At 61.5% G+C, this 55906-nt stretch carries 59 protein-coding genes and 2 tRNA genes (2 of these 61 only partly in view); 36 read left to right on the forward strand and 25 right to left on the reverse strand.

Annotated elements, in window-relative coordinates:
- On the forward strand, positions 1-33 hold the 3' end of the coding sequence (locus tag C5J26_RS20415; RefSeq protein WP_105403439.1) for a Fic family protein. Its footprint begins 624 nt before the window's first position; 33 of the gene's 657 nt are visible here — the last part of the coding sequence; its start codon lies off the left edge, out of view; its stop codon occupies positions 31-33.
- A 664-nt stretch (positions 34-697) separates the two neighbouring features.
- Here the strand turns inward: C5J26_RS20415 and C5J26_RS20425 are convergent.
- The 6 genes from C5J26_RS20425 to C5J26_RS20455 form a co-directional block, all read right to left on the reverse strand.
- On the reverse strand, positions 698-1057 hold the full coding sequence (locus C5J26_RS20425) for a hypothetical protein (RefSeq protein ID WP_172745970.1): 360 nt from the start codon (positions 1055-1057) through the stop codon (positions 698-700).
- 717 nt (positions 1058-1774) lie between these two features.
- The gene (locus C5J26_RS20435; RefSeq protein ID WP_371681937.1) at positions 1775-2029 is read right to left on the reverse strand and encodes a hypothetical protein; all 255 of its coding nucleotides are present in this window, start codon (positions 2027-2029) and stop codon (positions 1775-1777) included.
- Positions 2030-2102: 73 nt separating this feature from the next.
- Entirely contained in the window at positions 2103-2336 is a 234-nt protein-coding gene (locus tag C5J26_RS20440) for an AlpA family transcriptional regulator (protein WP_105403443.1), read from the reverse strand.
- Entirely contained in the window at positions 2333-2638 is a 306-nt protein-coding gene (locus C5J26_RS20445) for a hypothetical protein (RefSeq protein ID WP_105403444.1), read from the reverse strand. The genes C5J26_RS20440 and C5J26_RS20445 overlap by 4 nt, the downstream gene beginning before the upstream one ends.
- Positions 2635-2991, reverse strand: coding sequence for a hypothetical protein (locus tag C5J26_RS20450; RefSeq protein ID WP_105403445.1), 357 nt, complete (start codon positions 2989-2991; stop codon positions 2635-2637). The genes C5J26_RS20445 and C5J26_RS20450 overlap by 4 nt, the downstream gene beginning before the upstream one ends.
- Positions 2992-3268: 277 nt before the next feature.
- Positions 3269-3619 carry a hypothetical protein gene (locus C5J26_RS20455; RefSeq protein ID WP_172745972.1) on the reverse strand — a complete coding sequence of 117 codons (351 nt, stop codon included), beginning with the start codon at positions 3617-3619 and terminating at the stop codon, positions 3269-3271.
- Positions 3620-3749: 130 nt separating this feature from the next.
- On the opposite strand from C5J26_RS20455, the gene C5J26_RS20460 reads away from it, so the two are divergent.
- The gene (locus tag C5J26_RS20460) at positions 3750-3983 is read left to right on the forward strand and encodes a helix-turn-helix transcriptional regulator (protein WP_105403447.1); all 234 of its coding nucleotides are present in this window, start codon (positions 3750-3752) and stop codon (positions 3981-3983) included.
- 53 nt (positions 3984-4036) lie between these two features.
- On the opposite strand, the gene C5J26_RS20465 is transcribed toward C5J26_RS20460, so the two are convergent.
- The gene (locus C5J26_RS20465) at positions 4037-4876 is read right to left on the reverse strand and encodes a putative phage abortive infection protein (protein WP_172745974.1); all 840 of its coding nucleotides are present in this window, start codon (positions 4874-4876) and stop codon (positions 4037-4039) included.
- Between the two features lie 251 nt (positions 4877-5127).
- Positions 5128-5203 (reverse strand) — tRNA-Lys (locus C5J26_RS20470).
- Between the two features lie 204 nt (positions 5204-5407).
- On the opposite strand from C5J26_RS20470, the gene C5J26_RS20475 reads away from it, so the two are divergent.
- Positions 5408-6163: a cytochrome c biogenesis CcdA family protein gene (locus C5J26_RS20475; protein WP_105403449.1), complete on the forward strand. Its 756-nt coding sequence runs from the start codon at positions 5408-5410 to the stop codon at positions 6161-6163.
- Between the two features lie 47 nt (positions 6164-6210).
- Positions 6211-7173, forward strand: coding sequence for an AEC family transporter (locus C5J26_RS20480; protein WP_105403450.1), 963 nt, complete (start codon positions 6211-6213; stop codon positions 7171-7173).
- Here C5J26_RS20480 and C5J26_RS20485 read toward each other — a convergent pair.
- On the reverse strand, positions 7150-8352 hold the full coding sequence (locus C5J26_RS20485; protein ID WP_105403451.1) for a UbiH/UbiF family hydroxylase: 1203 nt from the start codon (positions 8350-8352) through the stop codon (positions 7150-7152). The genes C5J26_RS20480 and C5J26_RS20485 overlap by 24 nt on opposite strands.
- Positions 8353-8539: 187 nt before the next feature.
- Between C5J26_RS20485 and pcsA the strand changes: the two genes are divergently transcribed.
- The 5 genes from pcsA to C5J26_RS20510 all read left to right on the forward strand — a co-directional run bounded on the left by pcsA (position 8540) and on the right by C5J26_RS20510 (position 14136).
- Positions 8540-9268 (forward strand): phosphatidylcholine synthase, encoded by a 729-nt coding sequence (gene pcsA / locus C5J26_RS20490; protein WP_046667090.1) that lies wholly within the window; start codon positions 8540-8542, stop codon positions 9266-9268.
- 168 nt (positions 9269-9436) lie between these two features.
- Entirely contained in the window at positions 9437-11011 is a 1575-nt protein-coding gene (locus C5J26_RS20495; protein WP_105403452.1) for an ABC transporter ATP-binding protein, read from the forward strand.
- The gene (locus C5J26_RS20500) at positions 11001-12089 is read left to right on the forward strand and encodes an ABC transporter permease (protein ID WP_105403453.1); all 1089 of its coding nucleotides are present in this window, start codon (positions 11001-11003) and stop codon (positions 12087-12089) included. The genes C5J26_RS20495 and C5J26_RS20500 overlap by 11 nt, the downstream gene beginning before the upstream one ends.
- The gene (locus tag C5J26_RS20505) at positions 12089-13015 is read left to right on the forward strand and encodes an ABC transporter permease (protein ID WP_105403454.1); all 927 of its coding nucleotides are present in this window, start codon (positions 12089-12091) and stop codon (positions 13013-13015) included. The genes C5J26_RS20500 and C5J26_RS20505 overlap by 1 nt, the downstream gene beginning before the upstream one ends.
- Positions 13016-13062: 47 nt before the next feature.
- Positions 13063-14136, forward strand: coding sequence for a BMP family ABC transporter substrate-binding protein (locus C5J26_RS20510; RefSeq protein ID WP_105403455.1), 1074 nt, complete (start codon positions 13063-13065; stop codon positions 14134-14136).
- 128 nt (positions 14137-14264) lie between these two features.
- Here the strand turns inward: C5J26_RS20510 and C5J26_RS20515 are convergent, their stop codons facing one another.
- The gene (locus C5J26_RS20515; RefSeq protein WP_105403456.1) at positions 14265-15311 is read right to left on the reverse strand and encodes an NAD(P)-dependent alcohol dehydrogenase; all 1047 of its coding nucleotides are present in this window, start codon (positions 15309-15311) and stop codon (positions 14265-14267) included.
- Positions 15312-15499: 188 nt separating this feature from the next.
- Between C5J26_RS20515 and C5J26_RS20520 the strand changes: the two genes are divergently transcribed.
- Positions 15500-16402 carry an AraC family transcriptional regulator gene (locus tag C5J26_RS20520; protein ID WP_105403457.1) on the forward strand — a complete coding sequence of 301 codons (903 nt, stop codon included), beginning with the start codon at positions 15500-15502 and terminating at the stop codon, positions 16400-16402.
- A 22-nt stretch (positions 16403-16424) separates the two neighbouring features.
- Here the strand turns inward: C5J26_RS20520 and C5J26_RS20525 are convergent, their stop codons facing one another.
- Complete coding sequence (locus C5J26_RS20525; RefSeq protein ID WP_105403458.1) at positions 16425-16787, reverse strand: DUF4087 domain-containing protein; 363 nt, start codon at positions 16785-16787, stop codon at positions 16425-16427.
- 186 nt (positions 16788-16973) lie between these two features.
- Between C5J26_RS20525 and C5J26_RS20530 the strand changes: the two genes are divergently transcribed.
- A complete protein-coding gene (locus C5J26_RS20530; RefSeq protein ID WP_105403459.1) occupies positions 16974-17612 on the forward strand; it encodes a TetR/AcrR family transcriptional regulator in 639 nt (212 codons plus the stop codon).
- Between the two features lie 40 nt (positions 17613-17652).
- The gene (ilvC, locus tag C5J26_RS20535) at positions 17653-18672 is read left to right on the forward strand and encodes a ketol-acid reductoisomerase (protein ID WP_037082110.1); all 1020 of its coding nucleotides are present in this window, start codon (positions 17653-17655) and stop codon (positions 18670-18672) included.
- A 23-nt stretch (positions 18673-18695) separates the two neighbouring features.
- On the opposite strand, the gene C5J26_RS20540 is transcribed toward ilvC, so the two are convergent.
- Together C5J26_RS20540 and C5J26_RS20545 are read right to left on the reverse strand one after the other, a co-directional pair.
- Positions 18696-19082, reverse strand: a complete 387-nt coding sequence (locus tag C5J26_RS20540) for a type II toxin-antitoxin system VapC family toxin (protein WP_105403460.1) — start codon at positions 19080-19082, stop codon at positions 18696-18698.
- Positions 19082-19291, reverse strand: coding sequence for an AbrB/MazE/SpoVT family DNA-binding domain-containing protein (locus tag C5J26_RS20545; RefSeq protein ID WP_105403461.1), 210 nt, complete (start codon positions 19289-19291; stop codon positions 19082-19084). Before C5J26_RS20545 ends, C5J26_RS20540 begins: the two co-directional genes overlap by 1 nt.
- A gap of 166 nt (positions 19292-19457) precedes the next feature.
- Between C5J26_RS20545 and C5J26_RS20550 the strand changes: the two genes are divergently transcribed.
- Positions 19458-20684 (forward strand): PLP-dependent aminotransferase family protein, encoded by a 1227-nt coding sequence (locus tag C5J26_RS20550; RefSeq protein ID WP_105403462.1) that lies wholly within the window; start codon positions 19458-19460, stop codon positions 20682-20684.
- Between the two features lie 81 nt (positions 20685-20765).
- On the opposite strand, the gene C5J26_RS20555 is transcribed toward C5J26_RS20550, so the two are convergent.
- Positions 20766-22667 carry a hypothetical protein gene (locus tag C5J26_RS20555; RefSeq protein WP_105403463.1) on the reverse strand — a complete coding sequence of 634 codons (1902 nt, stop codon included), beginning with the start codon at positions 22665-22667 and terminating at the stop codon, positions 20766-20768.
- 243 nt (positions 22668-22910) lie between these two features.
- On the opposite strand from C5J26_RS20555, the gene C5J26_RS20560 reads away from it, so the two are divergent.
- The 9 genes from C5J26_RS20560 (at position 22911) to C5J26_RS20600 (ending at position 31325) form a co-directional block, all read left to right on the forward strand.
- Positions 22911-23894: an ABC transporter substrate-binding protein gene (locus C5J26_RS20560; RefSeq protein ID WP_105403464.1), complete on the forward strand. Its 984-nt coding sequence runs from the start codon at positions 22911-22913 to the stop codon at positions 23892-23894.
- Between the two features lie 12 nt (positions 23895-23906).
- Positions 23907-25601, forward strand: a complete 1695-nt coding sequence (locus C5J26_RS20565) for an iron ABC transporter permease (RefSeq protein ID WP_105403465.1) — start codon at positions 23907-23909, stop codon at positions 25599-25601.
- Complete coding sequence (locus C5J26_RS20570; RefSeq protein ID WP_105403466.1) at positions 25589-26617, forward strand: ABC transporter ATP-binding protein; 1029 nt, start codon at positions 25589-25591, stop codon at positions 26615-26617. Before C5J26_RS20565 ends, C5J26_RS20570 begins: the two co-directional genes overlap by 13 nt.
- 49 nt (positions 26618-26666) lie before the next feature.
- The gene (locus C5J26_RS20575; protein WP_105403467.1) at positions 26667-27776 is read left to right on the forward strand and encodes an endonuclease/exonuclease/phosphatase family protein; all 1110 of its coding nucleotides are present in this window, start codon (positions 26667-26669) and stop codon (positions 27774-27776) included.
- Entirely contained in the window at positions 27773-28507 is a 735-nt protein-coding gene (locus C5J26_RS20580) for a DNA mismatch repair protein MutT (protein ID WP_105403468.1), read from the forward strand. Before C5J26_RS20575 ends, C5J26_RS20580 begins: the two co-directional genes overlap by 4 nt.
- 63 nt (positions 28508-28570) lie before the next feature.
- The gene (locus tag C5J26_RS20585) at positions 28571-29500 is read left to right on the forward strand and encodes a PhzF family phenazine biosynthesis protein (protein ID WP_105403469.1); all 930 of its coding nucleotides are present in this window, start codon (positions 28571-28573) and stop codon (positions 29498-29500) included.
- Between the two features lie 232 nt (positions 29501-29732).
- Positions 29733-29808, forward strand: a tRNA-Lys gene (locus C5J26_RS20590).
- Between the two features lie 296 nt (positions 29809-30104).
- The gene (locus C5J26_RS32810; protein WP_105425878.1) at positions 30105-30479 is read left to right on the forward strand and encodes a VOC family protein; all 375 of its coding nucleotides are present in this window, start codon (positions 30105-30107) and stop codon (positions 30477-30479) included.
- A gap of 69 nt (positions 30480-30548) precedes the next feature.
- Positions 30549-31325: a BA14K family protein gene (locus C5J26_RS20600; RefSeq protein ID WP_105403471.1), complete on the forward strand. Its 777-nt coding sequence runs from the start codon at positions 30549-30551 to the stop codon at positions 31323-31325.
- A 9-nt stretch (positions 31326-31334) separates the two neighbouring features.
- Here C5J26_RS20600 and C5J26_RS20605 read toward each other — a convergent pair whose 3' ends face one another.
- From C5J26_RS20605 to C5J26_RS20615, 3 genes are all read right to left on the reverse strand, one after another.
- The gene (locus C5J26_RS20605; RefSeq protein WP_105403472.1) at positions 31335-32276 is read right to left on the reverse strand and encodes an acetamidase/formamidase family protein; all 942 of its coding nucleotides are present in this window, start codon (positions 32274-32276) and stop codon (positions 31335-31337) included.
- 124 nt (positions 32277-32400) lie between these two features.
- Positions 32401-33606, reverse strand: coding sequence for a CynX/NimT family MFS transporter (locus tag C5J26_RS20610; protein WP_172745976.1), 1206 nt, complete (start codon positions 33604-33606; stop codon positions 32401-32403).
- Between the two features lie 218 nt (positions 33607-33824).
- Complete coding sequence (locus C5J26_RS20615; RefSeq protein WP_105403474.1) at positions 33825-34760, reverse strand: LysR family transcriptional regulator; 936 nt, start codon at positions 34758-34760, stop codon at positions 33825-33827.
- A 157-nt stretch (positions 34761-34917) separates the two neighbouring features.
- Between C5J26_RS20615 and C5J26_RS20620 the strand changes: the two genes are divergently transcribed.
- The 3 genes from C5J26_RS20620 to C5J26_RS20630 all read left to right on the forward strand — a co-directional run bounded on the left by C5J26_RS20620 (position 34918) and on the right by C5J26_RS20630 (position 40265).
- Complete coding sequence (locus C5J26_RS20620; RefSeq protein WP_105403475.1) at positions 34918-35712, forward strand: alpha/beta hydrolase fold domain-containing protein; 795 nt, start codon at positions 34918-34920, stop codon at positions 35710-35712.
- Positions 35713-35773: 61 nt separating this feature from the next.
- Complete coding sequence (locus C5J26_RS20625; protein WP_105403476.1) at positions 35774-36955, forward strand: efflux RND transporter periplasmic adaptor subunit; 1182 nt, start codon at positions 35774-35776, stop codon at positions 36953-36955.
- Between the two features lie 130 nt (positions 36956-37085).
- On the forward strand, positions 37086-40265 hold the full coding sequence (locus tag C5J26_RS20630) for an efflux RND transporter permease subunit (protein ID WP_105403477.1): 3180 nt from the start codon (positions 37086-37088) through the stop codon (positions 40263-40265).
- A 60-nt stretch (positions 40266-40325) separates the two neighbouring features.
- On the opposite strand, the gene C5J26_RS20635 is transcribed toward C5J26_RS20630, so the two are convergent.
- Positions 40326-41096, reverse strand: a complete 771-nt coding sequence (locus C5J26_RS20635; protein WP_105403591.1) for an SDR family NAD(P)-dependent oxidoreductase — start codon at positions 41094-41096, stop codon at positions 40326-40328.
- Positions 41097-41140: 44 nt separating this feature from the next.
- Between C5J26_RS20635 and C5J26_RS20640 the strand changes: the two genes are divergently transcribed.
- Both C5J26_RS20640 and C5J26_RS20645 read left to right on the forward strand, forming a co-directional pair.
- Positions 41141-41347: a hypothetical protein gene (locus tag C5J26_RS20640; protein ID WP_105403478.1), complete on the forward strand. Its 207-nt coding sequence runs from the start codon at positions 41141-41143 to the stop codon at positions 41345-41347.
- A gap of 118 nt (positions 41348-41465) precedes the next feature.
- Positions 41466-42146: an HAD family hydrolase gene (locus C5J26_RS20645; protein ID WP_105403592.1), complete on the forward strand. Its 681-nt coding sequence runs from the start codon at positions 41466-41468 to the stop codon at positions 42144-42146.
- A gap of 3 nt (positions 42147-42149) precedes the next feature.
- Here C5J26_RS20645 and C5J26_RS20650 read toward each other — a convergent pair whose 3' ends face one another.
- Complete coding sequence (locus tag C5J26_RS20650; RefSeq protein WP_105403479.1) at positions 42150-43511, reverse strand: APC family permease; 1362 nt, start codon at positions 43509-43511, stop codon at positions 42150-42152.
- Positions 43512-43828: 317 nt separating this feature from the next.
- On the opposite strand from C5J26_RS20650, the gene C5J26_RS20655 reads away from it, so the two are divergent.
- The gene (locus tag C5J26_RS20655; protein ID WP_105403593.1) at positions 43829-44494 is read left to right on the forward strand and encodes a class I SAM-dependent methyltransferase; all 666 of its coding nucleotides are present in this window, start codon (positions 43829-43831) and stop codon (positions 44492-44494) included.
- Positions 44495-44509: 15 nt separating this feature from the next.
- Entirely contained in the window at positions 44510-45136 is a 627-nt protein-coding gene (locus C5J26_RS20660; RefSeq protein ID WP_105403480.1) for a TetR family transcriptional regulator, read from the forward strand.
- Here C5J26_RS20660 and C5J26_RS20665 read toward each other — a convergent pair whose 3' ends face one another.
- The 5 genes from C5J26_RS20665 to C5J26_RS20685 form a co-directional block, all read right to left on the reverse strand.
- The gene (locus C5J26_RS20665; protein WP_105403594.1) at positions 45137-45574 is read right to left on the reverse strand and encodes a YqaA family protein; all 438 of its coding nucleotides are present in this window, start codon (positions 45572-45574) and stop codon (positions 45137-45139) included. It lies immediately after the preceding gene.
- 74 nt (positions 45575-45648) lie between these two features.
- Entirely contained in the window at positions 45649-48186 is a 2538-nt protein-coding gene (secD, locus tag C5J26_RS20670) for a protein translocase subunit SecD (RefSeq protein WP_105403481.1), read from the reverse strand.
- A gap of 88 nt (positions 48187-48274) precedes the next feature.
- The gene (locus C5J26_RS20675; protein ID WP_105403482.1) at positions 48275-48682 is read right to left on the reverse strand and encodes a hypothetical protein; all 408 of its coding nucleotides are present in this window, start codon (positions 48680-48682) and stop codon (positions 48275-48277) included.
- Between the two features lie 207 nt (positions 48683-48889).
- Positions 48890-49399, reverse strand: coding sequence for a cupin domain-containing protein (locus C5J26_RS20680; RefSeq protein WP_245441228.1), 510 nt, complete (start codon positions 49397-49399; stop codon positions 48890-48892).
- Between the two features lie 304 nt (positions 49400-49703).
- Positions 49704-50324, reverse strand: coding sequence for a YjbE family putative metal transport protein (locus C5J26_RS20685; protein ID WP_105403595.1), 621 nt, complete (start codon positions 50322-50324; stop codon positions 49704-49706).
- A gap of 346 nt (positions 50325-50670) precedes the next feature.
- Between C5J26_RS20685 and C5J26_RS20690 the strand changes: the two genes are divergently transcribed.
- The 6 genes from C5J26_RS20690 to C5J26_RS20715 all read left to right on the forward strand — a co-directional run bounded on the left by C5J26_RS20690 (position 50671) and on the right by C5J26_RS20715 (position 54731).
- Positions 50671-51036: a response regulator gene (locus C5J26_RS20690; protein WP_105403596.1), complete on the forward strand. Its 366-nt coding sequence runs from the start codon at positions 50671-50673 to the stop codon at positions 51034-51036.
- A 68-nt stretch (positions 51037-51104) separates the two neighbouring features.
- Entirely contained in the window at positions 51105-51407 is a 303-nt protein-coding gene (locus tag C5J26_RS20695; protein ID WP_172745978.1) for a hypothetical protein, read from the forward strand.
- A 148-nt stretch (positions 51408-51555) separates the two neighbouring features.
- Complete coding sequence (locus tag C5J26_RS20700; RefSeq protein WP_105403485.1) at positions 51556-52941, forward strand: FAD/NAD(P)-binding protein; 1386 nt, start codon at positions 51556-51558, stop codon at positions 52939-52941.
- A 117-nt stretch (positions 52942-53058) separates the two neighbouring features.
- Complete coding sequence (gene msuE, locus C5J26_RS20705; RefSeq protein ID WP_105403486.1) at positions 53059-53610, forward strand: FMN reductase; 552 nt, start codon at positions 53059-53061, stop codon at positions 53608-53610.
- 60 nt (positions 53611-53670) lie between these two features.
- A complete protein-coding gene (locus C5J26_RS20710) occupies positions 53671-54162 on the forward strand; it encodes a heme-degrading domain-containing protein (protein ID WP_105403487.1) in 492 nt (163 codons plus the stop codon).
- Positions 54163-54173: 11 nt separating this feature from the next.
- The gene (locus C5J26_RS20715; RefSeq protein WP_105403488.1) at positions 54174-54731 is read left to right on the forward strand and encodes a DUF924 family protein; all 558 of its coding nucleotides are present in this window, start codon (positions 54174-54176) and stop codon (positions 54729-54731) included.
- A gap of 11 nt (positions 54732-54742) precedes the next feature.
- On the opposite strand, the gene C5J26_RS20720 is transcribed toward C5J26_RS20715, so the two are convergent.
- Entirely contained in the window at positions 54743-54994 is a 252-nt protein-coding gene (locus C5J26_RS20720; protein WP_046599797.1) for a GlsB/YeaQ/YmgE family stress response membrane protein, read from the reverse strand.
- Positions 54995-55158: 164 nt separating this feature from the next.
- Between C5J26_RS20720 and C5J26_RS20725 the strand changes: the two genes are divergently transcribed.
- Positions 55159-55906, forward strand: the 5' end (the start) of a protein-coding gene (locus C5J26_RS20725; protein WP_245441229.1) for a mechanosensitive ion channel domain-containing protein. The gene runs 1733 nt beyond the window's last position; only the first 748 of its 2481 coding nucleotides appear in the window; the start codon lies at positions 55159-55161; its stop codon lies off the right edge, out of view.

Raw genomic sequence — 55906 nt, forward strand, 5'->3', positions numbered from 1 at the left:
GCTCTACACCAACTATTGCTTTCCTGCATTTGATTGCAGTCGCCTCTTCTCCAAGTTAACTCCCGTTCGCGTCGGTACGGGTCGACAAATATTCGTCATTTCTCAGCTCACCGAGAACCATACTGACATTATCTTTCTATGCGCGAGGCCTCCGGTCCCTCCCAGACCCACACCGCTTCTTTTTGTTCATTCATCATCTCCCGCACCCTCCCAGCTTTCTTCAAGTTCCTTGCGTGCTTCGACACGGCGCGGCGCACATTTTCAGCATATCGCGATCTTTGTGATCCATTCCTCTCAGCGCAATGATTGCTCACGCCAAGTCTCTGCTGTGCAGCGGTTGCGATGCCTCACGTAGCTCGTCCTTGATCGTTTGAAGCACTTCGCCGCGACGAAGCACGGTAAGGAAATAGGGCCGCGTCATCATTGAGTTTGCCTCTCCCTCAAAACCCATGACCTTCAAGACGCGGTCGATAGCGAGAATGTCGTTCTTCAAAGTGGCGATGCGGATCGTCGCCGTTTCGCATTCGTGAAAAATCTCGTTTCGCTTTTGGATAAGACCGAAATGGTGTGGGCGCAGCTTGTGGTTTGACTCATTTGCGGCTCCGTTTTTAGGGACGGAGCATAATCTTAAGTGACTGAAAACGCCAAATTTAACTTGGTGCTAGTGCTACATAAGGCCGCGTCGATAAGGCCCCGATCAATCATCCTTGGAGATCTGAGCGGGTTGCCGCTCCCACGCGCTATAGCCAGCTTTCTCTCGTTCGCTGTTTACGTCCGCCAAACACGTTCCCATGATAACGTCTTTGACGACGATCGCCGGGGGAACCCTCCAATCCGCCGTGTGTGCGCTGTAGTGCGAGTTCACGAGGTTCACCAGCATAGCGGAACTGATTTCCTGTTCGCGCATGCACTTGTTAATTCCCGTGCGCTGAGCCTTCATCCAAGGCTGCTCGCCGCGAGTAGAGGTGCGTGTCCACCCATCCATCACGCCGATCAGGTAACCCTCTTGCAACGCCGGCGGCATTTTTCTCCAGCTCGCGTAATTGGCGACGAACATGGCATGAGCGCCGGTGGGGACTGCGAGAGAGACAAGCAGCGCCAACGTAGAGGTTGATCGGACCACAGAAAACTCCCCTTGGAAGAACGAGCAAGAATCGGAAGATGATTTCATCGGCTATTCGACAGCGGGCGAAGATCGCGCCTAACGCCGCCAAGTCTGTTTTAGCTCTTGGTCGAACCACATCTTGGCAGCTTCGTTCGCGCCCATTGTCGACCTGAAGTCCAAGTAGCCACCATACCCATTGTCGTCTAGCCACCTCGTGAAATCGCCGAAGCTTGGATGCTCCTGCTCCTTCTCAGCTAGGGTACCGAACCAAGTGTGGCTAAGGGATCGAATAGCTTTCTCGGCTTCTGGTTTTTTCATTCAGCCCTCGCACGGGAAGTCATCCACATCGATTTGACGGCGTCGTCATTTTGGAGGTTGCTCCACAAGGCCACTTGTTGCACGGTACATTTACCGTGATCCGGAGAGGAGACGGCAGCAACCATCTCCTCTCCTTTGCGGGTACAGCTCCAGCCGTCGAGGGCGACCTTAACGTGTTTTCCAGGCACGGTCGTTCCTTGGCGGCGAGAGCAATATGCCTGAAACTCCGCTGAAACGGGGCTTTCGCGATGTTTAATCCACAGGCAAATTTGTTCTTTATTTGTTCCCAATTATTCCTATCGTGCTGTCAACTACGGAGCACGCGCTCACTGTTATCTTGACCGCCGTCCGTCAGTACCGCGCTGGCCGCGGATAGGAACGCCCGATAGAGATCAGATAATCGGTGATCTCCTCGAGCAGGTGATCGCGCTCACCGTAGTGCTCCGAAATTCGCCGAATCTCGGGCAGCACCTTTCGATATACCGGCCTCGGCAGGTCGGCGTCTCCGAAGATGTATCCGACGCCAGGCACCGCCGTGATGTCGCACCCCGTTGCGGCAACTTCGTCCACAAACGCGGGGATCTCAGAACTCTGCATGACCTTCATCGCTACCTCCTATTCGCCACAGGGTAGCGCAGAATTCAGAGGGCGCAACTCGCAGAATTACTGGTTCGAAACCCTAATCGTCTGAGTTCTCGCGCATCCACTTTTCATATGGGTCTTCGGCATCTGCTGGCGTCAGCCCGCTCAACTCGTCAAGTCGTGCGTCGATCGCCTTCTTGTCCCATTTGCGTGTTCCAGCCACGGCCTGGGGCATCTTGTGCGTCGCTACCCACATAGAGAAGGTGGATTCGGCGATGCCGAGATAGGCGGATGCCTCTTTGCGGCCGATCAGTCGCGGGGCGTCAGTCATGGGTCACCCCATTTTGTTTTGGTCCGATTCCTGCGTGATTTCTTCCATTCGCCTAACCGCTCTTCGCCGTCCGGACCTGCCGTATGGATAGGTTGGGCCAGACCCAAGTAGGCATCGTAATAATGCCGGATTAGCGGAACGGGCCGCCCGCCATGCAACGGGTCGAACTTTGGGAACCCTCGAGCTTCGATGACGGGCAGGACGCTCCGCTTCCACTCGGAGGCTCGAGCCTTCCCAACAACAGCTATGGCGATCTCGATGTCGGTTGCAAATAGCGGGAGTTTCGAGAGGGAATCAGTCATGGCTTCTTCCTCTTGCGCGCCTTAAACTCCTTACTCATGGTACGGAGCCGTTCCTGCGCTTGAGCAATGTGCCATTCCGTAACCCAATCGCTGTCTATTGCCCACGTACAGGCCGAATTGGTGAACATCGGTTCGGTTACTTCCCAACACATCACCGCCCATCCCTTGTCTCGCTCTTTCGCGGGAAGGAACTGGCGTTGCGACACCTTGAAATGACGATCGTCATCGAAAAGGCTGATGACGTCGCCGATGGCTGGGCAGGTGTTTCCAAAGTAGGAGGTGGAGACATCGAGCAACAGGTTAAGTTCACTGGTTGGCTCTACAACGTAAACCCGAACGGAGACATCAGTCATCACACATCCCTTTCTTCATCTTGAAGGAGGTTAGATGGTTGCTCCGCCGGGGTCGCTCGCGATCTGCTTCCGTCCACAGATGCCTTGACAAATTTGTCAGCATTTACAACAAGAAAGCCCTCCCTCCTGGGCAAGGAGGAAGGGCATCGCGCCAGCTAATGCCGGCAGCGGGAACGGGACGTCGGGTCGGTGGCCCTCAAGGTGGTGTCGCCGCCGTTCGGAAAGGGAACCGGAACGCGCTGTGTCCAAGCAACGCGCCCCGGCCGCACCGACGTTATCAAGCGCCGGCACTACCCCGCTGGCTTGCCAGCAGGGATCGAATTCTATCCTCTCGCCGCTGCTTGCAGAGCCCGGCGAGGTCGGCTTCTGCTGGATCGCTCGGCGCTGCCGCAAGGGCGCGGCCGAGGACCACCCGAAAGGGGCGAATGTCGCCAGGTCTGAACAGGCTGTAAATCTGGTGGCCGTTTGTGGTGGGGTGGCGATCGACGACTGTCCAGGTCGTGCCGGCGAATGTGACCAACTGGCCAATGTTGAAGGTGTATCTGGCGGTGTAGGTTCTGCGAGGTCTCTTGATCAGTGCGCGTGGCAGCAAAGTTCTGTCGGCGGCAAACGGTATGTGCATGTTCATCAGGCTGGTCCTCGTAACCGTTAAGGTGATGAAAGTAACCCTAGCGGTTATCTTTCTCGCCGTCAAGCACATAAATAACCGCAACGGTTATTTTCATTGCCCTTAGGTGCGCCATGGGATATCTAAGGGTATGATTACAAACGGACAAATTCGCGCCGCAAGGGCGCTCCTAAATTGGAAGCAGACGGACTTAGCCGCCGCTGCGAAGCTGTCTGAGATGAGCGTAAAGAACATCGAGCGCGGCGATACCGACTCGCGGATGAGCACGATGCAGGCCGTGCGATCCGCCCTAGAGGCTGCCGGAATCATCTTCATCGATTCGAACGGCAATGGTCCTGGCGTAAGGCTTCGGGATCCAGCTTAGACCGCCCGGCTGTTCGCCGGCACGTCAGAAATCTGAGAGACGCGGTTGGAACTTCACTGTCCGCGGCCCCTGAGTTTCCCTCTTCGACGAACCTTCTTATTATACTCTGGGATGTCGGTGCTGGAGAAGAAGGTGTGAATCGGGTAGAATTCTTCGATTAGTTTTCGAATTTCATTCGCTTCTGTTAAATATTTGAGAAGGCGGAACTTAATCACATACTCTTGAAAATTCTTGGATCGAAAATAAAGTCCGTTTATGCCTGACAGTGCGACCTCATCGGCGGTAAGTTGCGATCTGACTAGTCTACCGTAGTTCAATTTTTGCTCGACGCTGAGAACGGAATCTTCATCTATCCTTTTGAGTACTGTGTATAGCACCCGGAAATATGGCTCAACGGAAAAGCCGCGTTGCTCCTCTACAGTCAATTTGTAGGCGCGCTCGATTGCTCCCCGGGCATCGTCGTCTATGGCCTCTGGTTTGTTTTTTTCTACAAAATGGATCCAGGTGAATTCGCGCAATATGCCTGAAAAGGCTTCAACGCCTACTATCGCACCCTCAGCCTCCCACCCGAACTCTGCGCGATATTCAGGGCTGAACTTGAAGACGACCTCATTTCGAAGGTCTCGGAGCAATTGGAGCATTTGAAAAAACGAACTCTCAAACCGCTGGATGTGCTGGTCGTCTTGTTGCTGCCAGATGGTAATGAGAATGCCCACGAAGCCAAGCATTGAAAAGAGCGACGTAACGGCGCCAAAAGAATCGCCGAACACGCCAGCTTTAGCGTAGTCGTCGCCGAATCCCAGCATTTCAGTTCCGAGGAAAAACCAAGCCACCCAGATAACCGCGAGAACGGAAGTGGAGATCAAAATCGTGGAGAGTGAAATTCGACGCATGAACATGCCTCAAGAATCGCGGAGTTGCAGCGATCCTCATCTATCTCGGGCCGCTATTCAATCAGTGGTTTCGGAAGAGTTGGTCGTCGGCTCGCAAAAGGAGACGCCAAGCAATCCGTAGACTTGGAATGCTGTCGCCATGTGCCGACCGTGTGCCGTAAATGCCGGATATGGGCCGTAAAACTGGGAAAGATCGGGAGCGGATTACCGCAAGTCACCACCGTTACAGCGTTGATTTTGCTGTATTTTGGTGGTGAGAGCGAAGGGGTTCGAACCCTTGACCTACTGATTAAAAGTCAGTTGCTCTACCAGCTGAGCTACGCTCTCCCGCGGCCGCGGATGGGCGCGTCCTTGAAAGTGCGCGGAACATAGGCAGGTGACTCCTTGCGGTCAACCCGCAAAAACAGCAAAAATGCGGCTATCTGACGCTTTTCCGTCGCGCTGCGAAAAGGTGATTGGCATTCGCCGCGTTCGGCCATTACCTCAAGCGTAAGACGCGGGCTCCCTGAAGCCCGCCATCCGGAGCCACACGTGTCGATTGCCGAAATATCCCTGCTGAGCGCGCTTCTTGCCGGCGCATTGTCGTTTCTCTCTCCTTGCGTGCTGCCGCTCGTGCCGCCCTATCTCTGTTATATGGCGGGCATTTCGGTCGAGCAATTCCGCGGCGGCGGAGTGGCGGTTATCGATTCGGGGGGCGGGACACGGCGGGCGGTGCTCAAGTCGGCATTGTTCTTCACCCTCGGGTTCGCCACCGTCTTCGTGGCGCTCGGGGCCGGCGCCTCGACGATCGGCGTGCTCTTGCGTCAGCATCTCGATCTCCTGTCGAAGCTCGGCGGCCTGATCATTATCCTTATGGGGCTGAATTTTCTGGGGGTTTTCCGGATAGGCCTTCTCGCCCGCGAGGCACGCTTCCAGGGCGGCGGCCAGCCGGCGACGCTCTCCGGCGCCTATGTCATGGGGCTTGCCTTCGCTTTCGGCTGGACGCCCTGCATCGGCCCGGTGCTTGGCGCCATCCTCGGCGTGGCCGCATCCCGCGACACCGTCGGCGAGGGAGCGGCATTGCTTGCCATCTATTCGCTGGGCCTGGCCGTGCCGTTCTGGATCGCCGCCGGCTTCTCCGGTGCGTTCATGCGGTTCCTCACCCGTTTCCGCCGCCATCTCGGCATGGTCGAGAAGGTCATGGGGGTCTTCCTGATTTTGACCGGGCTTGCTTTCATCTTCGGTTTCGTCACTTCGGCCGCAATCTGGTTCCAGCAGACCTTTCCAATCCTGATGCAAATCGGCTAACGGAAAAGCGTCTTCCAATACGGCCCGCTCGTTCGGGCAGGGAACCGATGGCCGATATCATTGCATTGCTGTTGCCCTTCTTCGGCCTGATCTTCATCGGTTATCTGGCCGCGAGGGTGACGAAACAGCCGGCCGAAGCGCTCGGCTGGATGAATACGTTCATCATCTACGCGGCTCTGCCGGCGCTGTTCTTCAAGCTCGTGTCCCGCACTCCGGTCGAGCAGCTGACCCGAGCCGACTTCATCTTCGGCGAGATCGGCGCGACCTACCTGGTCTTCTTCGTTCTCTTCCTGATCGGCTTCTTTTTACGTCGCAATTCGTTTGCTGATTGCACCATCCAGTCGTTTGCCGGCGCCTACGGCAATATCGGCTATATGGGGCCGGGCCTGGCGCTGCTGGCTTTCGGTGAGGCGGCAGCGGTGCCGGTGGCGCTGATAGTCTGCTTCGAGAACGCCGCGCATTTCATTGTCGCGCCTGCGATGATGGCGGTAGCCGGGGGCGACAAACGCCCAGCCAGCCATGTGGTCGCCGATATCGTCCGGAAAGTCGTGCTGCACCCGTTCATCATCTCGACGGCGTTCGGTTTCTGCTTCGCGGCATTTGCCGTTCAGCCGCCGGCTGCCTTCCAGCGGCTCATCGACTACCTCGCCCAGGCGGCGGCCCCTTGCGCGCTTTTTGCCATGGGGGTGACGCTGGCGCTCCGGCCGATCAAACGCGTGCCGGTGGAGATCAGCTATATCGCGGTCTCCAAGCTGATCGTGCTGCCGATGACCACCTATGCGGTCCTGTCGCTGATCGGCAATTTCGATCCCGTTTGGATCTATTCTACGACCTTGCTTTCGGCGCTGCCGACGGCGACCAACGTTTTTGTCATCAGCCAGCAATACGGCGTCTGGCAGGAGAGGGCGTCGGCGAGCATCCTGATCATTACCGTCGCATCGGTGACAACGCTGCCGGTGCTGCTTTACCTCATCAACTCAGGCGCGTTACCGCCGGATCTCTTTCCGTAAGGCATCGACGACGGCCCGCAGCCCACGACCCGGTTCGATCCCCTCGCGCATCAGCAGATTGCGGAGCGGCGGCGCGTAGCTGAGGATGTGCAGGCCGGCGGCACGCAGCATCTGGACGGGCAGGAAATCCGACAGCAGCGAACGGTTGAGGAGATCGACGCCGACCGTGCGGCTGACGATGTCCGGGCCGCGGCGCCGGTTGAAGCGATCGCCCGCATCCGCAGGCACCAGACGGTCGCCGGTTGCGGCGAGCAGGTCCGAAAGCGCGATGATGTCGCGCAGCGACAGGTTGAGGCCCTGCGCTCCGATCGGCGGAAAGGCATGTGCGGCCTCGCCGATCAGCGCCAGCCGACCCTTGCCGAACCGCTCCGCCATCAGGCTGGAGAGTGGCCATGCCTGTGCCTTGCCTTCGACCTTCACCTTGCCGAGCATCGACTGCATGCGGTCTTCGACCAGCCGCGACAGTTCCTCGGCCGCAAGCTCGACGAGACGGCGGGCTTCATCCGGCTTCACCACCCAGACGAGGCTGGAGCGCAGGCCGGGCAGGGGAACCTGGGTGAACGGTCCGCTTTCCGTATGGACTTCGGTCGAGACATTGCCGTGCGGCAGGCTGTGGGCGAAGTTCAATACCACTGCCGACTGGGGATAGGACCAGCGGCGCACGCCGATGCCGGCCGTGTCCCGCGCTTTAGACTGACGCCCGTCCGCACCCACGACGAAATCAGCGCTGGCAATCGTGCCGTCCGACAGTGTCAGCATCGCTCTCTCGGCCGAGAAATCGAAGGTCTCGACGGTTTGGGCGACCTTGGTAATATTGCGTTCTGCTGCCACCGCCGCATCCAGCGTTTCCGACAGCGCCTGGTTCGGGATGTTGTAGCCGAAGGCGTATAGGCCGACATCCTGCGCCCGGAACTGCGCCGTCGGCGCGCGCAGCAGCCGCTTGGTACCGTCGACGATCTGCATGACCGAAAGCGGCGCGGCGGAAGGCGCGATCTCCTCCCAGACGCCAAGTCGTTCAAGAAAGCGAATGGAGTGGTCCATCAGTGCGGTCGTACGCTCGTCGGTTTTCTCGGAGGAGGGCGCGATCATCGCCACCTTGCGGCCGGCACGCGCGAGCGCCAGTGCTGCAACCGATCCGGCCAGTCCCCCACCCACCACGGCGATCTCGAAATGCTGCATGTCCGTCGTCCTGCTCTGCAAAATGTACTCTCGATTATCTAGAGCTTCGCGGCGGGCATATCCATGGGGCACGGCAGCGCAGCATGGAAAAAGCAATGCTCTATGTCCTAGGGCGCGGCCAAGCCGGTTGCAATGCGCGGTGATTGGCCGCATATCTCGCCGGATAAGGGAAAGGCGGGACTGACGCGTGATTAGACGAATCTTCAATTACAAAAAAGTTCCGTATGCCGAAATCCGCGCCTTCTCGGTTCACCTCCTGACGGCATCCGGTTCGTTCCTCGCTTTCCTCGGCGTCGTCGCGGCAGCCGAGCATCGCTTCGTCGACATGTTCTGGTGGCTGGGGCTGGCACTCCTCGTCGACGGCATCGACGGACCGATCGCCCGCAAGGTGCGGGTCAAGGAAGTCCTGCCCAACTGGTCCGGCGATACGCTCGACAACATCATCGACTACGTGACCTACGTGCTGTTGCCGGCGTTTGCGCTTTACCAGAGCGGCATGATCGGCGAGCCGTGGTCCTTCGTGGCCGCCGGTGCGATCGTCGTCTCGAGCGCTGTTTATTATGCCGACATGGGCATGAAGACGGACGAGTACTTTTTTTCCGGCTTTCCGGTCGTCTGGAACATGGTCGTGTTTACGCTATTCGTCATAGATGCAAGCGCCACGGCCGCTCTGGTCGTGGTCTCCGTATCGGTTGTCCTCACCTTCCTGCCGATCAACTTTCTGCATCCCGTCCGCGTTAAGCGGCTCCGCCCGCTCAATATGGCCGTCGGCCTCATCTGGTGCGCGCTCGGCGGCTATTCGCTGCTCCTGCATTTCGATACACCCGACTGGGTCGTCTACGGCGTCGTATTGAGCGGCATCTACCTCTATTGCATTGGCGGCGTTCTGCAGCTTTTCCCCAGTCTCGGAAAATAGTTGGGCGTTCCGGAAACGCCCTTTTCTTTAGTGTTGTGCGAAGCAACAAAAACGGTATCAATATCAGTCGAATGTCCGGAGGGATCGCCGGATGTCGTCAAAGTCAATACGTCGCGTTGCCCTGAAAAACCTCGAAGAAGGTAGGTACGCGGTGAACGAGGGGGTTCAGTGACGTTATCCGAGGGTCCGGCGACCGTTCCGCTTCTGTCGGTTCGAGGTTTGACCAAGCTTTTCGGCAGCTTCGCGGCTTGCAACGCGATCGATTTGGATATCGCTCCCGGCGAAATCCACGCATTGCTCGGTGAAAACGGCGCCGGCAAATCGACGCTGGTAAAAATGCTCTTCGGTGTGCTGCAGCCAAGCGCCGGCCAGATCCTCTGGCAGGGCGCGCCGGTGACAATCGCCTCGCCGGGCGAGGCCCGCCAACTGGGCATAGGCATGGTCTTTCAACATTTCTCGCTATTCGAGGCACTGACGGTCGCGGAAAACATCGCGCTGTCGCTCGACCCGAAGATTTCGCTCGCCAGGATTTCAGACGAGGCGGCGTCGCTTTCCAAGGCATATGGCCTGCCGCTTGATCCCCAGGCTCATGTGGCCGACCTGTCCGTCGGCGAACGCCAGCGCATCGAGATCGTCCGCGCGCTGCTTCAAAATCCCAAGCTGATCATCCTTGACGAGCCGACTTCGGTCTTGACCCCCCAGGAGGCCGACCGGCTGTTCGAGACGCTGTTCAAGCTGAAGGCCGAGGGCCGGTCGGTCCTTTATATCAGCCACAGGCTGGAGGAAGTGCGCCGCATCTGTGATCGCGCCACGGTCCTGCGCCATGGCAAGGTAACCGGTGCCTGCGATCCGAGCCAGGAAACACCGGCCTCGCTCGCCCGCATGATGGTCGGCTCCGACGTCGCCGAAGTCCATCGGGACAATGCGGCGGCACTCGGCGATATCCGCATTGAGGTCAGTAATCTTTCGGTTCCGGCGCGCACGCCCTTTGCGGTCTCGCTGAAGAACATCGCCATGAAGGTCCGGGCCGGAGAGGTGCTGGCGATTGCCGGCGTTGCGGGCAACGGACAGGGCGAACTCTTCGATGCGCTCTCGGGCGAATATCCGGTCGCCGAAAACGAGGCGATCCGCATCCGGGGCAAGGCGGTCGGCCGCACCGGCATCAATGGCCGCCGCCTGCTTGGCGCCGGCTTCGTGCCGGAAGAGCGCCACGGCCATGCCGCCGTCTCCGCCATGGCGCTTTCGGACAATCTCCTGCTCGCCCGCAGCCAGTCGGACAAGAAGGCCTTTCTGTCCGGCGGCGCGTTTTCCGTCATCCGCTTCGACGCCATCCGTTCCGCCACCCGCCGCATCTGCGAGGCGATGGATGTCCGCAAGAGTGGCGAGGATCCGCAGGCAGGCTCGCTCTCCGGCGGCAACCTCCAGAAATTCATCGTCGGGCGCGAGCTTGACCGGCAGCCCTCCGTGCTTGTCGTCAACCAGCCGACCTGGGGCGTCGATGCCGGTGCCGCAAGCCGCATCCGCCAGGCGCTGATCGATCTCGCCCGGTCGGGCTCGGCGGTTGTGGTGATCAGCCAGGATCTCGACGAGATTTTCGAGGTGGCGACGAATATCGCCGTCATCTCCGAAGGCAGTCTCTCCAAGGCCTACCCGGCCGGCACGCTGACCTTGGAACGCGTCGGTCTGCTGATGGGCGGTATCCACGAAAGCCATCCCATTCCGGAGACGGCGCATGCGCATTGAGCTCCAGAAGCGCACCCGCGTCTCGACGCTGTTCTCGGTCCTCTCGCCGCTGCTGGCGCTCGCGCTGACGCTGCTTTTCGGCGCCATCATGTTCTGGCTGCTCGGCAAGAACCCGGTCAGCGCGCTTTACAGCTTCTTTATCGAGCCGTTGCTGGAAGTGTGGTCGCTGCACGAACTGGCGATCAAGGCGGCGCCGCTGATCCTGATCGCGGTCGGCCTGTCGGTTTGCTACCGGTCCAACAACTGGAATATCGGCGCCGAAGGCCAGTTCACCATCGGTGCGATCACCGGTTCAATCCTGCCGGTCATGTATCCGGCCTGGCACTCGCCGTTGATCCTGCCGCTGATGCTGATCCTCGGCATGGTCGGCGGCGCGCTTTATGCCGGCATACCAGCGCTGCTGAAAACCCGCTTCAACACCAACGAAATCCTGACCAGCCTGATGCTGGTCTATATCGCTCAGCTTTATCTCGACTGGCTGATCCGCGGACCATGGCGTGATCCGCAGGGCAATAATTTCCCGATCACGAAGACTTTCCAGATCGAAGCGGTACTGCCGGAGATACTGTCGTCCGGCCGCGCTCACTGGGCCTTCATCTTCGCGATCGTCGCCGCCGTGGCGCTCTGGTTCATGATGCGCTTCATGCTGAAGGGCTTCGAGGTCTCGGTGCTTGGCCAGTCGGAGCGGGCAGGGCGCTTTGCCGGCTTCTCCGCCCGCCGCATGGTGTGGTTCTCGATGCTGCTGTCGGGTGCGCTTGCCGGGCTTGCCGGCATTTCGGAGGTCTCCGGCTCGATCGGCCATGTCCAGCCGGTCATCTCGCCGGGCTACGGTTTCACGGCGATCATCGTCGCCTTCCTCGGGCGGCTCAACCCGCTCGGGATCATCGCTTCTGGCCTCGTGCTGGCGCTGACCTATCTCGGCGGTGAGGCGGCGCAGCTGTCGATCGGCATTTCGGACAAGGTCAGCCGCGTCTTTCAAGGGTTGCTGCTCTTCTTCGTGCTGTCCTGCGATACGCTGATCCACTACAGGATCCGGCTGATCTTTGCAGGCGCGAAAACGGTGGAGGTGAAGGGCTGATGTTCGAGGCGATCCTTCTCACCGTCATCACCGCATCGACCCCGCTGGTTCTCGCCGCACTCGGCGAACTGGTGACCGAGCGCTCCGGCGTGCTGAACCTCGGCGTCGAGGGCATGATGATCATGGGGGCGGCCTGCGCCTTCGTGGCCGCGCAACTGACAGGCTCCCCCTATATCGGCATCCTCGCCGGCGTTCTGGGCGGCGGGATCTTCTCGCTGCTCTTCGGTTTCCTGACGCTGACGCTGGTGGCCAACCAGGTCGCGACCGGCCTTGCGCTGACCATCCTCGGTCTCGGTCTCTCCGGACAGATCGGCGAGGCCTTTGTCGGCCAGCCGGGCATCAAGCTGCAGCCGATCGTCTTTCTGTTCCTTTCGGACATCCCGTTTTTCGGTCGCGTCCTCTTTCGTCAGGACCTGATCTTCTATGTATCGATCGGGCTTGTCGTCGGCATCAACTGGTTCCTGTTCAGGAGCCGGACCGGATTGAAGCTGCGGGCGATCGGCGACAGCCATGCCTCTGCCCACGCGCTCGGCATCAACGTCATCCGCACCCGATACCTGGCGGTCATGTTCGGCGGCGCCTGCGCCGGACTTGCCGGCGCCCAGCTTTCGCTTGTCTATACACCGCAATGGGTGGAGAACATGTCGGCCGGCCGTGGCTGGATCGCGCTCGCGCTCGTCGTGTTCGCCTCCTGGCGGCCATGGCGGGTTCTGGCCGGCGGGTACCTCTTCGGCGCCGTCGGGATCGGCCAGTTGCACGCGCAGATCGTGGCGCAGAACCTCGGCATCGTCATCCCGTCGCAGTTCCTGTCCGCACTTCCTTATGCGGCGACTATTGTCGTGCTGATCATCATTTCGCATAATCGTCGCACGACGCTCATCAATACGCCGGCCTCGCTCGGGAAACCCTTTGTCCCCGACCGGTGACCGCGGAACCAAAAACAAAACGTCTTCAAGCCAATAGAGGTTAGGAAATGAAGAAACTGATTATCGCCCTTGCCGCATCGGCCGCCCTGATGGGCGGTTTTTCGACCGGCGCCGTGGCTCAGGAGAAGAAGAAGGTCTGCTTCATCTACGTCGGGTCCAAGACGGATGGTGGCTGGACCCAGGCCCATGACCTCGGTCGCCAGCAGCTCGACAAGGCACTCGGCGCCAAGATCGAAACGCCCTTCCTCGAAAACGTGCCGGAAGGCCCGGATGCGGAACGCGCCATCGAGCGCATGGCCCGCTCCGGCTGCTCGCTGGTCTTCACGACGTCCTTTGGCTTCATGGATGCCACCGTCAAGGTCGCCGCGAAATTTCCCGATGTGAAGTTCGAGCATGCGACCGGCTTCAAGGCTGGTCCGAACCTCGCGACCTACAATTCGCGCTTCTACGAAGGCCGCTATATCCAGGGCCAGATCGCCGCGAAGATGTCGAAGAAGGGCGTCGCCGGCTACATCGCCTCCTTCCCGATCCCGGAAGTGGTGATGGGCATCAACGCCTTCGAACTGGGCGCCAAGTCGATCAACCCGAACTTCAAGCTGAAGGTCGTCTGGGCCAATACCTGGTTCGACCCGGGTAAGGAAGCCGATGCCGCCAAGGCGCTGATCGACCAGGGCGTCGACATCCTGACCCAGCACACGGACACCACCGCTCCGATGCAGGTCGCTGCCGAGCGAGGCATCCTCGCCTTCGGCCAGGCCTCCGACATGATCGCGGCCGGCCCGAAGACGCAGCTGACCGCCATCGTCGACACCTGGGGCGCCTATTACATCAAGCGCGCCCAGGCACTGCTTGACGGCACCTGGAAGTCCGAGCAGATCTGGGATGGCCTGAAGGACGGCATCCTGACCATGGCGCCCTATACCAACATGCCGGACGACGTGAAGGCGATGGCGGAAGAGACGGAAGCCAAGATCAAGTCGGGCGAACTGCATCCGTTCACCGGCCCGATCAACAAGCAGGACGGCACCGCGTGGCTGCCTGCCGGCGAAAAGGCGCAGGACGGCGTCCTGCTCGGCATGAATTTCTACGTCGAAGGCGTGGATGACAAGCTGCCGAAGTAGGGAAAAGCGGCCGGAAACGATCACCGCATCGTTTCGAACGGCGTGCTCATCTCAGCGACCGGGAATAGTTGGCGTAATAAAAAAGGGCGGTCCGCGGACCGCCCTTTCTGTTTCGACCTTTTGGGCTGTCAGGCAGCCAGCGAGGCGATGTCGATGACGAAGCGGTAGCGCACGTCGCTCTTGATGACGCGTTCATAGGCTTCGTTGATATCCTGGATATTGATCTTCTCGATCTCGGACGTGATGCCGTGCTCGCCGCAGAAATCCAGCATTTCCTGGGTTTCCTTGATGGAGCCGATCATCGAGCCCGAAAGGCTCTTGCGGCCGCCGATGACCGAGAAGGCATGGACCGGGACCGCATGTTCCGGGACGCCGACCAGCACCATCGAGCCGTCGAACTTCAAGAGGCCGAGATAGGCATTCCAGTCGATCGCCGTACCGACCGTGCAGATGATCAGGTCGAACGTGCCGGCGAGCTTGGTGAAGGTCTCGGCGTCGCTGGTGGCGTAATAGTCCTTGGCCCCGAGCCTCATGCCGTCTTCCTTTTTCGACAGCGTCTGGCTGAGCACGGTGATGTCGGCGCCCATGGCCGCACCGAGCTTGACGCCCATGTGGCCGAGGCCGCCCATACCGACGATCGCGACCTTCATGCCGGGACCGGCCTTCCAGTGGCGCAGCGGCGAGTAGAGCGTGATACCGGCGCAAAGCAGCGGGGCGCCGGCGTCGAGCGGGATATTGTCCGGGAAGGAGAGGACATAACCTTCCTTGACGACGATCGAATCCGAATAACCGCCATAGGTCGGCGTCGTGCCGTCGGCCTCGACGTCGTTATAGGTCTGGGTGAGTCCGGGCAGGAAATGTTCGTAGTCGAGATCGCGGGTGGCGCAGCCGATGCAGGAATTCACGAAGCAGCCGACGCCGACACGGTCGCCGACTTTGAACTTGGTGACACCAGCGCCGACGGCCGAAACGACGCCGGCCACTTCATGACCCGGCACCATCGGAAAGCGGGAATTGCCCCATTCGTTGCGGGCCTGGTGGATGTCCGAATGGCAGACGCCGCAATACTGCACCGAGATGACGACGTCGTCGTCATTGGGTTCGCGGCGCTCGAAGGTGAAAGGCGTCAATGGTTTCGACGCGTCGGTCGCGGCATAGCCTTTTGCAATAGCCATGGGAGCTCCATTCATCTGTTGGGGTTGGGAGGGAATTGGACGCGCGGACTATGCCTCCGGACCTCGCAACGGCGTTAGAGCGATCCTGCGAGCTTTTTGCACGATCCTGCAAAAGTGATCGCCCGCCTGTTGGTTTCAGGAGCAAGTCGGCATAGGAAAAGCGGTCACCTGCTCATTCCGGAGGCTCCATGACACTGCCCTTCAATCCCTATCACGAGGCGGCCTCGATTGCCGCGCGGCACGTTCAGAAGGATGGGGAAGTGTTCACAGCCGTTGGAAATCTGATGCTCAGCCGGCGGACGGTCCCAACCGCACCGCTCTATATGGACTACCGGCCCTGCCTCGGTTTGGTCCTGCAAGGCACCAAGAGCGTCAAGCTGGGGGACGAGATGATCGCCTACGGCGTTGGCGATTATCTTCTCACCTCGATCGAATTGCCGGTGACCTCGCGCGTCACTGTCGCAAGCCCGGAGGTGCCGCACCTATGTTTCGCGCTTGCCATCGATACGGACCGCCTGTCCGCGCTGCTGGAGCGGGTAGACGTTCCACGGCCTGGTTCCGACACGGATGCCATGCGCGGCATCGTCTCCAACGTCGCGCCTCCGGAATTGCTCGATGCAGCCACGCGGCTGCTTCGCCTCCTGGACCGGCCGGCTGACATAGCCGCCATGGCGCCGCTCATCGAGCAGGAAATCCTCTATCGCGTGCTTTGCGGGCCTGACGGCGCACGGCTTGTTCATATCGCGACCGCCGAAAGCCGCAGCAACCGCATCGCCCGCGCCGTCGCCTGGCTGCGCGCCAATTTCCACCGCACGCTGCGGATCGAGGACCTTGCGGACCATGTCGGCATGAGCCCGTCCTCGCTGCACCATCATTTCAAGTCGGTGACGGCGATGACGCCGGTGCAGTTCCAGAAGAAGCTGCGCCTGCACGAGGCGCGGCGGCTGATGCTGCTGGAGGGCCTCGATGTCGGCAGCGCCGGCCACCGGGTCGGCTACCAGAGCCCGTCGCAGTTCAGCCGCGAATACAGCCGGCTCTACGGCATATCACCGCTGCGTGACGTGGGTGCGATCCTGGCCGCCGCGGAATAGCGAGGCTTAAAACCCTTGGTGATCAACCAGGGAATTTCAGCGCCTTGTCGTTGCGGCACTGGGCAAGCTTGAGCTGCTTGAACGAATAGATTTTGGTGATCTGTCCGTCGCCGCCCGTATCGACCTTCATGCAGGCGCAGGCGTAACCGTAGCTGCCGTTGGTGCGGACATAGTCGCGTTCCGAAATGTCCGGGATGAGATCCATGCCTTCGGGCTCGTCTTCGCTTCCCTGGGTGCGAATCGTCCAGGTGTCCTCGGCGTCGTCCAGCCACCAGTTGCCGGGCGTCGGATTCTGGATCCAGCCGCAACGGTTGTCGGCGGCATGGGCAACAGCGGCAAGGGCAAGAAAAGCGAAGGCGGCGATGGCGCAGTATACCCGGTTCATGAATGTCCTCCTGATCGTTCGGGCGATTGTATCGGCTCCGGGAACGTCTAGCTTAAAAACCTTCATCGTTGATGATCGGACCTTGAAAGAACGGACTTGACGGCGGCGGCGGATGCTTTATACGGGCAGAACCGTACCGTACGGTACGCAAAAGGATTTAAAACCGTGAGAGCCGATACCTCCGACATGCCCGAATTTTCGCCGCGCCAGAACGCCGTTCTGGAACAGGCGCTTCGGCTGCTCGTGGAAGGCGGCGAGAAGGCGCTGACCACGTCTGGTCTTGCCCGCGCCGCCAATTGCTCCAAGGAAAGCCTCTACAAGTGGTTCGGCGACCGCGAAGGCCTGCTGGCGGCTATGATCGCCCATCAGGCGAGCAAGGTGCGCACCTTCGAACGTTCCGGCGAACGGCTGACCGCCGATCTCCTGCGTGACCATCTCGAACTTTTTGCCCGCGATCTGCTGGTCGTCCTGGCCGGCGACGTTTCGCTGGCGCTGAACCGGCTGGCGATCGGCCAGGCGACCCGTGAAGGATCGAAGCTCGGGAAGCTTCTGCTCGAACACGGCCGCCGGCAGATCGACCGCCGCGCCATGGCGCTGATCGACCAGGGGAAAAGGGCAGGGCTGCTGCGCTTCGACAACGCGGATGCCGCCTATCACACGCTTTACGGCCTGATCGTTTCCGACCTGCATGTGCGCATGCTGCTCGGCGAGCCCGGCCTCAAGGACAATGCGCGCCAGGCGGAGAGGGCGGTCGCAGCCTTTCTCACGCTGCACGGCACGCAGAAACAATCGGCGGACGCGCTCGGCGTCTCCGCTGGACGATGACAATCATCAACAGACCTCACGCATAGGGAAGGAAAAATCGATGCGCGTTTATTATGATCGGGATGCCGATATCAACCTCATCAAGTCCAAGAACGTCGCCATCATCGGCTACGGTAGCCAGGGTCGCGCGCATGCGCTGAACCTCAAGGACTCGGGCGCCAAGAACGTCGTGATCGCACTCAAGGCCGGTTCTGGGACCATCAAGAAGGCGGAAGCCGACGGCTTCAAGGTGATGACCGTTGCCGAAGCCGCCAAGTGGGCCGACCTGATGATGATGGCGACCCCGGACGAACTCCAGGCCGACATCTACAAGGCCGAAATTGCCGGCAACATCCGCGACGGCGCCGCAATCGCCTTTGCGCACGGCCTCAACATCCATTTCGGCCTGATCGAGCCGAAGACCTCGGTCGACGTGGTCATGATCGCGCCGAAGGGCCCGGGCCACACCGTTCGCGGCGAATATCAGAAGGGCGGCGGCGTTCCCTGCCTCGTTGCCGTTCACCAGAACGCTTCCGGCAACGCGCTTGAACTGGCTCTCTCCTACGCCTGCGGCGTCGGCGGCGGCCGTTCGGGCATCATCGAAACCAATTTCCGCGAAGAATGCGAAACCGATCTCTTCGGCGAACAGGTCGTTCTCTGCGGCGGTCTCGTCGAGTTGATCCGCGCCGGTTTCGAAACCCTGACCGAAGCCGGCTATGCACCGGAAATGGCCTATTTCGAATGCCTGCACGAAGTGAAGCTGATCGTCGACCTGATCTATGAAGGCGGCATCGCCAACATGAACTACTCGATCTCCAACACGGCCGAGTGGGGCGAATACGTCACCGGTCCGCGCATCATCACCGAAGAAACCAAGGCCGAGATGAAGCGTGTCCTGAAGGACATTCAGACCGGCAAGTTCACCTCGGACTGGATGCAGGAATACCGTGCGGGCGGCTCGCGCTTCAAGGGCATCCGCCGCATGAATGACAGCCACCAGATCGAGGAAGTCGGCGCCAAGCTGCGCGGCATGATGCCCTGGATCGGCAAGAACAAGCTGGTCGACAAGAGCGTCAACTAAGCTTTCAAGTTCGGGGGTGGAGCTTAACGTTCCGCCCCCGGTTTCTGAACATAGGTGACATGCGGCAGATGTTCGAAATGCCGGTCGCAGGTCAGAAGATCGGCATCGAGGAGCCTTGCCGTCGCGTAGATGATGGCATCGGCGGCCGAGAGCTGAAAACGGCGGGAAACTTCGGCCGCATCCAAGGCAATTTCGGTGCCGAGTTCAACAACGAGGCATTCGGTTGTATAGGAAATGAAGCGGTCGGCAGATTCCTCGCCCTTCTCCCGCATCAGCCATTTGCACATTTCCATTTGAACGATCGTCGGCACGACTATTTCGTGCACTTCGGGAATCTCGTCTGCCAGACGTGAAGCCAGAGGACTGTCGATCAGCCATTCGATCCATGCCGAGCTGTCGACCACGCGCATCAGTACCGATCGTCCCTGTCCCGGTAATTGCTCGTGTCGGCGCCCTTTGCTATTCCTCGCAATTCGTCTCGTGTCGGCACCGGGACGAGAACGACACTCTTGCCTTTTGGAATGAAAGCAAATTGCTGCCCAGCTTGCCAGTTATGCCTTTCACGGATTTCCTTGGGTATGGAAATCTGGAATTTGGATGACAAGGTCGCAACTGCCATGATCTTACCTCCGGCGTATCGATCGCTTATTGGTAAGATAGGTCGGTTCGTGGTAAAGCACAATGGTCCAAAAAAATCGCAGCTACCTCGATAGGTCAGTCTTGCTGACCTATCGGTATTTGTGTAAAGTTCGGACAAAGAAAATTGAAATAAGAGGAAACATCCCGTGCTTGATTGGGAACAAATCTTTGCGACGCGCTCCAGCCGCATGCGCGCCTCTGAAATCCGCGAACTGCTGAAGCTGCTCGACCAGCCCGATATCATCTCCTTCGCAGGCGGCATTCCCGATCCGGCGCTGTTTCCGGACGTGGCCTTCAAGGAAGCCTATTCGGATATTTTTTCCGGCGCACAGGTGAATGCGGCGCTACAGTATTCCGTCAGCGAAGGGTACAAGCCGCTGCGCGAATGGATAGCCCGCGACGTCGCCAAGATCGGCATCGACTGCACGCCCGACAACGTCTTCATAACCTCCGGATCGCAGCAGGCGCTCGATTATCTTGGCAAGCTGTTCCTGTCGCCGAACGACACGGCGCTGGTCACCTGGCCGACCTATCTCGGCGCGCTTTCGGCCTTCAATGCCTATGAGCCGAATTACGACCAGCTGTCGCTGAACGGCAACCGCACGCCGGAGGCCTATCGCGACACCGCGGCCAAGACCGGCGGCGCCGTCAAGTTCGCTTACCTTTCGGCCGACTTCTCCAATCCGACCGGCGAGACGATCGACCTGGCAGCCCGCGAAAGGCTGCTGGCGCTTGCCGACGAACTCGACATCGCAATCCTCGAGGACGCCGCCTATCAGCACCTGCGGTATGACGGCGAGGCCATTCCGCCGATCATGGCGCTCGACATTGCCCGCCGGGGCGGCATCGAAAACACCCGCACGATCTACAGCGGCAGCTTTTCGAAGACGCTGGCGCCGGGCCTGCGCGTCGGCTTCGTGGTCGCGGCGATGCCGGTTATCCGCAAGCTGGTGCTGATGAAGCAGGCAGCCGACCTGCATTCTTCGACGATCAACCAGATCGCCATCGAGCACGTCGCCTCGCGCGGCTTCGACGCCCAGGTCGCCAAGATCAGGTCCGTCTACAGCAAGCGGCGCGATGCGATGTTGGCGGCTCTCGACAAATACATGCCGAAGAACGCCACCTGGACGCGCCCCGAGGGCGGCATGTTCGTATGGGTGACCTTGCCGGAAGGCATGGACGGTGCAGAGCTGCTGGCGAAATCGATTGCCACGGAAAAAGTCGCCTTCGTTCCGGGCAGGGCGTTCTACGCGGACGGCAGCAACGCCAATACGCTGCGCATGAGCTTCTCCTGCGCTGACGAGGCGATGATCGACGAAGGTATCAAGCGGCTAGGCCGCCTGATCTCCAACGCGATCCGCGCTGCTGCCTGAGCCTTCGAAGCCTTTGACGGAAAAAGCCTGCCGCAGAACGGCAGGCTTTTTTGTTGGTGCATAACGCTTTCCGCTGTCCGGTTAGTCGGCGGCAAGCACGATCAGCATGTCGCTGTCCGAATAGGTGGTCACCTCGGACCGGGGCGGATTGACCACCACGCCGCCGAGATTCCTGAGGTCGGCGTCGCCTGGCCGCTGACGGCGGTGGCCGATGGCAATTTCGCCGCGGCGAAGGGCTGCGAGCGCTACCGTGAAGAAATTCACCGGCTTCGAGATGTCGACATAGTCGCTCATCGGCCGCATGTATATCTCGGAGCCGGCCTCATCCAGAAGTTCGTTGAAGATTGCCGCCATGGATTCGTTTTCGGATGCCTGGGCCAGCATCAGGCTGACCAGCTTGTTGCTGACGACGAAATCCTCGGCGCGGGTCACTTCCGCCAGCTCGCGGTTGCGCACGTCGATCATCTCGCTGACCACGCTGATATGCTTGCCGGCCTTTTCGCCGATCTTGCGGAGCTGCAGCAGGGTGATCAGCGTGCGGGTGTCGGCCGATTGCGCCATCATGCTGTCGCTGTAGCCGAGAACCAGGACGTGGTCGTAGGACGGGATATCGAGTGCATCGAGTGCCGAACGGCTGCTGGTGTCAATCACCCGATGATCGACGGCAAGCAGTGCCTTGTCGAGGTGAAGTGCTGCAATCTCGTCTTCGAATTCCGGCGTGTCTGCGGCGATCATCAGCCGCGAGCCGGCGGCCACGTAACGGACGAGTTCGGTCGCGATGATCGGGCCACGGCGGTTCCAGCCAAGGATCAGCGTGCGCTCGGCAGTCTTGCCGCGTTTGACGATGGCCTTGATGGCATTCTTGTCGATGCCCATGTCGCCGGACCAGGTTTTGATTGAGTCGTCGTCCTCGGCGATGATGACTGCGCGATCACCGGCGACGATCACCTGGTTCGGGTCCGGGTTGAGGCGGATTGCGCCGTCTTTGTCGCAGAGGCCGATCAGCGTGCTGTTCTCGTAAGCGAGCACCGCATTGCCGAAGGACTTTCCGACGAGGCCTGGCTGTTCGAGCGTGTAGATCTCGCAGCCGTCGAAATCGAGCAGCTCGGAATAGACCGCGCTCAGACCCGCCTGCCGGCTGGTATGGACGACGATGCGGGCGATCAGATCGTCGGCCAGCACCAGCTGCATTTCGCCGCCGCCGACGATCCTTGCCACTTCGGCATTGTCGGCGTCGCGGATTTCCGCAGCGATCATGTATTTCTCGGGCCGCCGGTTGGGGTCGTTGACCAGTGCAAGCACCGTCTTGATAACCTGCGGGTCCGCGTCCTCACCTTCCGGTGACAGCACGATGATCGACCGCGACGTCTGCGGGTTGACGATACCGAGATCGTAGAGGTCGGTCGGATCACCGCTGCGGCAGATGATCTTGGTGTTCTTGCGATCGACGACCTTGGTGGCGATCTCGTCTTCCATCTCCACCTTGTCCTTGTTCGCCATGATGACGATGCGAGGATTGCGGCGGCTCTGGTTGGCTATGATGAGTTCCGAGATGACGTCGAAGATCGAGGGCGACCAGTTGAGAATGATCGTGTGTTCTGTTTCGAGTACCCGCGAGCGCCCCTTGCGCAGCTCGTCGAGCTTTTCCTCGAGGCCGGACGAGATGACGCCGATCAACGCCGAGAAGACGAAGATGCCGGCGAGCGTGACCAGCAGCATGATGATGCGGAAACTCCAGCCCTGGTCGGCGCCCATGGTGCCGGCATCGAAGGTGCGCATCAGCGATTCCCACGTGCCTTCGATGAAGCCGAGCGATTCTGCGCCTTCCGGCGCGATGCCGGTTACGGCGAGTATCGCGCCGGCGATCATGATCACGATCAGCGATATCAGCGCCAGCCAGCCGATCAGCGCGATCGCGCCGCCCGCCATGCTCTTGTCGAACCCATAGCGCAGTCGTGCGCCCCAGTTGTCCCGGCTTTTCATTCAGTGCCCCCGAAATATACCCTGGAGCACGAGATGGCAGGATTTGGTTGCGAAACAATTGAAGTAGCGGGGTCCGGCAGTGCCGTTGTGCCGGAATGATCGAATAACAGTAAATTTAGTCTTCGTATTTCGGTCGCCGCTGGTAAAACATGCTGGAAGATCGGCGTTGCCCCCAGCCTGTCACATGGCTGTCAAGCAGGAATGCTTATCGTCCGCAGCTTATGTTCGAACAGGGACGCTCCGATGAAGAACCTTCTTTCCGCTTTCACCGCCCTCGTGGCTTTCGGCATGATTGCCGGCGCCGCTGAGGCCGCCGATCTCGTGCTCTATACCAGCCAGCCGAACGAGGACGCCCAGGCGACCGTCGACGGTTTCAAGGCTGCCAATCCGGGGCTCGACGTGCAGTGGGTGCGTGACGGGACGCCTCAGATCATGGCCAAGCTCAATGCCGAGATCCAGGCCGGCAATCCGGCGGCCGACGTTCTCCTGATCGCCGACACGGTGACGCTCGAGCGCATGAAGCAGGCAGGCCAGCTGATGGCCTACAAGTCCCCGGAAGCCGCCAATTACGACAAGGCCCTCTATGACGCCGACGGCTTCTACCATTCGACCAAGCTGATCACCACCGGCATCATCTACAACACCCAGGCCGCGATGAAGCCGACCAGCTGGTCAGACCTTGCCAAGCCGGAAGCCAAAGGTCTCGTCACCATGCCGAGCCCGCTCGCCTCGGGTGCCGCCCTCATCCACGCACAGACGCTTTCCGGCATCCCCGGCCTCGGCTGGGACTATTACAAGAACCTCAAGGCAAACGGCGCGATTGCAGCCGGCGGCAACGGCGCGATCCTGAAGTCCGTCGCTTCGGGCGAAAAGGCCTACGGCTTCGTCGTCGACTACCTGCCGATCCGCGAAAAGGCGAAGGGCGCTCCCGTCGAGTTCGTCTTCCCGAAGGAAGGCGTGTCCGCAGTTACCGAGCCGGCAGCGATCCTTGCCTCCACCAAACATGCGGACAATGCCAAGAAGTTCATCGACTACGTGCTCTCGCAGAAGGGCCAGGAAGGCTTCCTGAAGCTCGGCTACATCCCGGCCCGCAACGGCATGGCCGTACCGGCCGGCTTCCCGGCGCGCGAGACGATCAAGGTCCTGCCGATCAATGCTCCCGAGGCGCTCAAGAACTCAGAGAAGGACGTCAAGGGCTTCGCGGATATCTTCGGCATCAAAGGCTGATATAAGCGCCATATGACGCGACCTCAAAAACAAGGAAACAGCCAGCCACGCTGGCTGTTTCCTTTTGTCGTAACCGTGATCTTCTGCCTGAGCGTGCTGCCGCTCGGTCGGCTTGCCGCGACCGGAATCATCTCCGCCTTTCGCGGCGGGGCGAGCGAACTTCTGTCCGACCCGGGCCTGTGGCGGTCGGTCTATGACACGCTGTCCACCTCCTTCTTCGGCATGATCGCCGCCGTCGTTCTCGGGGGCGGCTTCGCGCTGCTGCTGACGTTGTTTGACATCCGCGGCAAGGCTGTCCTCGGTTTCCTGTTCATGCTGCCGACGATGATCCCGCCGCAGGTGACGGCGCTTGCCTGGATCGGCATGACCGGGCCCTCCAGCGCGCTCCTGAAGGCGCTGGGGCTCGCGCCGCCGCTCGGTTCACCGCAGCCGCTTTATTCGATCGGAGGCATCGCGCTGCTCTACGGCGTACAGAATGCGGCCCTCGTCTACCTGTCGCTCCGTGCCGGGCTCCTGGCGCTACCGCGCGACGCGGTGGAGGCGGCGAGGCTTTCCGGCGCATCGTCCTTTCAGGTGCTGAAGGATGTCATCCTGCCTTTGTCGCTGCCGGGTCTCGCCGCGGGCGCGGCTATTGCCTTCGTTTCCTGCGTCGGCAATTTTGGCATTCCGGCAATCCTCGGCATTCCCGCCGGGATCTATACGCTTCCGACCTTGATCTATTCGAAATTTGCGGCTTTCGGTCCCCGCACGTTCGCGGATATCTCCGTCCTGTCCGGCCTGATTGCGATCCTGTCGGTGATCGGGCTGATGGTCGAGGCACGCGTACTGCGCGGTCGCGATTATCGCGTCATCGGCTTGTCGGGGCAGGTGGCCGTGTTCCGACTTGGCGCCTGGCGCTGGTTTGCCGAACTCCTGCTCTGGCTGACGATCTTCCTGATACTCGCCATGCCGCTCATCGCTCTCGTCGCAAGCTCGCTGGCGCCTGCCTACGGCGTGCCGCTCAGCCCGGCGACCGTCACCATCAAGGCCTATGAGGAAATCCTGTACCGCCAGGCCGCGACGCGCATTGCGTTCACCAATTCCCTTTCGCTGTCGCTCGCCACCGCCTTCGGTCTCCTGGTGGTGACGGTGCTGACCGGCTATTTCCTGGTGCGCAGCAAGAGCCGGTTCGTGGGCCTCATTTCGGCGCTCGCGGAAATCCCCTATGCGCTGCCGGGCATCGTGCTGGCTGTCGCCTTCATCCTGCTGTTCGCGGCGCCAATTCCGGTAATCGGCATCTCCATCTACGGGACGATCTGGATCATTCTGATCGCCTATTTCTCGAGTTTCTTCGCCGTCAGCCTGAAGCCCGTAGTTAGCGCCTTCCGTCAGCTCGATCCGTCGCTCGAGGAGGCGGCGCGGCTTTCCGGAGCAGGGTTCGCGCGCCGGCTCGTCGATATTCTCGTGCCCCTGGTGGCACCGGCCGCAGGCGCCTCGGTGATCCTGGTGTTCCTGATTGCCTGCAACGAACTGACCGTCTCGGCGCTCCTCTGGTCGGCTGGCACCCAGACCCTTGGCGTGCTGATCTACAATCTCGATGATAGCGGCAGCTTCAACATTGCGGCTGCACTCTCCGTCCTCGTCGTCATCATGGTGATCGCGATGATGGTGGTGCTGGAACTGATGGCGAAACGACTGCCGAAAGGTGTAGTACCGTGGCGAAGCTGATCCTCAACCGCCTCTCCAAGACGTTCGACACCGGCGGCCGTGCAGCCGTCAACGACGTGTCCCTGACGGTACGCGAAGGCGGCTTCCTGGCGCTGCTCGGGCCTTCCGGTTGCGGCAAGACGACGGTGCTCCGGATGATCGCCGGTTTCGAACAGCCGAGCGACGGCTCCATCCTGCTCGGCGAGCGCGTTCTGGCGGACGCAGCCGAGATGGTGTCGCCCGAACATCGCAACATGGCGATGGTCTTCCAGTCCTATGCGCTCTGGCCGCATATGAGCGTTGCGGAAAATGTCGGCTACCCTTTGAAGGTGCGCGGCGTTTCGGGCGAAAAACGTGCACGCAAGGTGAGGGAGGCGCTTGCCGCCGTCCGCCTCGATGCCTACGCGGACCGCCGTCCGGCGGATCTTTCCGGCGGCCAGCGGCAGCGCGTTGCGCTCGCCCGCTGCCTTGTCACCGAGCCGGACGTCGTGCTGCTCGATGAGCCGCTCGCCAATCTGGACCGGCACTTGCGCCAGGAGATGGAAGAGACGTTTCGCGAGTTCCATGCCCGATCCGGTGCGACGATGATCTATGTCACCCATGACCAGTCGGAAGCGATGGCGCTTGCGACCGACGTTGCGGTGATGTCCGAGGGCCGGCTGCTGCAGGTGGCGACGCCGGAGGAAATCTATGCGCGCCCGGAGGGCCGGTTGGTCGGCGGCCTCGTGGGGCAGGGGGCGATCCTCTCGCTACCATCACCGTTCGGTGATAGGCGGCTTTTCGACTGGCCCGCCATGCAGGAGATCCTCGCCGGGCCGGCGCAGGAGCCGCGTGCCGACATCCTCGTCCGTCCGCAGGACGTCGAGATTGCGGCGGAAGGACAGGCGGCCACAGTCCTCTCGGTGTTGTTCGAGGGCGAACGTTATGCGCTGCGTCTTGCCCTGCCGGACGGACAGGCATTGCGCGCCTTCAGCCGCCAGCCGGTCAAGGTTGGCGATCGCCTGTCGATCGTGATCCGCGCGGCCTGGAGATTGTAGCCAGGCGTCGCCGTGGTTATGGTGTTCGCCAAGAAAAGGAATCCCTCTCATGTCGCTGCGTCTCGGCACCTTCAATATTGAAAACCTGATGACGCGCTTCGATTTCTCCGGCTGGCGCAATCAGCTCCGGCAGGACCGGGTGCTTCGGCTCTACGATGTGCAGGACAAGGCGGTCTATCAGCAGCTCGAACAGGCCCGAATGATCGCCGAGACCGACGACACGCGACAGCTTTCGGCGCTGGCGATCGCGGACGCGGACGCCGACATCCTCTGCCTGCAGGAGGTCGACAGCATGCCCGCCCTGCAAGCCTTCGAATACGGCTATCTCTACCGCATGGTCGGCAACGGCTATCGCCAGAAATATCTGGTCGAGGGCAATGATTCGCGCGGCATCGATGTTGCCGTATTGATGCGCGAGGAGACCCGCAGCGGCGAGAAGATCGAGGTGCGGGACGTGCGCAGCCACGCCATGCTGACCTATCAGGACCTCGGCCTCTTCAACGACGAACTGGCGCTCAGCAACCAGGCGCATGACAAGATCTTCAAGCGCGACTGCCTCGAACTGGAGCTGACGATCGGGTCCAAGCCGTTCTCGCTCTTCGTCGTGCATTTCAAATCCATGGGCAATGCCCGCGACGGCCAGGACGGCCGCACCGGCACGATGGCGGTCCGCATGGCGGAGGCGAAAGCGGTGCGCCAGATCGTCGAGCGCCGTTTCGGCGAGGGGCGGACGGCGGACAAGAACTTCGCCATCTGCGGCGACATGAACGATTATCAGGAAAAGGTGCAGGTGATCGGCACCCGCCGCGAAGGATACCGGTTCGAACCGCGGCGCGAAGAGGCAAGTGCGTTGAACGTCTTCACCGACGACGGCTTCGTGGTGAACCCGACTACGCGCCGCGACGTGATGGATCGCTGGACGCTCTACCACGCGCGCGGGCCGGAGGAGCAGCACCTCTGCCAGCTCGATTACATCTGGCTGTCGCCGGCGCTCGCCGAGCACAATGCCAACAGCGTGCCGGAAATCATCCGCGGCGGCCAACCCTATCGCACCGTCTTTCCGCCGGGACAGGAAGTGGAACGGTTTCCGCGCATCGGCTGGGATCGGCCGAAGGCATCCGACCACTGCCCCGTCGTGATGTCGCTGGAGATTCGATGACCATCCAGACGATTAGCGGCTGGCCGCCTGAAAATACCGTCTTCGAGATCGAGGCTTTCGATCTTTCGGTGCTGCCCGGAGCACATCCCGTCTATGTCGCGCACCGGGACGAGATCGAGGAGAACTGGGCGGGGGAAGCGGCGGCCAATCCGCATCTCTTCAACGGCCAGATGGTGCTGCAGAACAGACTTTCGTTCCGCGATGGCGTGATTATCGGCGAGGCGCATGTCATCCCCTATTCGACGCTCTTATGGTGGCGGAGACAGCCTGATCCGACCGGCGCCTTTCACCTCTTCGGCTTCGCCGTGCCCGTCTCGTCCGATGGGGCGATCATCGCCGTCCGGATGAGCGAAAGGACCGCAAATCCCGGCCAGGTCTATTGCGCTGCCGGTTCGCTCGATCTTCTGGACATCGTCGACGGCAAGCTGGATCTCGAGGCCAATATGCGCCGTGAAGTGCGGGAAGAAACCGGCCTCGATCTCGCCGAAGCAGCGGCCGACCGGCGGCTCTTCGCCTGCTACGGCGGACACCGGGTCGTCGGCTTCCGCTTCTATCGCTTCGACCTTACGGCGCAGGAGATGCTGGCGCGCATTGCCGACCATATGGTCCATGACGAGGAAAAGGAGATTGCCGGAGCCGTGGCGATCCGCTCGGCCGATCGCGGCGCGCATCCCTACAGCCCTTTGATGTTCCCGATTCTCGACCTGTTTTTCGGTCATTCGAAGGGCTGAACAGGGTTGCTTTGAGCCGACCGGTCGGGCAGTTTGGCGCCATCGAAACACGGGGAGGTGTGGTTGGCCCGTCGCTACAGCATCTATGACGTCTTCACCGACAGACGACTCGCCGGCAATCCGCTGGCGGTGATTCTCGACGGAGACGACCTTGCCGACGACAAAATGCAGGCGATCGCAAGGGAGATGAATCTCTCCGAGACGGTGTTCGTCCAGTCTTCCGCGAATGCAGCCTATGCAGCCCGTCTGCGCATCTTCACGCCGGGCCGGGAATTGCCTTTTGCGGGGCATCCGACGATCGGAACGGCCGTGGCGCTCGCCGAACTCAATCATAGGTCGGGGCACGGCGCCGGACAGCCCGACATGGATCTTGTCTGCGTGCTGGAGGAAAATGTCGGCCCGGTGCGCTGCGCCGTACGGCTTCGGGCCGGCGAGGCCGGATTTGCCGAATTCGACCTGCCGAGAAAGCCGGTGCAGATCGAGCTTCCGCTCGACCGGCAGGGGCTTGCCGATGCGCTGAGCGTCAAATCGACGGATATCGGTTTCGAGAACCATGTCGCCTCCATCTGGAGCGCCGGCGTGCCCTTCCTGATGATTCCGCTGCACAATCTGGCGACGGTGCAGAACCTCGAATTCGACACCGCATTGTGGGAAAAGTCAGCGCCGTTCGTCGAGGGCGCGCTTGCATCGGCATACGTCTATTGCCGCAGCGGCGTGAACCATCAGGCAAAATTCCACGCCCGGATGTTCTCGCCGGACATGGGGATTTCCGAGGATCCGGCCACGGGCGCTGCCGTTGCCGCACTCTCCGGCGCGATCCGACATTTCGATGCGCTCCCGGACGGCCATCACCCGGTGCTGGTAGAGCAGGGGGTGGAGATGGGGCGTCCGTCCCTGATCCATCTGCATATCGACGTGAAGGAGGGAGAGATCGCCAGGGCCCGCATCGGCGGCCAGGCGATCAAGGTTGCGGAAGGCACGCTCTATCTTTGAATTTCTTCGCTTGTCGATGATTGCGATATTGTGACGCAGTAAGACTTTGAAATTTTTCGTTTTTGCGTCGCTATTGAGCTGCGGAGAGGTTTCCATCAGGCACAAAATCAGACCAGATGGATTTTTTGCCCGGTCAGGCGAATAATTTTCACCGAGCCGCTGGACAAGCCGAAAAATCCCCTTTATACGCCCCTCACACCGCTGGCGAGCACGCCTCGCACAGATGGTTCTTGGGTGATTAGCTCAGTTGGTAGAGCAGCTGACTCTTAATCAGCGGGTCGTAGGTTCGAGCCCTACATCACCCACCACTATTTCCTTGGCCAATATGGCCTCCAGCGATTTTCAGATTTTTTGTCTGATATTTCATCCGACTTTTCCGACCGAAAAAGTCGGATGGCGGACGCTCGACCCATTCGCGTTCGATCAGGATATCACCAACGCCAGTCATTGCCGATACTGCGAAGGTCTCTATATCACAATTCCGCTTATGTTCGCCGACGGAGACGCGGCAGCTCGTGATTTTTGCCATTACTGCCGGCAGTCGGCGTGGCGCGGTCGCCGAACGCGTCTGCAATCACCGGCCCAACAATTCTTGAATGGCTCCATGGCAAGGCTGAAAGAAATAGTCATTGATTGCGACGTTCCCTCGCGTGTCGCCCGGTTCTGGGCGGAGGCACTCGATGGCTACGAGGTGATGCCCTACGACGACGAGGAACTGGCCCGCCTTGCCGCTCTCGGATTGACACCCGAGACCGACCCTACCGTGATGGTCGAAGGTCCGGGAACCCGCCTTTGCTTCCAACTTCGCCAAGGGGAACGCCCCGCCCGCAACCGACTTCATCTCGATATCGCCACCCCCGATAGGGCGAGCGAAGTGCAACGCCTTTTGTCCCTCGGCGCGACTTTCGTCCGGGAGGCGGATGGATATACGGTCTTGAACGACCCCGAAGGCAACAATTTCTGCGTAGTGTCTGAATAGTCCGCGTTGGGGCGGGAACTCCGGCGCCTGATCGGCATTTGGTCTGAAAGACGAAATGGGAGCGCGGTCATGAAGCCAATCCTTTTGCTTTTGGGCAGCCTTGTCCTGCTCGTTCTGGTGTTCCTGAGCGGCGTGATCATCACCGCAAACGTGATCGCCGTGCCCGAACCCCATAAGTTCGCCAATATGGATACGCCGGACCTGTGGACCTCAAAACCGAAGGCCGTGGACACCGCCGGCCAGGAATATAAGCGCCTGCCCACCGCGACGCCTCCGGCTTCGGTTGCAGCCGACACGCGGGAAACGCCCGCCGTCCAGCAGACCGCCGCGGGGGTAGTCGTCGACAATACAGTGACCGGGTCCATCAATCCGCAGCAGCCGGCCTCCGTGCCGCAGCCGCAGGCCACCTTGCCGCAGCCGCAGGAAGAGCGCAAAGCCATGGTCGACCCCGCGCAGGCGGACTGGTGCTTCGCGCGATACAGGTCCTATCGCATCGAAGACAACAGCTACCAGCCCTTGAGCGGCGGCCCCCGGCGGCAGTGCCGGGCACCAGGCGCTGCCGCGACGGGGACTGTTGCCGCCGCACCGGTGCCTAGCCGGCCGCAAGCCCCGCCGATGCAGGACGAATTGCAGCCGCTTCCGGAGATGCCGGCTGCCCGCGCCAACCAGCGAGCCGAGGACGGTGCGGCGGGCTATGCACAGTCGCAGGCGATCGATGCCGACGTTCCGACCGGATCCCATGAGGAATGGTGTTTTGCCCGTTACCGGTCCTACCAGGCCGAGGACAACAGCTATCAGCCCTTCGCCGGCGGCCCGCGCCGCCAGTGCCAATCGCCTTTCGGCTGACCATCAGCTTCAGACCGCGCGGTCGACGAGGGTCTTCGCCATCATCATATGCACGCCCTTGCAGCCGTTGACGGTCTGGGTGATGCGCAGGTCGCCGGCAAGGCTGCAGAGCGTGTAGGCATCTTCCCGCGACAGGCCGCCTTTTTCGCCGAGCAGCACGATCATGTCGCGCAGCGCCATGACGGCGCATTGGTCGAGATCCGGATCCATGCCCATGGTGATGTAATGCGTCGGCGTTTCAGCCCGTGGATAGACGAAATCGAGATCGTCGCGCACGGTAAGCTGGAAGGTGCCGCGCAGTGCCGTCTCGATGGCGGTGATGCAGACCTCGCCGTCGCCCTGCGCACCATGTCCATCCCCGCAGGAAAACAGCGCGCCCTCGTTGAAGATCGGCAGATAGAGCGTGGTGCCGGCGACCAGTTCCTTGTTGTCGATATTGCCGGCGTGCGAACGCGGCATGATCGAGGTGATGCGACCCCAGTTCGGCGGCGGAGCGACGCCCATCACTCCGAAGAAGGGCGCCAGCGGCAGGTCGAGACCCCAGGGCAGGCGGCCGACATTCCTCTGCTTGTCGAGCGGGATGGTGATCATCCGCGGCGTCTCGAAATCATAAGGGAGCGTGCCGGCAAGCGGACGGATGACGTTATAACCCCAGTCCTGGCGCAGCTCGACATCGAGGATCTTAACCTCCAGCACCTGGCCGGGCCTGGCGCCGCGCACAGCGACCGGTCCGGTGAGGATATGGCCCTGCATGATCGGCCGGCAGTTCTCGTGAATTTCGAGATGTTCGGGAAGGATGGTGAACCCTTCCTTGGGCAGAACTTCCGCAGGACCGGAGACCGTGTCGATCACCACCGTGTCACCGCTGTCGATCGTCAGCACCGGCTCGCGGGCGGCGTCGAAATACCCCCAGGCGCAGGTTTTGGAAGAGGCGGAGACGTGATGTTGCATGGCCGGGCTCGCTTGTCTGATCCGGGGAGAGACTAGCCGATTTTACTTTGCACGCCAGTCCGCAAATCGAGCCCGGCTTCCTCGCCGCGCTTTGGCGCATGAGCCGTTCTCGAACCCTTCTCGCTCACATCGTTCCGGCGGTTTCCGGCCTCGTCGCTGCGATGCGGCGTTCGGTCTGGCGCAGGCAGAGCGCCAGGACTAGGCCGAGGCCCGTTGCCGCGGCAATGTAGAACGGCGCGCCCTGCCAGCCGGATGCCGCAACGATCGAGGCGAGCAGCATCGGTCCGAAGACCTGGCCGATATTGGACCCCTGCATGACGAAGCCGCTGAATGTCCCGACGAGGTCGCGGCGCGGCGCATAGACGGGCAGCGAGCCCATGATGGTCGCCGGCAGGACACCGCCCGACACCGCGTAGAGCACCGAGGCTCCGTAGCGCATCCAGAGGGGAAAACCATGGCCGAAGACGACGAAGGCGGTCAGTGTCAGCATCACGCAGGGGCCGGCGATCAGCACCCAGCGCGGGGCGCCCCAACGGGCGAAGATGCCGCCGACCACGTTGCCGACGCCGTTCGCGAGCACTGCGAGTGCGGTCATGATGGATGCAGCCGTCAGGCCTGTTCCCATTTCCTCGATCAGCAGTGTCGGAAGGAAACCGAAGACGGACATGAAGCTGGCGCTGTAAGCGGCAAAAATACCCGACAGTATCCAGGACATCGGTCGGGAGGCCGTGAGGCTGACGGCCGTCAGCAGCGAGGTTGCAGGATGTCCCGTAGCCTGCGGTTTCGGCACCTTCATCGTCAGCAGCGCAACCATCGGGATGACGCTGAGCATGGCGGCAAAAATCCACGAACCCTGCCAGCCGAAGCTTGGCAGCAGGAAGGGCGAGATCATCATCATCACCGCGACGCCGACCGGCATCCAGATACCCCAGACCGCAAAGGCAAGGCCGGTATCGCGTAGCGCGACTGAAGCAGCAATCAGGCCGGGGGCGGCAACCGAGACCATGATGAGACCGACGCTTTCGAGCACGCGGCTGGCGAAGATGACGGTTTCCGACTGGGTGAGGGCGCCGATCAGGCTGCCGGCGATCAGCAGGGCAAGACCGAGGATCATGGCGCGGCGATGGGTCAGGTAATCGGTGAAACGGCCGATCAGGATGCCGCAGGCGGCGCCGAGGGCGCTTGAAAGCCCCATCAGCCAGCCGGCGGCCACGAGGTCGATGCCGAGCTCGGAGCGCAGCAGCGGGATGGCGGGCGGCACCTTGCCCACATGCAGGGCAGCGGCGATACCTGCCAGAACAGCGATTGTGACATGTCCCCAACGAGTCATGCGGTCGGTATTCCATTCATCGAACAAACGTCCGGGCGCTTTATCATCCCCGTACGTTCCGAGGCATAAATTCCTTCGCGGAGGGCATGATTTCTCGGCTTGCGCAGTGGACGATGAAAGGGCTCGCCTTCTCGGGCGACGCCTCGCCGGGACGGTGATACTCAGTCGCAAGACGCCGGCCGCCAGTCAGGCCGCCGTCGCCGCATCATAAGTAAAGCCTAACTCGCCTTGCGCATCTGCTCGCGGCTTTCCTCGACCTTGAGGTTCTGAACCAGCTTGGCGAGCCAGTCGACGAAGACCCGCACCTTGTTGGAGAGGTGGCGGGTCTGCGGATAGACGATGTAGAGGGGCAGGGATCCGCAGCGCCAGTCGGAGAGCACTTCGACAAGGTCGCCCTTCTCCACCGCCTCCCTGACCATGAAGCGCGGCGATTGCACGATGCCCATGCCGGATATGGCCGCGTTTACGTAGGTCCGGGCATCGTTGACAGAGACCACGTAACGGGGGGTGATTTCCACGTTTTCGTCGTCGCGGTGGAATTCCATGGATCTCACCCGGCCGGACTGGGCACTCAGGTAGCCGACGGCCAAATGGTCTTCCTGCAGGTCCTGCGGGCGTTCGGGCGCCCCGAATTTGTGGATGTAGAGCGGTGCCGCATAGGCGGACATGCTGATCTCGCCGACCTTGCGGGCAATCAGCGACTGGTCGGTCGGGGTGCCGGCGCGCAACGCGCAATCGACGTTTTCGGCGATATAATCGACCAGCCGGTCGCCGACGCCGATATCGAGCCTGATCTGCGGAAACCGCGTATGGAAATCGCATAAATTCGGAATGACCAGCAGATCGGCAAAGGCGCCGGCCATTTCCACCCGCAGCCGCCCGGACGGCTGCCTCTGCGAATTCGAGATGCTGCCGTCGAGTTCGTCGAGCTCGGAGATTATCTGCATCGCCCGCTCGTAATAGAGCGCGCCGTCGGTCGTCACCATCACCTTGCGGGTCGTCCGGTTGAGCAGCGTCGTGCGCAGATGGCTCTCGAGGCTCTGGACGAGATTGGTCACCGTCGTTTTAGGCATATTGAGGGTCGCCGCAGCCCGGGTAAAATTACCGGTTTCCACGACGCGAACGAATACGCGCATTGCCGAAAGCTGATCCATCGTGCTGATTCCTGCTGCGCCGCAACATTGTTCCGAAATATGGAATAGTGTTGTCGAATGCCGTGAGCTTGTGTGTTTGCACCCGAATAATAATATCAGGTTCAAGATTGACGGCAAGTACCCCGCTTTTACTAGGGGTTTGTCGGAGGATTTTTCAATGACCGCGCAGTGGGAAAACATCGCATTTGAGAAGTCGGCCATACCGGCTGTGCCGATGCGTGTCTATGAAGGAGCCGCCAAGGCCAAGGCTCCGCCGCTGGTTCTATATCTGCGAGGTGGGGCGTTTCTCAATGAGCAACGCGGCGAAAACGAACGTCCAGTTGCAAAAGCACTGGCCGAGTCCGGGGCCGTGGTACTCGAAGCCGATTACAGCAGCGTCTCGCAGAACATGTTTCCGCAGGCGATGGAATGCGCTTTTGCGGCGCTTCAATGCCTGGCCGGCCGGCGCAAGCAGTTCGGCAGCGCGAAGTCCCTGCTTTTCGTTGCGGGTGACGAGGCTGGCGGCAATGTCGCGGCCGGCGTGGCGCTGAAGGCGCGCGATCTGATGCCGGGCGAACTGAGCGGGCAGATCCTGCTGTCGCCGATGATCGACCCGATGATGACGACGCAATCCTTCCGCAAAGCGGACGAGATCGGCATGGGCGAACGCTGGGCTGAGGGCTGGAGCCATTATCTCGGCTCCCATTGCGGGTTCCAGCATCCTTATGCGGCACCCTGCCTCTGTTCGCGGCTTTCGGGTGTCGCGCCGGCTCTCATCGTGACATCGGAAGACGATCCGTTGCGCGATGAAACGCTCGGTTATGCGGCGCGCCTGAGTGAGGCCGGCGTTTCGGTCAGGCGGAAGATTTTCCCGGCCAGCTGCGGCTGGACGGGCATTTACAGAGAAGGCGACGGCGAGTGGATGACAGCGCTTTGTGCCGAATTCACGAGCTTTGCCAAAGAGTTAAGTTAGTAGCATGATTTATTTTGAAGGCAAATAACGGCCCCTTCCCAAGGCCGTAAGGAGACTACCAATGACCTCGAAGATCAAAAGCTGGGCCCTGTGGGGCACTGGACTGAGCACGGCTGCACTGATTGCCGGTGCCTCCGTTTATCTCGATCTGCCGCAGGGCGCTCATGCCGCGCCCGCGACGGCTGCTGCTGCTCCGGCCGTCCCCGTGACGGTCGCCACCGTCGAGCCGCGCAACGTTTCCACCTGGCAGGAATTTTCCGGCCGGTTTGAAGCTGTCGACCGCGTCCAGATCCGGCCGCGCGTCACCGGCGCCATCCAGTCGGTGCATTTCCGCGAAGGCGGACTGGTGAAGCAGGGCGACCTGCTCGTCAGCATCGATCCGGAGCCCTACCAGGCGGCGGTCGCTCAGGCCGAAGGTCAGGTGGCCTCGGCGCAGGCGAGGGTGGAACTTGCCAACACAGAACTGGAGCGTGGCAAGAACCTCGTCTCCAAGAGCACCATCTCCCAGAGCGATCTCGCCCAGCGCCAGAGCGCTCAGAGTGAGGCGCTGGCCAATCTCCAGTCCGCCAAGGCGGCGTTGAAGACGGCGCAGCTTAATCTCGACTATACCGAGATCCGGGCACCGATCGCCGGCCGGGTCGGCAAGTTGGAAATTACCGTTGGCAACCTGGTAGCGGCAGGTTCCGCCTCCGCCCCGCTGACGACGCTGGTTTCCTCCGATCCGATCTATGCGAGCTTCGATGCCGGTGAAGAGCTGGTGTCCCGCACGCTCGCCGACCTTCCGCTCGTCGACGGCGTACCGGCGATCGAACAGGTGCCGGTCGAGGTGAGCACGCTCGCCACCAACGGCACGCCGATCCGCGGCAAGCTGCAGCTCATCGACAACGAGGTGAATGCCTCGAGCGGCACGATCCGCGTGCGCGCCGTCTTCGACAATCCGGGCGGCAAGCTGATCCCGGGCCAGTTCGTGCGGGTCCGCATGGGCCAGCCGAAGGCGCAGGATCACCTGATGGTCAGCGAAAAGGCCGTCGGCACCGATCAGGACAAGAAGTTCGTCTTCGTGGTCGATGCGGCCAATACCGTTGCGTACCGGCAGGTGGAGCTGGGCACGGCGGTCGATGGCATGCGGATCGTCGAGAAGGGCCTCAATCCGGGCGACCGGATCGTCGTCAACGGCCTGCAGCGCATCCGTCCGGGCGCGGTTGTCCAGCCCCAGGAAGAGGCGAAAGTCGCCAACAAGTAATGCTCTGAGCGGCGGTTAGTCCGCCGCTCTCCAACACTCATCCAGTTCCGGTTCGTGGAGCTTGCGGCCTTGTTGGCCGCGAGCCGGGGCCGTTTCGCCTCTTGTTCAACCCCGGAGAGAGGGCTTTGACATGAATATTTCCAGGTTTTTCATCGACAGACCGGTCTTTGCGGCCGTGCTGTCGATCCTCATCGTGGTCGCAGGCCTGATCGGCATGCGGTCCCTGCCGATTTCCGAATATCCGGAAGTCGTGCCGCCATCGATCGTCGTGCGTGCCACTTATCCAGGCGCCAACCCGACCGTCATCGCCGAGACCGTCGCAACACCGCTCGAGGAGCAGGTGAACGGCGTCGAGGACATGCTCTACATGTCGAGCCAGGCGACGTCTGATGGCGTGCTGACGCTCACCGTCACCTTCAAGCTGGGCACCGACCCAGACAAGGCGCAGCAGCTGGTGCAGAACCGCGTCAGTCAGGCGGAACCGCGCCTGCCGGCGGAAGTGCGTGCGCTCGGTGTCACGACCGTCAAGAGCTCGCCCGACTTCATCATGGTCGTCAATCTCGTCTCCGACCGTTATGACATCACCTATCTGCGCAACTATGCGACATTGAACGTCAAGGACAGGCTCACCCGCATTCAGGGTGTCGGCCAGGTTCAGGTGTTCGGCGCCGGCGACTATTCGATGCGCGTCTGGATCGATCCCCAGAAGGCGGCCGAACATTCGCTTGCCGCAAGCGATATCTCGAACGCGATCCGTAGCCAAAACGTCCAGGCGGCCGCCGGCATTATCGGCGCATCACCCAGCCGGCCGGGTGTCGACCTGCAGCTCAACGTGAATGCCCAGGGGCGCCTGCGCACCCCGGAGGAATTCGGCAACATCATCGTCAAGAGCGGCGAAAACGGCGAGATCACGCGGTTGCGCGACGTTGCCCGTATCGAGCTCGGCGCGGCAGATTATACCTTGCGCTCGCTGCTTGATGGTCAGCCGGCAGTCGCAGTCGCCGTTCTTCAGGCGCCCGGTTCCAACGCGATCGAAATCGCCGATAACGTCCGTTCGACGATGGACGAACTCCAGAAGGTGATGCCGGAAGGCGTCAAATACGAGATCGTCTACGATACGACCAAGTTCGTGCGCGCTTCGATCGAGAAGGTCATCGAGACCTTGCTTGAAGCGATCGCGCTCGTCGTGCTCGTCGTCATCCTCTTCCTGCAGACCTGGCGGGCGTCGATCATCCCGCTGATTGCCGTTCCCGTCTCGATCATCGGCACGTTTGCGGTCATGTACGCCTTCGGATTCTCGATCAACGCGCTGACGCTGTTCGGGTTGGTGCTGGCGATTGGTATCGTCGTCGACGACGCGATCGTGGTGGTCGAAAACGTCGAGCGCAATATCGAGAACGGCCTAAGTCCGCGTGATGCGACCTACAAGGCCATGAAGGAAGTCTCCGGCCCGATCATTGCGATCGCGCTCGTGCTGGTCGCGGTCTTCGTGCCGCTCGCCTTCATCAGCGGCCTGTCCGGTCAGTTCTACCGGCAGTTCGCGCTGACGATCGCCATTTCGACCGTCATTTCGGCGATCAATTCGCTCACCCTGTCGCCGGCGCTGGCAGCCCTTCTGCTGAAGGACCATCACGCCAAGAAGGACTGGCTGACGCGGTTCATGGATGCGATCCTGGGCTGGTTCTTCCGTGGCTTCAACCGCGCATTCGGGGCCGCCTCGAACGGCTACGGCCGCACGGTCGGCGGCCTGCTTTCCCGCAAGAGCCTGGTGATGATCATCTACTTCGCGCTTGTGGCGATGACCTACAGCATGTTCAACGCGGTGCCGGGCGGTTTCGTGCCGGCGCAGGACAAGCAGTACCTGATCGGTTTCGCTCAGCTTCCGGACGGCGCAACCCTCGACCGTACGGAAGAGGTGATCAAGCGGATGAGCGACATCGCCCTGGAGCAGCCCGGCGTCGAGCACGCCATCGCGTTCCCGGGCCTGTCGATCAACGGCTTCACGATCGGCTCGAACGCCGGCATCGTCTTCGCGGTGCTCGACGATTTCGAGAAGCGCGAGACGCCGGAGCTTTCGGGTGGTGCCATCGCCATGGCGCTGAACCAGAAATACTCTGGCATCCAGGATGCGTTCATCGCCATGTTCCCGCCGCCGCCGGTCAACGGCCTCGGTCAGACGGGCGGTTTCAAGCTGCAGATCGAGGATCGTGCCGGCCTGGGCAACCAGGCTCTGGACGAGGCGGCCAAGGCGGTCATCGCCAAGGCCTACCAGGCGCCGGAACTTGCCGGCATCTTCTCGAGCTTCCAGATCAACGTGCCGCAGCTCTACGCCGATCTCGACCGCGCCAAGGCCGAGCAGCTTGGAGTGTCGGTGACCGACGTCTTCGAAACACTGCAGGTCTATCTGGGCTCGCTCTATGTCAACGACTTCAACGCCTTTGGCCGCACCTATAGCGTCCGGGTTCAGGCGGATGCGCAATTCCGCGCCAAGCCGGAAGATATCGGCCAGTTGAAGGTTCGTTCGCAGTCCGGCCAGATGATCCCGCTTTCGGCCCTCCTGAAGGTGGACGCGCAGACCGGTCCGGAACGCACGACGCGCTACAACGGCTTCCTCTCCGCCGATGTCAACGGCGGTCCGGCACCGGGCTTCTCGTCGGGCCAGGCTCAGGCCGCGATCGAAAAGATCGTCGCGGAGACGTTGCCTTCCGGGATCGACTACGAATGGACGGACCTGACCTACCAGCAGATCCTCGCCGGCAATTCCAGCATCGTGGTCTTTCCGCTGGCGCTGCTGCTCGTCTATCTCGTGCTCGCAGCCCAGTATGAAAGCCTGACGCTGCCGATCGCGATCATCATGATCGTGCCGATGGGTGTGCTTGCGGCCTTGAGCGGCGTCTGGCTCACCGGTGGAGACAACAACATCTTCACGCAGATCGGGCTCGTGGTCCTTGTGGGTCTCTCGGCGAAGAACGCGATCCTGATCGTGGAATTCGCCCGAGAACTGGAGTTCCAGGGTCGGACGCCGTTCCAGGCGGCGGTCGAGGCCAGCCGGTTGCGCCTGCGTCCGATCCTGATGACGTCCATGGCCTTCATCATGGGTGTCGTGCCGCTGGTCGTCTCGACCGGTGCGGGTGCTGAAATGCGCTCCGCCATGGGTATCGCGGTGTTCTCCGGCATGATCGGAGTGACGTTCTTCGGCATCTTCATGACACCGGTCTTCTACATGCTGGCACGTTTGCTTACCGGCAGCCGTCCTCTGCGGCAGCACGGTACGGAGGAGGCGGCTCCCGCTCTCTCTCCAGCGGAGTAAGGTCTACCTCCGGCGCCGCGCGGGTTCTTTCCACCGGGAACCCGCGCGGTATTTTTATGTCTAGAGGGCACCGCCGTCGACAATGATTGTCTGGGCCGTCATGGCGGCGGAGGCATTCGAGGCGAGGAACAGGCAGGGGCCGACAAGGTCTTCAGCCACCAGCACCCGCTTCAAGGACTGGCGCGCGACCATCGCCGTGATGCTGTCGTCATTCAGCCAGAGTTTCTTCTGCCGTTCGGTGACGATCATGCCCGGCAGGATGGCGTTGACGCGGATGTTTTCCGGTCCGAGCTTTCCGGCGAGGCTCTTGGTCAGGCCGATGATCCCGGCCTTGGCGGTCGCATAGGCGGGCAGCCCGCCCATGTTGAGCAGATAGGCGATCGAGGAAAAATTGACGATCGCGCCGCTGCCGGCCTTGCGCAGGTGCGGGACCGCCGCCTGCGAGACGAAGAACATCTGCTTGAGGTTGATCGCCTGGGCGTTGTCCCAATATTCCTCGGTGACCGTCTCGAATTCGTGGCGGTCGTCCCAGCCGGCATTGTTGACCAGCACCGACAGCGACCCGAGTTCCTGCGCGGCCCTGTCGACGGCGGCTTTCGTTTCCGCGACGTTGCGCAGATCGGCCTTCAGGTAGAGGACCGGATGCCGGGCGGTCTGGGACAGACGCTCGACCAGTTCTTGGCTCGGTTCGTCCGCGATATCAATGAACGCGACCTTGGCGCCCTGTGCCGCAAAACCTTCCACCAGGGCGGCGCCGATGCCGGAACCGCCACCGGTGATCAGCACGCCGCGATCGGCCAGGTCCGCATGCCGTACAGAAATATTGGCCAAAACACCCTCCTTGTCCGGCTTGGTCGCCAAGTTCTATCGCTTCGATGCGGGAAGACAAGGATGCACGACAAACTCTCGCCATCTGGGCGCGCAATGGTCTGACGATGACCATTGCAACAGGAATAGCCGTCGGCGTCGGGCTTGGCACGGTGCTCGGGACAGCCGTTTTCGACAATATCGGCATCGGTATTGCCGTAGGCATCGCGATCGGCGTTGCCCTGTCTCAATTCCTGCGTTCGCGATCGAAATAGCCCGAACGAGATTGCGGGTTCTTGCCGGCGATTGCCTTTCGAGATCATTGCATTTACGCGGAATGCGGCAGTTCCGACCATATCCCCGAGTCGGAATCCGACGCTAAAGGAACTTTCCGTGCCTCTTCCCGCCGCCGACTTCTCCCTTCCCGAAAAAACCTATGCTGCTTTCCTGTTCGACATGGACGGCACGATCCTGAATTCGATAGCATCCGCCGAACGCGTCTGGGGACGCTGGGCGGCGAAGATGGGTTTTGACGTGGAGGCATTCCTGCCGACCATGCATGGCAAGCGCGGGATCGACACGATCAGCGCACTGAACCTGCCGGGCATCGATCCGGTCGCCGAGGCCGAGGGCATCCTGCGCGGCGAGATCGAGGATGTCGAAGGGGTCGTACCGATCCCCGGCGCGGTGGAATTCCTCTCCGCGCTGCCTCCGGAGCGCTGGGCGATCGTCACGTCGTCGCCGATCGAACTCGCCAAGGTCCGGCTTGCCGCCGCCGGCATTCCGCAGCCGCGCTACATGGTGACCGCTGAAGACGTCACTGTCGGCAAGCCCAATCCGCAAGGTTATATCCTCGGTGCTGAACGGCTCGGCGTCAGCCCGTCGGACGTGCTGGTATTCGAGGACGTGCCTGCCGGCATCCAGGCGGGCGAGGCGGCAGGGGCCGACGTCATGGTCATCACGGCCACCCATTCCCATCCGATCGAAACCGGGCATTCGAAAATACCCGGCTATCTCGATGTGGTGCCGCATATCGGTGAGGACGGCCGGCTTTCGGTCCGCCGCAAGGACTGAGTCTCAGGCGGGCTGGGCCGACGCCCGCATGATGCTGATCGTCGCGAGCCAAAGCACGACGCCGAGGCCGAGCAGGCAGGCGGCGATCAGATATTGAACCGGATCCCGGCCGGTCCATGGGCCGGCAAGGAAGGCACAGGAGATTGCACCGAATACCGGCAGGATGGTCGGCGTGCGAAAATGCTTGTGCTCGACGGTGTCCTTGCGCAGCACCAGCACCGCGACGTTGACGATCGCAAAGACGCAGAGAAGCAGCAGCGCCGTGGTGCCGCCGAGCGCCGGAACGCCGCCGGCAAACAGGATCAGCGCGACCGCCAGCAGCGACGTGAAACCGATCGCGATATAGGGCGTGCGACGGCCCCGATGGACCTTGCCGAGCACCTGCGGCAGAACCCCTTCGCGGCTCATGCCGTAGATCAGGCGGCTCGCCATCATCATGTTGATCAGCGCGGAATTGGCCACCGCGAACATGGTGATGACCGCAAAGATGCCGATCGGAAAGCCGGGGGCACCGGCCTGCACGACCTTCAGCAGCGGCGTTTCGCCCTGTCCGAGTTCATCGGCCGGTACCAGCGTGATCGCCGAGATCGCCACCAGCACGTAGATGAGGCCGGTGAGGGCGAGGCCGGTCAGCAGCACTTTGGGGAACATCCGGCTCGGCTCCTTGCATTCCTCGGCCATGTTGACCGAGTCCTCGAAGCCGACCATGGCGAAAAAGGCGAGGGTGGTGGCCGCGATCACCGGCCAGAAGACACCGCCATTGTTAGGCGCCGCAAAGGTCCAGGCGCGGGAAACGTCACCTTGGCCGCCGGCGATCGCCCAGAAGCCGATGCCGATGATGATCAGCAGGCCGGTCAGTTCGACCACGGTCAGCAGCACGTTCATCTTGACGCTTTCCCCGACGCCCCGGAAATTGATGGCGGCAACCAGGGCGATGAAGCCGACCGCGATCAGCGGTACGCCCCAGGCGCCGAGATCGAGGCTGAGCGAGGTCGCGAAGTTCGAGGCGAAGGCGCGCGATGCGGTTGCCGCAGAAGTGATGCCCGACGACATCACCGCAAAGGCCACCAGGAAGGTGACGAAGTGGATGCCGAAGGCCTTGTGGGTATAGAGCGCGGCACCGGCCGCGCGCGGATATTTGGTGACCAATTCGAGATAGCTGAAGGCGGTAAGGAGGGCGACGACGAAGGCGATCAGAAAGGGCAGCCAGACCACCCCTCCGACCTGCTTGGCCACCTGGCCGGTCAGGGCATAGATGCCCGTCCCGAGAATATCCCCGACGATGAACAGCAGCAGCAATCCGGGTCCCATCACCCGTTGGAGTTCCGTCTTCTGTTCGCCCAATTCAGCGGCCGGCTTTTTCATAAACTCCTCCTGATGTTATCGATTCCCTCCGGGAGATTGTTCAATGGGAACAAACGCCGGTTGTTCCCGAAAAAAATATAGAGGTTTCAGGCCGTTCCGTCTCCAGCCCGAACACGTAATTAAAAAATTCCCGTTAGAATCTTGCACTCGGTGCAAATATCTCCTAAATGTGACGGTGTAGGCGCTGCACTGCACAAATCTGCGGCCGATATGAGTATTTTTCTCGAGCGGAGGTTCCGATGCCTTGGAATTGCCATGCGGGCTGTCAAGGTCGGCGGAATACTCGATTGCATTTTCAAACCGGTGAGTCTCTGACCATGACAGCAGATGCCGCATTCTCCGATTTCCTGCATTTCTTCCGTTCGTGGATCAGCAACCCATTGCGGGTTGCGGCGGTGGCGCCTTCGGGGGATTCGCTCGCGCGGCTGATGACCCAGGAGATCGCTCCCCTCGACGGTCCGGTCATCGAACTCGGTCCGGGCACCGGCGTGTTCACCCGTGCGCTCTTGGCGCGCGGCGTTGCTCAATCCGACCTTACCCTGATCGAATACGGTCCGGAATTCGTTCCCGGCCTGCAGCGGCGGTTTCCGGAAGCGCGGGTTCTGCAGATGGACGCGGCAAAGCTCGCCCATGAAGATATTTTCGAGGGCGAACCGGTCGGCGCGGTCATCAGCGGCTTGCCGCTTCTCTCGATGTCGCCGCGCAAGATTACCGCGATCCTCGGCGGTGCCTTTACCTATATGCGCCCGGGCGGTTCCTTCTATCAGTTCACCTACGGCCCGCGCTGCCCCGTGCCGCGGCCGATCCTCGACCGGCTGGGTTTGAAGGCCGTGCATATCGGCCACACCGTGCGCAACCTGCCGCCGGCTGCCGTCTACCGGATTTCCCGCCGCAAGCCGCTGGACCTGACGCGGGAGCGTTCCAGATATCGTGCCGAGGCAGAGGCCGGTCCGGTCCACAATCCCGACGAAGCGGGCGGCTGAACAAAATCGGATGCAATGACCAGGACGACTGATGGCGCCAAGGAGGGGCGGCGGGAAATCAAGCGCCGGCAGACCCGCGAACGCATCGAGGAAGCGGCGATGAGCCTGTTCCTCGAGCGCGGTTTCGACGCCACGACGATCGAGGAGATTGCCGAACGCGCCGAGGTCTCGAAACGCAGTTTCTTCGATTATTTTCCGTCCAAGGAAGAGGTCGTGTTCGCCTGGCAGGACGGTTTTGCCGACCATCTGATGGCGGCGATCGCGTCCAGGCCAGCGGACGAGCCGGCGGTCAAGGCCGTGCAACACGGCCTCGTCAGCGCCATCGTCTCGGCTGCGGACGAAAGGGCGATGGCGCTCGGAGAACTGATCCGTCGCACACCGGCGCTGAAGGCCCGCGACCAGCTCAAATATGCCAAGCTCGAGCTGAAGCTCACGGAAGCGCTGAAGGCTCGCAGCCGGAGCGACGAGGAGCGGCTGCGCGTGCGCCTGCTCGCCGCTGTCGTCATAGGCGCCTTGCGGGCGGCCGGAGAACTCTGGAACGAACAGCCGCCGGGCGCCTCGCTCGAAACCTTCGCGCATCAGTTCTTCGGCGATTTCTGGAAGACGCTTGCCGATTTCGGCAATGAGGGGCAGGGGCGCTGATCAGATCAGGCTGAGCGTCGCGGCCGCGAGCACCACGTAGCGCAGCGCCTTGCCGACGAACACCAGGATCAGGAAGGTCGGCAGCGGCTCCTTGAGCACGCCGGCCGCGACCGTGATCGCGTCACCGCCGATCGGCAGCCAGCTCAGCAACAGCGACCATTTTCCGTATTTCCGGTACCAGGCCTGCGCCTTGTCCAGCTTGTCATCGCTGACCGGAAACCAGCGGCTGTCGCGAAACCGCTCGACGCCCCGCCCGAGCAGCCAGTTGACTGCAGCGCCCGCCGTATTGCCGACCGAAGCAACCAGCAGCAGACCGACGAGCGAATACCGGTCGGCCAGGATAAGCCCGATCAGGATCGCTTCCGACTGCATCGGAAAGATCGTGGCGGCGATGAAGGCGGCGGAGAATAGACCTGCATAGGCGGCGAAATCGAACATGATGGAGCTATAGCCGAGCCAAATGAAAAAGGGCGGATGAAAGTCCGCCCTTTCTGTTTTCACACCAAGAAGGCTCAGGCCTGGCTGGGACGCTCGCCGTCGCCGACCGCCTTTTCGCCGGCGGTTTCGGTCTGCGCCTTGTGGCGGGTGCGCCAGTCGCCAAGGAAGAGCAGGATCGGCGCCGCGATGAAGACGGACGAAAGCGCTGCGACGGCGATACCGAAGACCATCGGCACCGCGAAGCTTTCCACAGCGCTACCACCCCAGATCGCCATCGGCAGCAGGGCCAGGAAGGCGGTCGCCGAAGTATAGAGGCTTCGGGCGAGCGTTTCGTTGATCGACAGGTCGATCACGTCGCGCAGCGACATCTTCTTGTAGAGCCGCATGTTTTCACGCATGCGGTCGTAGACCACGACCTTGTCGTTGACGGAATAACCGACCAGCGTCAGCAACGCCGCGATGGCCGTCAGGTTGAAGTCGAGACCGGTCAGCGCGAAGAAGCCGATCGTCTTCGTCACGTCGAGCACGAGCGTCGCGATCGCGCCGACGGCGAACGGCCATTCGAACCGCGCCCAGATGTAGATCATCATGGCGATCGAGGCGAGACCGACCGACAGGAAGCCGGCGGTGGCAAGCTCGCCGCTGACCTTCGGGCCGACGACTTCGGTGCGTTCCACCTTGGCGGTCTGGTCGATCTTGGTGATCTCCGCCTTCAGCTTCTCGACGGCGACCGTCTGGGCCTGCTCGCCGCCGGGCTGGCGCTCGACGCGGACAAGTACGCGGTTTTTGCCGCCGAATTCCTGCAGGGCCACTTCGCCCAGGCCGAGCTCTCCGAGGCCGGAGCGGAAGGCTGCAAGATCGGTCTGCTGCGTGGTGGTGACTTCCATCTGGATACCGCCGCGGAAGTCGACGCCGTAGTTGAGGCCTGGCGTGAAGAACAGCACGACCGAGGCGATCGACAGGATCACCGAGACGCCGATGCCGAGGAAGCGGCCCTTCATGAAGTGGATATGGGTGCCGTCCGGAACGAGCTTGATCGGCAGCAGCGGCCTGATGTCGATCTTCTTCAGCTTCCTGCGGGCGGTGATGAACACCATCGCGACGCGAACGACGGATACGGCCGTGAACATCGAGATCATGATGCCGAGGCCCATGGTGACGGCGAAGCCGCGCACGGGGCCGGAGCCGAACCAGAAGAGCAGGACCGTGGCGATCAAGCTGGTGACGTTACTGTCGACGATGGTCGAATAGGCGCGCTTGAAGCCCGCATCGATCGCTGCAAAGGCGCTGCGACCCTTGCGCGACTCTTCCTTGATGCGTTCGTTGATAAGGACGTTGGCGTCAACAGCAAGGCCGATGCCGAGCACGACGCCGGCGATGCCCGGCAAGGTCAGCGTCGAGCCGATCAGCGTCAGGCCGGCGAAGGTCAGGATGACGTTGATGAACAGCGCGACGTTCGCGAGGATGCCCCAGGTGCCGTAGAGAAACAGCATGAAGGCGACGACCAGGCCGAAGCCGATGAGGCCGGTGAAAATGCCCATTTCGATGGCGTCGGCGCCGAGGTCGGCACCGACGGTGCGTTCCTCGATGACGGTCAGCTTGGCGGGCAGGGCGCCGGCGCGCAGCAGCGCAGACAGCGTGTTGGCTTCGGAAACCGAGAAGCCGCCCGAAATCTGGCCCGAACCGCCGGTGATCGGCGTGCGGATGACCGGCGCGCTGAGAACCTTGTTGTCGAGCACGATCGCGAAGGGACGGCCGACATTCTGCTGGGTGATCTGCGCGAAGCGGTTGGCGCCGGCGCTGTCGAAGCGGAAGTTGACGACGGGTTCGTTGGTCTGCTGGTCGAAGGCGGCGCGGGCATCCGTCAGGCGGTCGCCGGACAGTTCGACGCGGTCGAGGACCGGATACTGGTTGCCGCCCTCGTCGGCGAGCATGGTGACGCCGGCCTCGCCCTGCTGGCCGAGCAGATGGAAACTCATCTTGGCGGTCGAGCCGAGGAGCTGGCGAAGGCGGGACGGATCCTGTTCGCCCGGAAGCTGCACGAGGACGCGGTCCGAACCGACTCGCTGGATGGTCGGCTCGGCGACGCCGACCTGGTCGACGCGCTGGCGGATAATTTCAAGGCTCTGCTCGACAGCCGCGGTGATGTGCGAGTTGATGCCGGCTTCCGTCTGGGCGATCGAAATCGTGTTGTCGGTCGGCGTGGTGATCGCGAGATCGCTGCCGCCGACGCTCGTGCCGAGGCCGATCGGGTTGGCGAGCGTCTGGAGTTCCGTCACGGCTGCAGCGCGCTGGGCCGCGTCGCGCACTGCAACGGTGATCGTATCGCCGGACCGGCGGATCGCAGAAGTGTTGATGTTCTTGTCGCGCAGCACGCGGCGGGCGTCCTGCAGCAGGCTCTGGACGCGTTCGTTGATCAGGTCGGGACGGTCCACCTCGAGCACGAGATGCGAGCCGCCACGCAGGTCGAGGCCGAGTGCCACGCGGCTATGCGGCAGCCACGACGGCATGCGGTCGAGCGCCGACTGGGGTATCACGTTCGGTAGAGCGACCAGAATACCGAGAATGATGATGACGGCATAGCTCGCCACCAACCATGGGGAATTTCTCATATGTTTAATCCTGCTGAGCCCGGGCCACGCTCTGTCGAGCGGTTAGGGCAGAATGCTGATGCCGTTCAAGCGCTTGGCGCGCGATATCTCAGACACGGGCCGGCGGCGCGCGCGCCAGCGAACCATGCCAGAACGGCGAGGCCGCCGGATGGGAAGACGGCTTCGAGGCGAAGGCCGGGACGAAAATCGGGAAAGTGATCTCGATGGCGCGGGCTTCCAGCGCACCGCCGCCCGCGTGCCAATGGGCGCCCGTTCCGTCCTTGCGGTCCATGGCTGCCAGTGCGCGCAAAGGTTCGCGCTTGGTCAGGTGCGGAGTGTCGCTGGTCCTGTCGGCCGAAAGAATGCCGCGGGGGAATTGCACGTCCTTGACGACACTCGACAGCAGGCCGAACAGCGCAGCGATCAGCAGAGCGGCGGCAAAGACCGGCCAGCGCGACAGGTGGCTTTCCTGTTCACGTCCGTTTCTCGTCCGCTTGTCCTGCGGAAACAGCGCCATCCGCATCAGCTCCGGAGCGTTAAAAATCCCGAAGTCTCGGCTTCGGAACGGAATGCCGCCTTCTAAAGGAGAGGTTGGAGGCGGTCAATCTCCAGTCGGCCGGGAGCGTAACGGCAGATTGCGGCGGCATTTGCGCCGATCACGGCATTGCGGGTCGGAACCGGCGCTTTTGCCGATCTGCCTGCATGAGACCATGAAGAGCCGCCTCTATTTGTGGATCGGGTCCTTCCACAGGACTTCTTCCGGCTTCTCGATGGGTTCGATATCGAGATTGACGACGATCGGGTCCTGGCCGGAGCGGCATAGCACGCATTCCAGCGTTTCGTCCGGACTGGCGTTGATCTCCTGGTGCGGTACATAGGGCGGCACGTAGATGAAATCGCCGGGGCCGGCCTCCGCCACGAATTCCAGGTTGTCGCCCCAGCGCATCCGCGCTTTTCCCTTGAGCACATAGATGATGCTTTCGAGATCGCCGTGGTGATGGGCGCCGGTCTTGGCGTTGGCATGGATCGTCACCGTGCCAGCCCAGATCTTCTCGGCGCCCGCGCGGGCGTTGTTGATCGCGGTCGCGCGGTTCATGCCGGGAGTCTGGGCGGTGTTGGGATCGAGCGAATTGCCGGGAATGACTTTCACGCCGTGCTCGCGCCAATCGACGTTGGAATGACCGTCATGGTCATCGTCATGAGGGTGGTGATGATCGTCGTGGCTATGGCTCAAGATCGTTCTCATTGACTAGGACGGGGCTCACCAACTCTTGCGAGTAGGGGGTCCGCGAGCCCCTGACCGGCGTCATGCCGGCTGGAGGCCACGTAGCTTTGCTCGAGGAACATGATCAATGGGAACATCCCAAATGTCAAAGACTTGGTAAGGAAAGAATAACTTTCCTGTTTCAAATCAACGCACTGTCACGCGCCGATAGCCCCTTTGGCCTCTCCAGCGCGAACGGCAGATCGAACCGCCGCTTGCCGGTTGCAGCGCGGATCGCGTCGTGAACACGGCGGGGTTCGTGGGTGAAGGAGGCTCAAACGCCCTGGATGAGCGGCAGGACTTCAATGGAGCCCTGGTAGATCATGTCGAGGGCCACATAGACGATGACGGCCAGGCCGACATAGGCGATCCAGCGGAAGCGGGACAGGAGTTTGGCGACGAAGTTGGCCGCCACGCCCATCAGCGCGATCGAGATGATCAGGCCGACGATCAGCACTATGGAATGTTCCTTGGCGGCACCGGCGACGGCAAGCACATTGTCGAGCGACATCGAGACGTCGGCGACGACGATCTGGGTGGCGGCCTGGAAAAAGGTCTTGTTGGCAGCCTTTTCCTTCGTGGTGGCGGCGGCATGTGCATCGTCGCTCTGGCCTTCGCGCAGTTCGTTCCACATCTTCCAGCAGACCCAGCCGAGCAGCAGGCCGCCCGCGAGCTGAAGCCCCTTGATCGCCAGAAGATAGGTGGCGACGACCGCAAACACGAGGCGCAGCACGGTGGCGGCGGAAATGCCGAAGATGATCGCTTTCTTGCGGAGTGCGGCTGGAAGACCGGCGGCAGCAAGGCCGATGACGATGGCATTGTCGCCGGAAAGAACGAGGTTGATGGCAATGACCTCGAGAAGCGCCGCAAGGCCGCCTGCGGTGAAGAGTTCCATCATGAAGCGTGAACCTGAATCGGGAATAGATCGAGGGTGTGAGGTTATGCTGATCTTCTAGTCATGCTTTTATGCGGACTGGTACAGAATATTTCCAAGCGCTTGGCAAGCGCATTTTGCGTTTTGTCAAACGGCATCGTCCGCTATCGAAGCGGATTTCGCCCGGGAAGAAGGCAGACGATCCGAGCAGCAGTTTTTTACCGCGCTCTACCTCCACTTGCCGCGACTCACCTGCCCCCTATATGGCCTCACGGCGGAACAGGTCCCCAACCTGCCACTCAAGGCGCGGAGTTTTTCGCCTCGGGAAGCTGTGGGGGCAAGCGTCCAAGGAATGAAGGAGACGTTGATGGCGCAGAAGGCCGTTGTGCTTGTCGTCGAGGATGAACCGCTGATCCGCTTTACCACGCTCGATGCGCTGGAAGAGGTCGGACATTACGTATTGGAAGCCGGCAATGCCGACGAGGCGATGGTGCTGTTCCGCAACCGCGACGATATCGACATTGTCTTCACCGACGTCAACATGGCCGGGTCCATGGATGGCATTCAGCTTGCTCAGCGTATCCGCGCCATCCGCCCGAGCATCGGCATCATCATCACGTCGGGCGTTGTCAGCCTCGATCCGATGCTTCTGCCGACCAATACGGTGTTCCTGCCGAAACCCTATCAGCACGACCTGCTGCTGTCCTCGATCCACGAGATGATGCCGGGCTGAAGACGGGCCGCCGGAACCAAGTGGCATGGCTTCCGGTTACCTCCTTCGATCAACCGGAGGAATTTCAGATGCTGAAGAGGTTCATCGCGTTTTCCGCCCTTTCGCTGTCGCTTGCGGCACCCGTCTTGGCCCAGACATCCGGCCCTGGCGCAACTCCCGCCTTGCCCGGCGCGACAGCGACCACACCCGATGCCAATTCCGGCGCCTCGAGGGTCACGACGCTTCCCGGCGTTACCGATCCGACGACCACCAACAGCACGACCGGCACTGTCGATCAGGAAGATCACTGCCAGCCGCCGGGGACGCCGAGCAATACCAATCCAAGCGCCGAAGCCCTGACGGTGCCGCGGCCTGAACAGGCGTGCAACTGATAGAGAGACGAAAACGCCTTTACTCTTCGTCAATCTCTATTAAGTTGGTAGACATTGAAGCGGCCACGGAAGCGGATCCAAAACCGTCTTCGCGTGGTCCCCAAGACAGCCTTTCGCCCAGAGCAACCAAGGACGAGGAGTGTGCTTGATGACTTATGATGTCGCCGTCGTCGGTTCCGGTTTTTCCGCAATCGCCCTTACCGTCAATCTCCTTCGCTTCCTGCCGTCCTCAGCCTCGATCGCTGTGGTCGGCGACGATCCCGGCTTCGGGCGGGGCACCGCCTACCGCACCGAATTTTACCTGCACCGCCTCAATGTGCCGGCGGCGCGGATGAGCGTGTTTCCGGATCGGCCGGACGATTTCGTCGAATGGCTGCGCCGCCAGGGCAGGGCGGCCTTTCCTGAGGATTTCGCCTCTCGCGGCGACTACGGCCTCTACCTGCGCGACACGCTGGCCTCGCTGCTGAGGCCCCGCGAGCGGCGCGCGCATGTGGATTTCATCCGGGCCAAGGCCACCGCCTGCGTCCACTGCGAACAGGACGGGCTCGTCTTCCATCTCGACAATGGCGGCGAATTGCGCGCCCGTACCGTTATCCTGGCACTCGGCGTCGGCAATGCCGATCTGCCTCTGCCGAAGGATCGCATCGATTCGGCCGTCGGCGCCCGAACCATCGACAATGCTTGGCGGCTCGGGTGGCTTTCGCGCGTGGGCCGTACCGACGAACTCTGTATCTTCGGCTCTGGGCTAACGATGATCGACCAGGTCCTGTCGCTGCGGGCCCAGGGCCATCGCGGCCGCATCCATGTCCTGTCGCGGCGCGGATTGGTGCCGCACCCGCATCCGACCCGGCGCGCCGCTCCGGTCACGCCCGACCTGCCCGATACCCGGGAGATCAGCGCGCTGCTTCACGCTTTGCGCCGGCAGGTGGAGAACGGTGCCGACTGGCGGGGCGTCGTCGACGGCCTGCGACCCCAGACACAGGCTTTGTGGCAGAGCCTCAGTGCTGTTCAGCGGTCCCGTTTCCTTCGGCACGCGCTGGCCTGGTGGAATGTCCACCGCCATCGTATCGCGCCTGAGGTATTTGCGCGCTTCGATGCGCTTATGAAGGACGGCACGGTTACCGTGCATGCAGGCTTCCTCCGCTCGATCGACCGGGATGGCGAGGGTCCGCGTGTCCAGTTCAGGCAGCGCGGCACGCCGGACATCCTCTCTCTCCATGCCGACTGGATCGTCAACTGCACAGGTATGGAGCGCGCCGGCATCGGCCATTCGCCGTTGCTGACCGAGATGCGCAATCGACAAATGATCTCCATGGACGAGCTTGGACTTGGCATTTGCGTCGATCGGCAGTCTCGGGTTCTCGACCCGGACGGCCGGCCGCAGCCGGGCCTGTTTGCAGCCGGAGCGCTCACCGCCGGCCAGTTCTGGGAGATCACGGCGGTGCCGGATATCCGTGTCCAGGCGAAGGCGCTTGCCGAAGAGATTACGACCCAGATCGCCCGCGCTGCGCCGCGGACGGCCCGCATCGCGTGATCAGGCATTCTCTGAGCATGATTTTCTCCTGACGGGATATCTGCGGCAGGTTCCTTGCTTTCATGCTGCGGTACCCACGCTAATCTGGAGAAACTCATTGCGCAGAGAGGAATTTCCATGGCCCTGAAACTCGTCGGTCTTGCGGGTAGCTATAACCGCCCATCCAAGACCTTTGCGCTGGTCGAACACATCGCTTCCGTGGCGGCCGAGCGTTATGGATTCGACGTCCGGCTCCACGACCTTACCGATGTCGGGCCGTCTCTCGGTCAGGCACAACGCCAGGGCGATCTTGACGAAGCAGCCACCAGGGTGCTCGCCGATGTCGTGGAGGCCGATTTCCTGATCGTCGGCTCGCCGACCTACAAGGGCAGCTATCCTGGCCTCTTCAAACATTTCATCGATCTGATCGATCCGGAACAACTGCGCGCCAAGCCGATCCTGATCACCGCAACCGGCGGCGGCGACCGGCATGCACTGATGGTCGAACATCAGCTTCGGCCGCTGTTCGGCTTCTTCATGGCCCATACATTGCCGACGGCCGTCTACGCCTCCGATCGCGATTTCACCGACTATCGGATCGTCTCGGAGTCCCTGCAGCAACGGATCGGCTTTGCCGTCGACGAGCTTGCCGCCTTCTTCCCCGTCCGGGAACTCGCTGCCGCCGAGTAACTTTACTTTCGCCGGATTTGTCGTCATCAATCCCCGGCATCGCAATCCGGAGGGGAACGCATGACGATCGAAGAAGACATGGCGAAGATCGCGGAACAGGAGAAGGCACTTGTCTTCGACCGGTTCGACCTGACCACTGCCTGGGACCTCGGATCGCTGCTTCGCCACATGGCCGTCGAACGGGGCCTGAGCGTCGTCATCGACGTGCGGCTGCATTCGATGTCGGCCTTCTACACGGCATTGCCGGGCACCACCGCAGACAACGAAAACTGGGTACGCCGCAAGCGCAATCTGGTGTTCCGCTTTTTCCAGTCGAGTTATGCAATCGGGCGGAAGCTCGAGCTCCAGGGTGATACGGTGGAAAGCCGATACGGTATTCCCGCAGCGGACCACGCGCCGCATGGCGGCAGCTTTCCGATCAAGGTCGCCGGTGTCGGCTGCATCGGGGCGGTGACGGTGTCGGGCCTGCCGCAGCGCGAGGATCATAACATGGTCGTCGAAGCCCTTGCCCGAATGACCGGCAAGGATATCTCCACACTCCGTCTCGACTAAGGAGATATGCCATGGCGCAGGCCGACATAAAGACCCCCGGGGAAGTTTTCACCTTCTGGTTCAAGGAGCTGACCCGCAAGGACTGGTTCGAGAAGAATGAGGCGCTCGACGAGGCAATGCGCCGGCATTTCGCGGCCACTCATCTTTCGCTTGCCCGCGGCGACCTCGACGCCTGGCGGACGTCGCCGGAAAACCGGCTGGCGGCGGTGATCGTGCTCGACCAGCTTTCCCGCAACCTCTATCGCGGCACCCCGCTTGCCTTCGCAACGGATTGGCTGGCCTTGCGGGAGGCCAGGCTGGCGATCGAGGCTGGCGCGGATATGGCGGTCCTGCCCGAGCAGCGCGGCTTCTTCTATCTTCCCTTCGAGCATTCGGAGACGCTCGCCGATCAGGATCGGTCGGTTGAACTCTTCGCCTTGCTGGGTGATGCGGAATATCTGGACTATGCGGAACGTCACCGTGCGGTGATCCGCGAATTTGGTCGTTTCCCGCATCGCAATGCGCTGCTCGGCCGGGAATCGACCGCCGCCGAACTCGAATATCTTGCCAAGCCCGGCGCCGGTTTCTGATCTCGAAGTAATTATCGGCGGAACATGCGTGCGACGGCAATCAGGATGCATGCACCGATGAAGCCGGCGATCAGGTAGCCGATCCAGCCGCCGAGCACGACGCCGAAGACGCCGAGAATGGCATTGGCGATGATGGCGCCGACAATGCCCAGGATGATGTTCATGATCAAGCCCATGTCGCTTTTCATGAACTTTTCGGCGAGCCAGCCGGCAATGCCGCCGATGATGATGGCTGCGATCCAGCCGATACCTGCCTGTTCCATGACTTACCCTCAATGATTGTTGGGACGGGGAAACGCGAAGAAATGTTCCAGGTTCCAGGAATTGGAACAATTCCTGGAACCTGGACTACAGCATTCCTTTTCTTCGCCCAGAAGTCACTCTATTTTCGCCGACGAATCCGATCGAAAGACAAAAGAGCAGACATTTGACAGAACTTCCCACGACCGGCCCTTCAACCGTTCAGCGCATAACCCGCGTGCTGTTCGCCGCACTCATGATCGCCGCCGTCCAGCTGGGCTCGTCGTCGCATGTGTTTGCCCAGACGCAACAGCAGGCGCAGGGACAGCGCCAGGAGCAGGTGCCACCCGACGTCACCCTCGATTCGATCAATTCGGACATGAAGGGCAAGATAGACACGATCCGTCAGCGGCTCGATAGCTTCCGCAACCGGATCCAAAGCGACGCCGATGACGATGCGCGCCTTGCGGAACTCAGGGTTCAGGCGGAAACGATCGTCGGCGAAATGCGCTCGGCCTCGGATGCCATGCGCACTCGCGTCGAACAGATCCAGGCCCGGCTTAAGAGCCTCGGCGAGCCGCCTGCGGCCGGCCAGCCTCCGGAAGCGCCCGCGGTCGTTGAAGAGCGCAATCGGCTGTTGAACGAGCGCTCCGAGCTCAATCTGATCGTCGACGACGCCGGCCAGCTTTCCAACAGCGCGACCCAGGTCGCCAACACGATCACCAATCTGCGCCGTACGCTGTTTACCCAGACGCTGTTCCGCCACACCGAGCTATCGGGCGAATTGTTCGCCGATGCCGGCCACGCGTTCGTCGCCGAAGTCGGGAATTTCGGCTCCACCTTCAGCGGCTGGATCAGTTTCGTCTGGAAATTCAAGAAGCTGCAGCTGCTGGGCGCTCTGGCGCTGTCACTTGGCGCGGCCATGCTCTTCCTGT

The organism is Neorhizobium sp. T7_12 (assembly GCF_002968535.1).
In the GTDB taxonomy this organism is placed as follows: Bacteria; Pseudomonadota; Alphaproteobacteria; order Rhizobiales; family Rhizobiaceae; genus Neorhizobium; species Neorhizobium tomejilense.

Coding starts and splice junctions, on each gene's coding strand:
- C5J26_RS20425 (WP_172745970.1), bottom strand. CDS start 1,057: ATGTTCGTCGCCAATTACGCGAGCTGGAGAAAAATGCCGCCGGCGTTG.
- C5J26_RS20435 (WP_371681937.1), bottom strand. CDS start 2,029: ATGAAGGTCATGCAGAGTTCTGAGATCCCCGCGTTTGTGGACGAAGTT.
- C5J26_RS20440 (WP_105403443.1), bottom strand. CDS start 2,336: ATGACTGACGCCCCGCGACTGATCGGCCGCAAAGAGGCATCCGCCTAT.
- C5J26_RS20445 (WP_105403444.1), bottom strand. CDS start 2,638: ATGACTGATTCCCTCTCGAAACTCCCGCTATTTGCAACCGACATCGAG.
- C5J26_RS20450 (WP_105403445.1), bottom strand. CDS start 2,991: ATGACTGATGTCTCCGTTCGGGTTTACGTTGTAGAGCCAACCAGTGAA.
- C5J26_RS20455 (WP_172745972.1), bottom strand. CDS start 3,619: ATGAACATGCACATACCGTTTGCCGCCGACAGAACTTTGCTGCCACGC.
- C5J26_RS20460 (WP_105403447.1), top strand. CDS start 3,750: ATGATTACAAACGGACAAATTCGCGCCGCAAGGGCGCTCCTAAATTGG.
- C5J26_RS20465 (WP_172745974.1), bottom strand. CDS start 4,876: ATGCGTCGAATTTCACTCTCCACGATTTTGATCTCCACTTCCGTTCTC.
- C5J26_RS20480 (WP_105403450.1), top strand. CDS start 6,211: ATGGCCGATATCATTGCATTGCTGTTGCCCTTCTTCGGCCTGATCTTC.
- C5J26_RS20485 (WP_105403451.1), bottom strand. CDS start 8,352: ATGCAGCATTTCGAGATCGCCGTGGTGGGTGGGGGACTGGCCGGATCG.
- C5J26_RS20500 (WP_105403453.1), top strand. CDS start 11,001: ATGCGCATTGAGCTCCAGAAGCGCACCCGCGTCTCGACGCTGTTCTCG.
- C5J26_RS20505 (WP_105403454.1), top strand. CDS start 12,089: ATGTTCGAGGCGATCCTTCTCACCGTCATCACCGCATCGACCCCGCTG.
- C5J26_RS20510 (WP_105403455.1), top strand. CDS start 13,063: ATGAAGAAACTGATTATCGCCCTTGCCGCATCGGCCGCCCTGATGGGC.
- C5J26_RS20515 (WP_105403456.1), bottom strand. CDS start 15,311: ATGGCTATTGCAAAAGGCTATGCCGCGACCGACGCGTCGAAACCATTG.
- C5J26_RS20520 (WP_105403457.1), top strand. CDS start 15,500: ATGACACTGCCCTTCAATCCCTATCACGAGGCGGCCTCGATTGCCGCG.
- C5J26_RS20525 (WP_105403458.1), bottom strand. CDS start 16,787: ATGAACCGGGTATACTGCGCCATCGCCGCCTTCGCTTTTCTTGCCCTT.
- C5J26_RS20530 (WP_105403459.1), top strand. CDS start 16,974: ATGCCCGAATTTTCGCCGCGCCAGAACGCCGTTCTGGAACAGGCGCTT.
- ilvC (WP_037082110.1), top strand. CDS start 17,653: ATGCGCGTTTATTATGATCGGGATGCCGATATCAACCTCATCAAGTCC.
- C5J26_RS20540 (WP_105403460.1), bottom strand. CDS start 19,082: ATGCGCGTGGTCGACAGCTCGGCATGGATCGAATGGCTGATCGACAGT.
- C5J26_RS20545 (WP_105403461.1), bottom strand. CDS start 19,291: ATGGCAGTTGCGACCTTGTCATCCAAATTCCAGATTTCCATACCCAAG.
- C5J26_RS20555 (WP_105403463.1), bottom strand. CDS start 22,667: ATGAAAAGCCGGGACAACTGGGGCGCACGACTGCGCTATGGGTTCGAC.
- C5J26_RS20560 (WP_105403464.1), top strand. CDS start 22,911: ATGAAGAACCTTCTTTCCGCTTTCACCGCCCTCGTGGCTTTCGGCATG.
- C5J26_RS20565 (WP_105403465.1), top strand. CDS start 23,907: ATGACGCGACCTCAAAAACAAGGAAACAGCCAGCCACGCTGGCTGTTT.
- C5J26_RS20575 (WP_105403467.1), top strand. CDS start 26,667: ATGTCGCTGCGTCTCGGCACCTTCAATATTGAAAACCTGATGACGCGC.
- C5J26_RS20580 (WP_105403468.1), top strand. CDS start 27,773: ATGACCATCCAGACGATTAGCGGCTGGCCGCCTGAAAATACCGTCTTC.
- C5J26_RS32810 (WP_105425878.1), top strand. CDS start 30,105: ATGGCAAGGCTGAAAGAAATAGTCATTGATTGCGACGTTCCCTCGCGT.
- C5J26_RS20600 (WP_105403471.1), top strand. CDS start 30,549: ATGAAGCCAATCCTTTTGCTTTTGGGCAGCCTTGTCCTGCTCGTTCTG.
- C5J26_RS20605 (WP_105403472.1), bottom strand. CDS start 32,276: ATGCAACATCACGTCTCCGCCTCTTCCAAAACCTGCGCCTGGGGGTAT.
- C5J26_RS20610 (WP_172745976.1), bottom strand. CDS start 33,606: ATGACTCGTTGGGGACATGTCACAATCGCTGTTCTGGCAGGTATCGCC.
- C5J26_RS20615 (WP_105403474.1), bottom strand. CDS start 34,760: ATGGATCAGCTTTCGGCAATGCGCGTATTCGTTCGCGTCGTGGAAACC.
- C5J26_RS20620 (WP_105403475.1), top strand. CDS start 34,918: ATGACCGCGCAGTGGGAAAACATCGCATTTGAGAAGTCGGCCATACCG.
- C5J26_RS20625 (WP_105403476.1), top strand. CDS start 35,774: ATGACCTCGAAGATCAAAAGCTGGGCCCTGTGGGGCACTGGACTGAGC.
- C5J26_RS20630 (WP_105403477.1), top strand. CDS start 37,086: ATGAATATTTCCAGGTTTTTCATCGACAGACCGGTCTTTGCGGCCGTG.
- C5J26_RS20640 (WP_105403478.1), top strand. CDS start 41,141: ATGCGGGAAGACAAGGATGCACGACAAACTCTCGCCATCTGGGCGCGC.
- C5J26_RS20650 (WP_105403479.1), bottom strand. CDS start 43,511: ATGAAAAAGCCGGCCGCTGAATTGGGCGAACAGAAGACGGAACTCCAA.
- C5J26_RS20655 (WP_105403593.1), top strand. CDS start 43,829: ATGACAGCAGATGCCGCATTCTCCGATTTCCTGCATTTCTTCCGTTCG.
- C5J26_RS20660 (WP_105403480.1), top strand. CDS start 44,510: ATGACCAGGACGACTGATGGCGCCAAGGAGGGGCGGCGGGAAATCAAG.
- C5J26_RS20665 (WP_105403594.1), bottom strand. CDS start 45,574: ATGTTCGATTTCGCCGCCTATGCAGGTCTATTCTCCGCCGCCTTCATC.
- secD (WP_105403481.1), bottom strand. CDS start 48,186: ATGAGAAATTCCCCATGGTTGGTGGCGAGCTATGCCGTCATCATCATT.
- C5J26_RS20675 (WP_105403482.1), bottom strand. CDS start 48,682: ATGGCGCTGTTTCCGCAGGACAAGCGGACGAGAAACGGACGTGAACAG.
- C5J26_RS20685 (WP_105403595.1), bottom strand. CDS start 50,324: ATGGAACTCTTCACCGCAGGCGGCCTTGCGGCGCTTCTCGAGGTCATT.
- C5J26_RS20690 (WP_105403596.1), top strand. CDS start 50,671: ATGGCGCAGAAGGCCGTTGTGCTTGTCGTCGAGGATGAACCGCTGATC.
- C5J26_RS20695 (WP_172745978.1), top strand. CDS start 51,105: ATGCTGAAGAGGTTCATCGCGTTTTCCGCCCTTTCGCTGTCGCTTGCG.
- C5J26_RS20700 (WP_105403485.1), top strand. CDS start 51,556: ATGACTTATGATGTCGCCGTCGTCGGTTCCGGTTTTTCCGCAATCGCC.
- msuE (WP_105403486.1), top strand. CDS start 53,059: ATGGCCCTGAAACTCGTCGGTCTTGCGGGTAGCTATAACCGCCCATCC.
- C5J26_RS20710 (WP_105403487.1), top strand. CDS start 53,671: ATGACGATCGAAGAAGACATGGCGAAGATCGCGGAACAGGAGAAGGCA.
- C5J26_RS20715 (WP_105403488.1), top strand. CDS start 54,174: ATGGCGCAGGCCGACATAAAGACCCCCGGGGAAGTTTTCACCTTCTGG.
- C5J26_RS20720 (WP_046599797.1), bottom strand. CDS start 54,994: ATGGAACAGGCAGGTATCGGCTGGATCGCAGCCATCATCATCGGCGGC.